General features: G+C 47.0%; 52 protein-coding genes and 1 riboswitch (1 of these 53 running past the window's edge). Of the genes, 29 read left to right on the top strand and 23 right to left on the bottom strand.

Annotation, left to right across the window (positions count from 1 at the left end):
* From argG to serC, 4 genes are all read right to left on the bottom strand, one after another.
* On the bottom strand, positions 1-1,004 hold the 5' portion of the coding sequence (gene argG / locus EDC16_RS08480) for an argininosuccinate synthase (protein ID WP_165894227.1). 334 nt of this gene lie to the left of the window's left edge; only the first 1,004 of its 1,338 coding nucleotides appear in the window; it begins with the start codon at positions 1,002-1,004; its stop codon lies off the left edge, out of view.
* Between the two features lie 181 nt (positions 1,005-1,185).
* Positions 1,186-2,493, bottom strand: a complete 1,308-nt coding sequence (aroA, locus tag EDC16_RS08475; protein WP_132967384.1) for a 3-phosphoshikimate 1-carboxyvinyltransferase — start codon at positions 2,491-2,493, stop codon at positions 1,186-1,188.
* Positions 2,494-2,574: 81 nt separating this feature from the next.
* On the bottom strand, positions 2,575-3,672 hold the full coding sequence (gene hisC / locus EDC16_RS08470; RefSeq protein WP_132967382.1) for a histidinol-phosphate transaminase: 1,098 nt from the start codon (positions 3,670-3,672) through the stop codon (positions 2,575-2,577).
* Between the two features lie 21 nt (positions 3,673-3,693).
* Positions 3,694-4,785: a 3-phosphoserine/phosphohydroxythreonine transaminase gene (gene serC / locus EDC16_RS08465; protein WP_132967380.1), complete on the bottom strand. Its 1,092-nt coding sequence runs from the start codon at positions 4,783-4,785 to the stop codon at positions 3,694-3,696.
* Positions 4,786-4,973: 188 nt separating this feature from the next.
* Here serC and EDC16_RS08460 point away from each other — a divergent pair, with 188 nt between their 5' ends.
* The gene (locus tag EDC16_RS08460) at positions 4,974-5,303 is read left to right on the top strand and encodes a DUF496 family protein (protein ID WP_132967378.1); all 330 of its coding nucleotides are present in this window, start codon (positions 4,974-4,976) and stop codon (positions 5,301-5,303) included.
* A 56-nt stretch (positions 5,304-5,359) separates the two neighbouring features.
* Here the strand turns inward: EDC16_RS08460 and EDC16_RS08455 are convergent, their stop codons facing one another.
* Complete coding sequence (locus EDC16_RS08455) at positions 5,360-6,262, bottom strand: mechanosensitive ion channel family protein (RefSeq protein ID WP_132967377.1); 903 nt, start codon at positions 6,260-6,262, stop codon at positions 5,360-5,362.
* A 187-nt stretch (positions 6,263-6,449) separates the two neighbouring features.
* On the opposite strand from EDC16_RS08455, the gene tehB reads away from it, so the two are divergent.
* Positions 6,450-7,313 (top strand): SAM-dependent methyltransferase TehB, encoded by an 864-nt coding sequence (tehB, locus tag EDC16_RS08450; RefSeq protein ID WP_132967375.1) that lies wholly within the window; start codon positions 6,450-6,452, stop codon positions 7,311-7,313.
* 63 nt (positions 7,314-7,376) lie between these two features.
* On the opposite strand, the gene pyrD is transcribed toward tehB, so the two are convergent.
* Positions 7,377-8,396 carry a quinone-dependent dihydroorotate dehydrogenase gene (pyrD, locus tag EDC16_RS08445; protein ID WP_132967372.1) on the bottom strand — a complete coding sequence of 340 codons (1,020 nt, stop codon included), beginning with the start codon at positions 8,394-8,396 and terminating at the stop codon, positions 7,377-7,379.
* Positions 8,397-8,499: 103 nt separating this feature from the next.
* Positions 8,500-11,109, bottom strand: a complete 2,610-nt coding sequence (gene pepN / locus EDC16_RS08440) for an aminopeptidase N (RefSeq protein WP_132967370.1) — start codon at positions 11,107-11,109, stop codon at positions 8,500-8,502.
* Between the two features lie 200 nt (positions 11,110-11,309).
* Here pepN and purE point away from each other — a divergent pair, with 200 nt between their 5' ends.
* The 12 genes from purE (at position 11,310) to vapC (ending at position 23,088) form a co-directional block, all read left to right on the top strand.
* Positions 11,310-11,801 carry a 5-(carboxyamino)imidazole ribonucleotide mutase gene (gene purE, locus EDC16_RS08435; protein WP_132967368.1) on the top strand — a complete coding sequence of 164 codons (492 nt, stop codon included), beginning with the start codon at positions 11,310-11,312 and terminating at the stop codon, positions 11,799-11,801.
* Between the two features lie 10 nt (positions 11,802-11,811).
* Positions 11,812-12,891 carry a 5-(carboxyamino)imidazole ribonucleotide synthase gene (purK, locus tag EDC16_RS08430; protein ID WP_132967366.1) on the top strand — a complete coding sequence of 360 codons (1,080 nt, stop codon included), beginning with the start codon at positions 11,812-11,814 and terminating at the stop codon, positions 12,889-12,891.
* Between the two features lie 93 nt (positions 12,892-12,984).
* Positions 12,985-14,175 (top strand): amino acid aminotransferase, encoded by a 1,191-nt coding sequence (locus EDC16_RS08425; RefSeq protein WP_132967363.1) that lies wholly within the window; start codon positions 12,985-12,987, stop codon positions 14,173-14,175.
* 121 nt (positions 14,176-14,296) lie between these two features.
* Positions 14,297-14,638, top strand: a complete 342-nt coding sequence (locus EDC16_RS08420) for a type II toxin-antitoxin system RelE/ParE family toxin (RefSeq protein WP_132967361.1) — start codon at positions 14,297-14,299, stop codon at positions 14,636-14,638.
* Positions 14,622-14,921 carry a helix-turn-helix domain-containing protein gene (locus tag EDC16_RS08415; protein WP_198362720.1) on the top strand — a complete coding sequence of 100 codons (300 nt, stop codon included), beginning with the start codon at positions 14,622-14,624 and terminating at the stop codon, positions 14,919-14,921. Before EDC16_RS08420 ends, EDC16_RS08415 begins: the two co-directional genes overlap by 17 nt.
* Positions 14,922-14,985: 64 nt before the next feature.
* Complete coding sequence (gene cls / locus EDC16_RS08410; RefSeq protein ID WP_132967359.1) at positions 14,986-16,455, top strand: cardiolipin synthase; 1,470 nt, start codon at positions 14,986-14,988, stop codon at positions 16,453-16,455.
* 113 nt (positions 16,456-16,568) lie between these two features.
* Complete coding sequence (locus tag EDC16_RS08405) at positions 16,569-17,363, top strand: ABC transporter ATP-binding protein (protein WP_416069064.1); 795 nt, start codon at positions 16,569-16,571, stop codon at positions 17,361-17,363.
* 12 nt (positions 17,364-17,375) lie between these two features.
* Positions 17,376-18,266, top strand: coding sequence for an ABC transporter substrate-binding protein (locus EDC16_RS08400; RefSeq protein ID WP_232517188.1), 891 nt, complete (start codon positions 17,376-17,378; stop codon positions 18,264-18,266).
* Positions 18,260-20,224 carry a Fe(3+)-hydroxamate ABC transporter permease FhuB gene (gene fhuB, locus EDC16_RS08395; protein WP_132967357.1) on the top strand — a complete coding sequence of 655 codons (1,965 nt, stop codon included), beginning with the start codon at positions 18,260-18,262 and terminating at the stop codon, positions 20,222-20,224. Before EDC16_RS08400 ends, fhuB begins: the two co-directional genes overlap by 7 nt.
* Before the next feature lie 38 nt (positions 20,225-20,262).
* Positions 20,263-22,338, top strand: coding sequence for a TonB-dependent siderophore receptor (locus EDC16_RS08390; protein ID WP_132967355.1), 2,076 nt, complete (start codon positions 20,263-20,265; stop codon positions 22,336-22,338).
* 118 nt (positions 22,339-22,456) lie between these two features.
* Positions 22,457-22,696 carry an antitoxin gene (locus EDC16_RS08385; protein WP_132967352.1) on the top strand — a complete coding sequence of 80 codons (240 nt, stop codon included), beginning with the start codon at positions 22,457-22,459 and terminating at the stop codon, positions 22,694-22,696.
* Positions 22,697-22,698: 2 nt separating this feature from the next.
* Positions 22,699-23,088: a type II toxin-antitoxin system tRNA(fMet)-specific endonuclease VapC gene (gene vapC, locus EDC16_RS08380; protein WP_132967350.1), complete on the top strand. Its 390-nt coding sequence runs from the start codon at positions 22,699-22,701 to the stop codon at positions 23,086-23,088.
* A 24-nt stretch (positions 23,089-23,112) separates the two neighbouring features.
* On the opposite strand, the gene moaE is transcribed toward vapC, so the two are convergent.
* The 4 genes from moaE to moaA form a co-directional block, all read right to left on the bottom strand.
* The gene (gene moaE / locus EDC16_RS08375; protein ID WP_232517186.1) at positions 23,113-23,580 is read right to left on the bottom strand and encodes a molybdopterin synthase catalytic subunit MoaE; all 468 of its coding nucleotides are present in this window, start codon (positions 23,578-23,580) and stop codon (positions 23,113-23,115) included.
* Positions 23,581-23,582: 2 nt separating this feature from the next.
* The gene (moaD, locus tag EDC16_RS08370) at positions 23,583-23,828 is read right to left on the bottom strand and encodes a molybdopterin synthase sulfur carrier subunit (RefSeq protein ID WP_132967348.1); all 246 of its coding nucleotides are present in this window, start codon (positions 23,826-23,828) and stop codon (positions 23,583-23,585) included.
* Positions 23,821-24,309: a cyclic pyranopterin monophosphate synthase MoaC gene (gene moaC, locus EDC16_RS08365; RefSeq protein ID WP_132967346.1), complete on the bottom strand. Its 489-nt coding sequence runs from the start codon at positions 24,307-24,309 to the stop codon at positions 23,821-23,823. Before moaC ends, moaD begins: the two co-directional genes overlap by 8 nt.
* Before the next feature lie 43 nt (positions 24,310-24,352).
* Positions 24,353-25,396 carry a GTP 3',8-cyclase MoaA gene (moaA, locus tag EDC16_RS08360; protein ID WP_132967344.1) on the bottom strand — a complete coding sequence of 348 codons (1,044 nt, stop codon included), beginning with the start codon at positions 25,394-25,396 and terminating at the stop codon, positions 24,353-24,355.
* Positions 25,386-25,530: riboswitch (molybdenum cofactor riboswitch) on the bottom strand. (Overlaps the previous gene by 11 nt.)
* A gap of 174 nt (positions 25,531-25,704) precedes the next feature.
* Between moaA and EDC16_RS08355 the strand changes: the two genes are divergently transcribed.
* The gene (locus tag EDC16_RS08355; protein WP_132967342.1) at positions 25,705-26,640 is read left to right on the top strand and encodes a gluconeogenesis factor YvcK family protein; all 936 of its coding nucleotides are present in this window, start codon (positions 25,705-25,707) and stop codon (positions 26,638-26,640) included.
* On the opposite strand, the gene sohB is transcribed toward EDC16_RS08355, so the two are convergent.
* Positions 26,637-27,695: a protease SohB gene (gene sohB, locus EDC16_RS08350; RefSeq protein ID WP_132967340.1), complete on the bottom strand. Its 1,059-nt coding sequence runs from the start codon at positions 27,693-27,695 to the stop codon at positions 26,637-26,639. The genes EDC16_RS08355 and sohB overlap by 4 nt on opposite strands.
* 174 nt (positions 27,696-27,869) lie before the next feature.
* Between sohB and trpE the strand changes: the two genes are divergently transcribed.
* From trpE to trpA, 9 genes are all read left to right on the top strand, one after another.
* On the top strand, positions 27,870-29,420 hold the full coding sequence (gene trpE, locus EDC16_RS08345) for an anthranilate synthase component I (protein WP_132967338.1): 1,551 nt from the start codon (positions 27,870-27,872) through the stop codon (positions 29,418-29,420).
* 10 nt (positions 29,421-29,430) lie between these two features.
* A complete protein-coding gene (locus EDC16_RS08340) occupies positions 29,431-30,018 on the top strand; it encodes an aminodeoxychorismate/anthranilate synthase component II (protein WP_132967336.1) in 588 nt (195 codons plus the stop codon).
* A complete protein-coding gene (locus EDC16_RS08335; protein ID WP_132967334.1) occupies positions 30,015-30,398 on the top strand; it encodes a tautomerase family protein in 384 nt (127 codons plus the stop codon). Before EDC16_RS08340 ends, EDC16_RS08335 begins: the two co-directional genes overlap by 4 nt.
* A gap of 5 nt (positions 30,399-30,403) precedes the next feature.
* Positions 30,404-31,405 (top strand): anthranilate phosphoribosyltransferase, encoded by a 1,002-nt coding sequence (trpD, locus tag EDC16_RS08330; RefSeq protein WP_132967332.1) that lies wholly within the window; start codon positions 30,404-30,406, stop codon positions 31,403-31,405.
* 8 nt (positions 31,406-31,413) lie between these two features.
* The gene (locus tag EDC16_RS08325; protein ID WP_132967330.1) at positions 31,414-32,061 is read left to right on the top strand and encodes a glutathione S-transferase family protein; all 648 of its coding nucleotides are present in this window, start codon (positions 31,414-31,416) and stop codon (positions 32,059-32,061) included.
* A gap of 34 nt (positions 32,062-32,095) precedes the next feature.
* Entirely contained in the window at positions 32,096-33,496 is a 1,401-nt protein-coding gene (trpCF, locus tag EDC16_RS08320) for a bifunctional indole-3-glycerol-phosphate synthase TrpC/phosphoribosylanthranilate isomerase TrpF (RefSeq protein WP_132967491.1), read from the top strand.
* A 65-nt stretch (positions 33,497-33,561) separates the two neighbouring features.
* Positions 33,562-34,071 (top strand): REP-associated tyrosine transposase, encoded by a 510-nt coding sequence (locus tag EDC16_RS08315; RefSeq protein WP_132967328.1) that lies wholly within the window; start codon positions 33,562-33,564, stop codon positions 34,069-34,071.
* Positions 34,072-34,156: 85 nt separating this feature from the next.
* Positions 34,157-35,359, top strand: a complete 1,203-nt coding sequence (gene trpB, locus EDC16_RS08310; RefSeq protein ID WP_132967326.1) for a tryptophan synthase subunit beta — start codon at positions 34,157-34,159, stop codon at positions 35,357-35,359.
* On the top strand, positions 35,356-36,165 hold the full coding sequence (gene trpA / locus EDC16_RS08305; protein ID WP_132967324.1) for a tryptophan synthase subunit alpha: 810 nt from the start codon (positions 35,356-35,358) through the stop codon (positions 36,163-36,165). Before trpB ends, trpA begins: the two co-directional genes overlap by 4 nt.
* 58 nt (positions 36,166-36,223) lie before the next feature.
* Here the strand turns inward: trpA and EDC16_RS08300 are convergent, their stop codons facing one another.
* Both EDC16_RS08300 and EDC16_RS08295 read right to left on the bottom strand, forming a co-directional pair.
* Positions 36,224-37,132 carry a mechanosensitive ion channel family protein gene (locus tag EDC16_RS08300; RefSeq protein WP_132967322.1) on the bottom strand — a complete coding sequence of 303 codons (909 nt, stop codon included), beginning with the start codon at positions 37,130-37,132 and terminating at the stop codon, positions 36,224-36,226.
* Positions 37,133-37,353: 221 nt separating this feature from the next.
* Entirely contained in the window at positions 37,354-37,683 is a 330-nt protein-coding gene (locus tag EDC16_RS08295) for a hypothetical protein (RefSeq protein WP_132967320.1), read from the bottom strand.
* A 321-nt stretch (positions 37,684-38,004) separates the two neighbouring features.
* Here EDC16_RS08295 and EDC16_RS08290 point away from each other — a divergent pair, with 321 nt between their 5' ends.
* Complete coding sequence (locus tag EDC16_RS08290) at positions 38,005-39,135, top strand: MBL fold metallo-hydrolase (protein WP_132967318.1); 1,131 nt, start codon at positions 38,005-38,007, stop codon at positions 39,133-39,135.
* Positions 39,136-39,342: 207 nt separating this feature from the next.
* Here the strand turns inward: EDC16_RS08290 and EDC16_RS08285 are convergent, their stop codons facing one another.
* Both EDC16_RS08285 and mdh read right to left on the bottom strand, forming a co-directional pair.
* Positions 39,343-39,750 (bottom strand): GFA family protein, encoded by a 408-nt coding sequence (locus EDC16_RS08285; protein WP_132967316.1) that lies wholly within the window; start codon positions 39,748-39,750, stop codon positions 39,343-39,345.
* Positions 39,751-40,045: 295 nt separating this feature from the next.
* The gene (gene mdh, locus EDC16_RS08280) at positions 40,046-40,981 is read right to left on the bottom strand and encodes a malate dehydrogenase (RefSeq protein ID WP_132967314.1); all 936 of its coding nucleotides are present in this window, start codon (positions 40,979-40,981) and stop codon (positions 40,046-40,048) included.
* Between the two features lie 570 nt (positions 40,982-41,551).
* Here mdh and argR point away from each other — a divergent pair.
* The 3 genes from argR to mrcB all read left to right on the top strand — a co-directional run bounded on the left by argR (position 41,552) and on the right by mrcB (position 45,526).
* The gene (argR, locus tag EDC16_RS08275) at positions 41,552-42,022 is read left to right on the top strand and encodes a transcriptional regulator ArgR (protein WP_132967312.1); all 471 of its coding nucleotides are present in this window, start codon (positions 41,552-41,554) and stop codon (positions 42,020-42,022) included.
* A gap of 79 nt (positions 42,023-42,101) precedes the next feature.
* Positions 42,102-43,001 (top strand): TIGR01777 family oxidoreductase, encoded by a 900-nt coding sequence (locus tag EDC16_RS08270; RefSeq protein ID WP_132967310.1) that lies wholly within the window; start codon positions 42,102-42,104, stop codon positions 42,999-43,001.
* 77 nt (positions 43,002-43,078) lie between these two features.
* Complete coding sequence (gene mrcB / locus EDC16_RS08265) at positions 43,079-45,526, top strand: penicillin-binding protein 1B (RefSeq protein ID WP_425275606.1); 2,448 nt, start codon at positions 43,079-43,081, stop codon at positions 45,524-45,526.
* Between the two features lie 63 nt (positions 45,527-45,589).
* Here mrcB and EDC16_RS08260 read toward each other — a convergent pair whose 3' ends face one another.
* From EDC16_RS08260 to fabB, 7 genes are all read right to left on the bottom strand, one after another.
* Positions 45,590-47,050: an NAD-dependent succinate-semialdehyde dehydrogenase gene (locus EDC16_RS08260; protein WP_132967308.1), complete on the bottom strand. Its 1,461-nt coding sequence runs from the start codon at positions 47,048-47,050 to the stop codon at positions 45,590-45,592.
* A 24-nt stretch (positions 47,051-47,074) separates the two neighbouring features.
* Complete coding sequence (locus EDC16_RS08255) at positions 47,075-48,418, bottom strand: replication-associated recombination protein A (protein ID WP_132967306.1); 1,344 nt, start codon at positions 48,416-48,418, stop codon at positions 47,075-47,077.
* 41 nt (positions 48,419-48,459) lie between these two features.
* The gene (gene lolA, locus EDC16_RS08250) at positions 48,460-49,089 is read right to left on the bottom strand and encodes an outer membrane lipoprotein periplasmic chaperone LolA (RefSeq protein WP_132967304.1); all 630 of its coding nucleotides are present in this window, start codon (positions 49,087-49,089) and stop codon (positions 48,460-48,462) included.
* A gap of 224 nt (positions 49,090-49,313) precedes the next feature.
* The gene (locus tag EDC16_RS08245) at positions 49,314-52,151 is read right to left on the bottom strand and encodes an FtsK/SpoIIIE family DNA translocase (RefSeq protein WP_132967301.1); all 2,838 of its coding nucleotides are present in this window, start codon (positions 52,149-52,151) and stop codon (positions 49,314-49,316) included.
* 12 nt (positions 52,152-52,163) lie between these two features.
* Positions 52,164-52,655: a leucine-responsive transcriptional regulator Lrp gene (lrp, locus tag EDC16_RS08240; RefSeq protein ID WP_132967299.1), complete on the bottom strand. Its 492-nt coding sequence runs from the start codon at positions 52,653-52,655 to the stop codon at positions 52,164-52,166.
* Between the two features lie 100 nt (positions 52,656-52,755).
* Positions 52,756-53,718 (bottom strand): dicarboxylate transporter/tellurite-resistance protein TehA, encoded by a 963-nt coding sequence (gene tehA, locus EDC16_RS08235; RefSeq protein WP_132967297.1) that lies wholly within the window; start codon positions 53,716-53,718, stop codon positions 52,756-52,758.
* Between the two features lie 284 nt (positions 53,719-54,002).
* Positions 54,003-55,220 (bottom strand): beta-ketoacyl-ACP synthase I, encoded by a 1,218-nt coding sequence (fabB, locus tag EDC16_RS08230; protein WP_132967295.1) that lies wholly within the window; start codon positions 55,218-55,220, stop codon positions 54,003-54,005.
* Positions 55,221-55,487: 267 nt separating this feature from the next.
* Here fabB and mnmC point away from each other — a divergent pair, with 267 nt between their 5' ends.
* The gene (gene mnmC / locus EDC16_RS08225) at positions 55,488-57,527 is read left to right on the top strand and encodes a bifunctional tRNA (5-methylaminomethyl-2-thiouridine)(34)-methyltransferase MnmC2/FAD-dependent 5-carboxymethylaminomethyl-2-thiouridine(34) oxidoreductase MnmC1 (RefSeq protein ID WP_132967293.1); all 2,040 of its coding nucleotides are present in this window, start codon (positions 55,488-55,490) and stop codon (positions 57,525-57,527) included.
* Positions 57,528-57,671 lie beyond the last annotated feature (144 nt).

Here is a 57,671-nt window from a genome sequence, read left to right as displayed (position 1 = left end):
CCTTGATATAACAAACGTCCTAAACGCAAACCGTTGATGCGGTATTGCTCAATCGTGTCTTCGTTGTGAATGCCACTGACTAAACGTTCGTAGGCAATGTGCAACAGTGCCATGCCCGGCGCTTCATAGATGCCACGGCTCTTGGCTTCGATAATCCGGTTTTCGATTTGATCGCTCATACCCAAACCGTGGCGACCACCGATACGGTTGGCTTCCAAGAACAATTCAACCGGATCAGTATATTCTTTGCCGTTCAACGCCACCGGCACGCCCTCTTCAAAGCGCACCGTCACTTCTTCTGCTTTGACCGTGACATTTTCATCCCAGAACGCCACGCCCATGATCGGTTTGACGATACGGATTCCGGTATTCAAAAATTCCAAATCTTTGGCTTCATGGGTGGCGCCCAGCATATTGGAGTCGGTGGAATAGGCTTTTTCCACTGACATTTTGTAGTTGAAACCGTTGGCAATCAAGAATTCAGACATCTCATGACGGCCACCTAGTTCATCGATAAATTGTTGATCCAGCCATGGTTTGTAAATTTTCAAATTCGGGTTGGTCAGCAAGCCGTAGCGGTAGAAGCGCTCAATATCGTTACCTTTAAAGGTGCTGCCGTCACCCCAGATGTTCACGTCATCTTCTTTCATTGCCGCCACCAACATGGTGCCGGTCACCGCCCGTCCCAACGGGGTGGTGTTGAAATAGGTCACGCCGCCGGTTGAAATGTGGAACGCCCCGCATTGAATCGCCGCAATCCCTTCGTGTGCCAGTTGGGTGCGGCAGTCAATCAAGCGTGCATCTTCTGCGCCATATTCTTTGGCTTTGCGCGGAATGGCATTGTAGTCGTCTTCGTCAGGTTGCCCTAAATTGGCGGTGTACGCATAGGGCACTGCGCCTTTTTGCCGCATCCATAGCAAGGCAGCGCTGGTGTCTAAGCCGCCGGAAAATGCGATACCGACTTTTTGACCTAACGGAAGATTTTCAAGAATTGTCGCAGACATAATAATTCCTATTTTTTGATAATCGTTGAGATGATGTTGTGCTGAACGGATAAATCCTGTTTATGCGGTTGAACATTATGCGGTAAATCCTATTTTTTGTCCATCAATAAAATAAAAATTCAATTAAATGAATAAATAGTCAATATTTACCGCTAATATGAATAAATATAATGCTTAACCCTTATTGCAACAGGGCTAAAAATTCGTCAAAAAAGCCTGGGAAAGTTTTCGCTGTACACCCCGGATCCAGAATTGTCACTGAGGTATCAGAAAGCGCCACCAGTGCAAAACACATCGCCATGCGATGATCGTTGTAGGTTGCGATTTCAGCGTGCTTAAATTGGTTCAAGAGCAACGGTTGAATTCGCAGGTAATCCTCGCCTTCCTCCACTTCCGCACCGACTTTACGCAACTCAGTTGCCATTGCCGTTAAGCGATCGGTTTCTTTCACCCGCCAGTTGTAAATATTGCGGATCACGGTTTCGCCCTGTGCAAAAAGTGCGGTGGTGGCAATCGTCATTGCGGCATCGGGAATGTGATTCATATCCATATCCACACCGTGCAATTCGCCCTGCTCCGCTTCGATAAAGCTGTCGCCCCAGGTGATTTTCGCTCCCATTTTTTGCAACACGTCGGCAAACAGGCGATCGCCTTGAATGCTGTTTTTGCCAATACCGGTGACCCGCACTTTGCCTTTAATTGCCCCGGCTGCCAAAAAATAAGAGGCAGATGACGCATCGCCTTCCACCAAGTAATCCCCTGGTGCTTGATACTGCTGCTGCCCTTTTACCTTGAAAGTGCGGTAGTCTTGGTTGTCCACCTGCACGCCAAAAATCGACATCATATTCAGGGTGATGTCGATATAGGGTTTCGACACCAACTCGCCGATAATCTCGATCTCGGTACCCGCCTCTGCCAGCGGTGCCGCCATTAAAAGTGCGGTCAAAAACTGGCTCGACACTGAGCCGTCGATCCGCACTTTGCCGCCTTTCAAGCCACTATTGCGGATTGCTAATGGCGGATAACCGTCATTTTCCAGATAATCGATTTCCGCTCCGGCTTGGCGCAACGCATCGACCAGATGTTTGATCGGGCGTTCTTTCATACGTGGTTCGCCAGTCAACACGATTTCACCCGCCTCGGCTTTGCTATGGCGTAAACATAACGCTGCCGCCAGCGGGCGCATTGCGGTGCCGGCATTGCCTAAAAACAGTGACAAACCGTCCTTCAGACAAAACGCTCCGCCCAATCCGGTCACTTCACATTCAGTTTTATCCGCAGAAAGCCGATAGCTTACGCCAAGCTGCTTCAGCGCGTTCAACATATGGCGTACATCGTCACTGTCCAGCAAATTGGTGACATTGGTCGTGCCGTTTGCCAAAGCTGCCAGCAACAACGCACGGTTGGATAAACTTTTTGAGCCGGGTAGATTAATCGTGCCTTCGACACGGGCGATCGGGTTTAAGGTGATTGAAGTTGGTTGTTGCATAGATTACTCATCAAGGATATTTAGCCAAACTAGGAACGGATTAACTATCCGCCCCTGCAATATTTATCAGTATGTTAGATGTTACAACCCTAAAATCAAACTCAACGCATCAATAAAGCGTTGGTTTTCTTCCGGTAAACCAATGCTGATCCGCAAGTGATTCGGTAAGCCGTAACCGACAATCGGGCGCACAATCACGCCGTTTTCCAGTAGTTTTTGATAAATCAGAGCGGCAGGTTGTTTCAAGTCTAAGGTGATAAAATTGCCTTTAGACGGAATATACTGCAAGCCTTTTTGTTGAAAAAAGGTTTCCAATTGGCGCAGACCTTGGCGGTTGTTGTCCGCCACTTTTTCGATAAAGGCATCATCATTAACCACTGCCACTGCCGCCGCCAACGCCAAGCTGTTGCAGTTGAACGGTTGGCGCACGCGGTTGCACAAGTCCGCCACTTCTGGCGAGGACACCATATAACCGATACGCAAACCTGCCAAACCGTAAGCTTTGGATAAAGTGCGGCACACCACTAAATTTTGGTATTTTTGCAAGAGATTAAATGACGGTACTCGTTCATGCACTGAGGTAAATTCAGTATACGCCTCGTCTAAAATCACCAAAATATTCGCCGGCACTTGTGCTAAAAACGCTTCGATTTGCTCGGCAGTTAAAAAAGTACCGGTCGGATTGTTCGGATTGGCAAGATAAATCACTTTGGTTTTTTCGCTGATCGCCGCCAAAAAGCCGTTCAAATCATGCCCGTAATCTTTTGCCGGCACCACCACTGCTTTGGCGTTGATCGCTTGCGAAACCAATGGATACACAATAAAGGTATATTGCGAAAAAATCACTTCATCATTGGCATTTAAAAACGTGTGTGCGGTGATTTCCAACAGATCGTTCGAGCCGTTGCCCAAGGTAATTTGTTCCGGCTTTAAACCAAATTTTTGCGCAATCGTCTGCTTCAATTCAAAACCGTTGGCATCGGGATAGCGGGTCAAATTATCTAATTGGCGGCTGATCGCTTGTTTGGCGCTCTCCGGAAAACCAAACGGATTTTCGTTTGAAGCCAGTTTCACAATGCTGCTAATCCCCAGTTCGCGCTCCAACTCCTCAATCGGTTTGCCTGCCTGATACGGCGACAACTGGCGCACCCCCGGATTGGCGATATCGATAAATTTCATGGTCTTTTCTATTCTCTATTTTTATGAATTTTGGTTTGCTTGCGCAAACCGCTGCATAAAGGCAATTAACGCCTCAACGCCCTCAAGCGGCATTGCATTGTAAATTGAAGCTCGCATGCCGCCGACAATTCGATGCCCTTTCAGCGCTTGCAAACCGCACTTTGTTGCCTCTGCCACAAATTTTGCGTTCAATTCGTCATCGCTACAGGTAAACGTCACATTCATCAAAGAGCGGTTGGCGACGGCGACAGTATTGCGGTAAAAATCGCTTTGATCGAGATAGGCATACAACTTTTCCGCTTTGGCACGGTTACGGCTTTCCATGGCGTTTAAACCGCCGTTATCCAACAACCATTGGAACACCAACGAGCAGAGATACCAGGCAAAGGTCGGCGGGGTGTTAAACATCGAGTCGTTGTCACGCAAAACCTGATAATTCCAAATTGACGGCGTATTGGCACGCGCTTTGCCGATTAGGTCGTCACGCACAATTAAAATCACGATGCCGGAAGGCCCCATGTTTTTTTGAGCGCCGGCATAAATCACCCCAAATTTGCTGACATTAATCGGGCGGGAAAGGATATTCGACGACATATCCGCCACCAATACTGCATCACCAACATTCGGCACTTCAAAGATTTCTACGCCGCTGATGGTTTCGTTCGGGCAGTAATGCACATAATCGTATTGCGTGGCAACTTCGCTGAAATCCAGCTGTTCTACGCCGACAATTCCATTTTTTTCTGCGCCAATCGTCACTTCGTCAATCTCACCGAACAAGCGTGCTTCTTTCGCTGCCGCTGCTGACCAATAACCGCTGTTCAAATACAGCGCTTTGCCGTTCTCATCCAATAAATTCATCGGCACAGCCGCAAATTGCCCGCGTGCGCCGCCTTGGGCAAACAACACTTGGTAGTTATCCGGAATCGCCAACAACTCACGCAATTGTTGAATCGAGCGCTCCGCCAATGCCATAAAGTGTTTACCGCGATGACTGACTTCCATCACCGAGGTTTGCAGCCCTTCCCAATTCAACAGCTCTTGCTGTGCTTGTGCTAATACCGCCTGTGGCATCATCGCCGGACCGGCACTAAAGTTAAATACCTTTGACATGCTTTCCTCTTAATTGACCCAATAAAATAAATATCGCTTAGTTTTATCATTCCGCTCTACGCTTATCAATCGCTTTATTTGATTTCCCACCATTTTTATTATCCAAAACGTGATCGAAGCCTTTGACGACCCCGATTAAAAAGGATAAATTAGAGAAAGTCATCAATAATCAACCAGTGAGTATAAAAATGGAACCTGTAAATAAGCAATGCTTTCAAGATGTTTTGGAGTATGTCAGCTTGTCTCGTCAAAAAAATAAATTGAAACGTGATATGATCGATATCGAACGTAAAATTCGCGACAATCAAAAACGTGTGCTGTTGTTGGATAACCTCAATCAATACATCAACGATGAAATGAGCGTCAGTGATATCCGCACCATTATTTCCAGTATGCGCGATGATTACGAAGACCGCATCGACGACTACATTATCCGTAATGCTGAAAATTCTAAACAACGTCGCGAAATCAGCAAAAAGCTTTCAGACCAAGCCAAAGCGCGTCAAGCGAAGAAATAAGTTTGGGCATAAACTAAGTGCGGTTCAACACCGCACTTGATTTTTTGTTGCTATAATTAATTGACTTTTTTCTCAATCCCGACCACTAAATCCTGATCCAGATGTACGTTTAGCTGGTTAAACGGAATCGCAATACCGGCTCTGTCGAACTCCAGCTTCACTTTTTCGGTAATCGCAAAATAGACACCCCAATAATCGGCGGTTCTTGCCCACGGGCGCACAAACAACTGCACACTGTTTGATGCCAGTGAACCCACCACAATCGTCGGCTCCGGATTTCGTAATATACGCGATTCTTGTGCCAGACAATCTGCGATAATCTGCTTTGCGGCGGTGATATCGCTGCTGTAATCAATATCGAAGATAAAATCAACTCGGCGGGTTTCGTTGGTTGAATAGTTGGTGATACTGTCACCAAACACTTTGCCGTTCGGCACCAACACTGTTTTGTTATCTCCGGTTCTCAGTTCAACCACCAATAAACCGATTTGATTCACCACGCCGGCAACACCGCCGGCTTCAATATAATCACCTTTACGAAACGGTTTAAACACCAAAATCATCACCCCTGCAGCGAAATTTTGCAAAGAGTTTTGCAACGCCAAACCAATAGCCAAGCCTGCCGCCCCAATCAACGCCACCAAAGAACTAGTGTTAATGCCCAGCTGCGACAATGCTGCAATAACTACGATCAGCAAAAACAGAAAATAGCTGATCGAGCTGACAAATCCCTGCAACATCTCGTCTTTACTGGAGCGCAACACTGCTTTGCCCAGCAGACCGCTCAAAAAACGCGCCACCGATTTACCGATGAAATAGATTGCAATCGCGAGTAAAATCTTAGTGCCGTAAGGGATAATCCATTGGTTTAACACGGTATTAAAATCCAATTGCTGAATCTGCTTCAGCACCTCTACGGTTTGTGCCTGAAGATCAACCGTTGTGGTTTCTGCTGCCATAAAAACTCCTTTTGTAAAATAAATGTGTGTTGGATAAATAAATCGACGAATTCTAACATTATGCTAAATTGATGAACAGTATAGCGTTAAACCCGACTAAATTTGTCGGAAATTATTGCCAGTCGTGCAATTTTTCTTTAAAATCCAATTAAACAATATTTTAAATATATCTTAAGGAGCGCAATTTATGCACACACAACTTATCGCTTACAAAAAAATGCCGGTTTGGACTACCGATACCCTGCCACAAATGTTCCGAGAAATGCACAATACCAAAGTCGGCACTTGGGCAAAAGTGACGATTCTTGCCGGTTCATTGCAATATTTTGAACTGGACGAAGTCGGCAATGTGACGGCGACTCATGTATTTGATGTCGAAAATCAAGCACCGTTTGTCGAGCCGCAACAGTGGCATCGGGTTGCACCACTTTCCGATGACTTGCAATGCTATCTGGAATTTTATTGCCTGCCGCAGGATTACGCCGCCAAAAAATACAATATGACCCAAACCCACTCTGAAGTGATCAATGCTGCCAAGCAGATTGCGCCGTGCAAAGCGCTGGATTTAGGCTGCGGACAAGGACGAAATTCGCTGTTTTTGGGCATTCAAGGATTTGAGGTGGACGCTTGGGATCACAACCCGACCAGCATTGCATTTTTGGATTCGCTTATCGAAAAAGAAAAATCTGACAATATCAAAACCGCACTTTACGACATTAACCAAGCGGCAATTCAAGACAATTACGATTTTATTCTCTCCACCGTGGTGCTGATGTTCCTGCAACGGGAGCGCATTCCGGCCATTATCGCCAATATGCAGCAACACACCAATCCGGGCGGTTACAACCTGATTGTTGCCGCAATGTCTACCGAGGATATGCCTTGCCCGATGCCGTTCTCTTTCACCTTTGCCGAAAACGAACTGAAAAATTATTACCACGATTGGGAACTACTCAAATACACCGAAGCCCCGGGCGAACTGCACAAAACCGACGCCAACGGCAATCGGATTAAACTGAAGTTCGTCACGATGTTGGCGAAGAAAGTTTAACGCAATAAACAAAATTGGGTTCGCAGCAAAATACGAACCCAATTTTTTCACCTTTTAATCACTCTACTTAATCCCTTCTACCAACGATTTAACCAAGTGCGGTCCGTGATAGATCAAACCGGAATACAATTGCAACAATTCCGCACCGGCAGTGATTTTTTGCTCTGCGCTGGCCACGGAATCAATCCCGCCACTGCCGATAATTGGAACTTCGCCTTTTAGTTCTTGGTGTAAACGAGTGATGATTTGGGTGCTGAGATGTTGCAACGGTTTACCGCTTAAACCGCCCTGTTGCTCAGCGTTGGCTATGCCCTGCACACTATCACGCGAAAGCGTGGTGTTGGTGGCAATTACACCGTCCATTTCATGCCGACGCAACGTGTCAGCGATCTGCACCAGTTCGGCTTCGGTTTGATCCGGCGCAATTTTGACCACAATCGGCACATATTTATTATAATAATCCGCCAGCGCTTTCTGCCGCAGTTTAATACCTTGCAGCAAATCGTCCAGCGCTTCGCCATATTGTAACTGACGCAACCCCGGCGAATTCGGTGATGAGATATTGATCGTAATATAACCGGCATGGTTATACACTTTGTTCAGACAATAAATATAATCGCCTTTGCCGTTTTCGACCGAAGTGGTGCTGTTTTTGCCGATATTGATCCCAATCACGCCGTCATAGTTCGCTTTTTTGACATTCTCAACCAGATAATCCACGCCACGATTATTAAAACCGTTACGGTTGATAATCCCTTCAGCCTCTAACAAACGAAACTGACGCGGTTTCGGGTTGCCGTCTTGCGCCAACGGTGTCACGGTACCGACTTCGATAAAACCGAAACCCAGTGCGCCGAAACCGTCAATTGCATCACCATTTTTATCCGCACCGGCAGCTAAACCAATCGGGTTTTTAAAGCGGATCCCCATGCAGGTTTTCGGCGTACCTTGCGGACATCGAAGTGCGGTCTGTAGCAAGTATTTTGCCGGAGTTTTACCGATCATGCCCAGTGTTTTCAAGGTAACATTATGTGCCTGCTCGGCATCCAGTGAAAACAAGCCTTTTTTGATGAAAGAATACATATTATCCAGCCTATATTTTAATTGCACACAATATTAATCAAACTAGCGTGCCAATATTACTCCAATTATGCCAAACCACTTAACTGAAAATACCAAAAAACCGTCAATCCAGCGCTTTTTCGATTTTTTCAAATAGATCCTTCGACAGATCTTCAATTTTCGCCAACCGTTCCAAGCCGCGTTTCATCAGGGTTTGACGTTGTGCATCGTAGCGTCCTAATCGAATCAGCGGCTCAATTAAACGCGAAGCAATTTGCGGATTGCTGCGGTTTAACTTAATCAGCACTTCGACCAAAAAGCGGTAGCCTGAGCCATCAATCGCATGGAAAGCATTCGGGTTTTGGTTGGCAAAACTGCCGACCAGCGCACGTAGGCGGTTCGGATTATTAAAATTAAAACTTGGATGATCCATCAGCTTCGTCACTTGTTGCAACACATCTTCGTCCGGACGGGTCGCTTGCAACGCAAACCATTTATCCATCACTAATCCGTCATGCGCCCATTTGTGTTCAAAATCCGTCAATAAATTATCGCGACACGGCAAGGCGGCACTACTCGCTGCCGCCAGTGCGGCAAGCGTGTCGGTCATATTGTTAGCATGCAGATAATGCGTATTAACCAACGCATTGCCAAATTCCGTCACCGCCAGATAGCTCAAACAGACATTGCGCAGGCTGCGTAAGGCAATGTCCTGCCGTTCAATACGGTATTCAGGCAGATCGATCCGATGATAAATTTTCAGCGACAGTGCTTTCAAATGTTCGGCAATGCTTTTCTGCAAGAATTTACGCACCTGATGGATACCGCTCGGGTCGATCACTTTAAACTGCTCGGCAAACTCTGTCTCTTTCGGCAAGGTCAACATCAGTGCAGTCAATTCCACATCTTGTTGATATTGCTCCAGGATGGAATGGAAAGTATCCAATAATAATGGGCTGACTTGCATCTGTTCGCCGTTTTGTTGGCGTTGCAGATTTTGCCGCAACTCATTCGACAGCAGCATTTGGGCAGCGTCCCAACGGATAAAATCATTTTTAGCATGACGCAATAAAAGCAGCAGTTGTTGATCAGTGTAAGCATAATCCAGTTTTACCGGTGCAGAGAAATCACACAACAACGCTGGAGTAGGTCTTGCATAAATATGATGAAATTCAAAGGTTTGATGATTTTGCATTATATCCAACACATTGCTGACCAAGCCAGTTTCGCTTTGCAACTCCTGTTGTTTGCCTTGCGGATCATACAACTCGATTTTCAACGGAATATGCAGATTAATTTTATCCAATTGATCGTGGGTTGGGGCTGTCAGCTGCGACACATGCAGACGATAAATATGGTTACGCTCGTCATACTCGTCGCTGATCGTCAATTCCGGCGTACCGGATTGGCTGTACCAACGGCGGAACAGGGTCAAATCCACACCGGATGCCCGTTCCATAGCCGACACAAAATTTTCACAGGTTGCCGCTTTGCCGTCATTTTCGGCAATATACAATTTCATGCCTTGCTGAAACCGCTCTTCGCCCAACAATGTATGCAGCATGCGGATCACCTCCGAACCTTTTTCATACACGGTGACGGTATAGAAATTATTCATTTCAATCACCTTTTCCGGACGAATCGGGTGCGCCATCGGGCCGGCATCTTCAGCAAATTGTACCGTGCGTAGAATTTTAACGTTGTTGATCCGTTGCACCGCTCTTGAACCCGTATCAGAGGAGAACTCTTGATCGCGGAACACGGTCAAGCCTTCTTTTAAACTGAGTTGGAACCAATCACGGCAAGTCACACGATTGCCGGTCCAATTGTGAAAATATTCGTGAGCGATCACCGCTTCCACATTATGATAGTCTTCATCCGTCGCCGTTGCCGGATTTGCCAACACAAACTTGGAATTGAACACGTTCAAACCCTTGTTTTCCATTGCGCCCATATTGAAGAAATCAACGGCAACGATCATATAAATATCTAAATCGTATTCCAGATCAAACCGCTCTTCGTCCCATTTCATTGATTTTTTCAGGCTCTGCATCGCCCAATCGGCGCGGTTCAGATTGCCTTTATCCACATACAGTTCCAATGCCACTTCGCGACCGCTTTTGGTGATAAAACGGTCTTGCAGCAGATCAAAATCCCCCGCAACCAATGCAAACAGATAGCTCGGTTTCGGAAATGGATCTTGCCATTCAACCCAATGACGCCCGTCAAGCATATCGCCGGTGGCGATGCGGTTGCCGTTGGACAATAAAAACGGATATTGGGTTTTATCGGCAGTAATCCGCGTGGTATAGCGTGCCAACACATCAGGGCGATCCAACATATAGGTGATTTGACGAAAGCCCTCCGCTTCGCACTGGGTGCAAAAACCATCGCCAGATTGATATAAACCTTGCAACGAGGTATTTTCCGCCGGTTTTAAAAGCGTTTCGATTTCCAGTTCAAAATGCTCCAGATTCAAGCCGCTAAGATTCAATTGCAGCGATTCCGCATCTTGCTGGTAAGCCGTAAACGGCTGTCCGTTTAATTTAATCGAAGCAAACTGAAAACTGTGTCCGTCCAACCGCAGCTGCTGTGCCTCAGGGTTCAAACGCGCAATTTGCGATTTGCTGATAACGCGGGTATGTTGGGGATCCAATTGAAAATCAAGAAAAATATCAGTGACGGTATAATCCGGTTTTTTGTAATCTTTTCTGTATTTTGCTTTTGCTGACATGGCCTGCTCCGTGGATTTGCTCAGTTTCTTTTAGGCCGTAAGAATAGAATTTTCTCCGTCAAGTTGCAATCGAATCCCCGTTATCCGATTAAAAAAGATAAAATATTTTATCAACATGCCGTACAAGGCTTAATTTCTATTGAAATCATGCTATTCTTACAGCACTTTTCAAATGCCAAACAGAGGAAATTATCAGCTTTATGTCTGCCAAAATCGCCATCGTAATGGGGTCGCAAAGTGATTGGTCAACCATGATCGAAGCCGCCAATGTATTGGATCAACTGCAAGTACCTCACCATGTGGAAATCGTCTCTGCCCACCGCACGCCAGATAAATTGTTCAGTTTTGCCGAACAAGCGTCAAACAACGGTTATCAGGTGATTATTGCCGGTGCCGGCGGTGCTGCACATCTACCGGGTATGATCGCTGCCAAAACCCTTGTACCGGTGTTGGGTGTGCCGGTGAAAAGTGCGGTATTGAGCGGAATCGACAGCTTATATTCCATCGTGCAAATGCCGAAAGGCATTCCGGTCGGCACCTTGGCGATCGGCGCCGCAGGCGCTGCCAATGCCGCTTTATTGGCGGCGCAGATTTTAGCCAATCACGATACCGCACTTGCACAACGCTTACAGCAATTTCGTACGCAACAGACCCAAACGGTATTAGATAATCCCGATCCCCGTTTGCTATAAGGAAAGCGCCATGCAAAAAAGTGCCATTTATCCCCCGGTTTATGTGTTAGGCAACGGACAATTGGGACGGATGTTGCGGTATGCCGGCGCCCCGTTGGATATTGGGGTGCAGCCGTTAGACTTTGCCGCTCCGTTGTTTGAAATTGAACCTGACGCCATCATCACCGCTGAAATCGAGCGCTGGCAAACCACCCCGCTCACCACCGCCCTGGCTTCCCACCCAAACTTTATTAATCGCAATGTATTCGGCTTATTGGCAGATCGCTATTCACAAAAATCACTATTGGACGAATTAAACCTGCCGACTTCGCCATGGCAACAATTGGATTCTGAGGCGCAATGGGCACAGATTTTTCAACAAATTGGGGAGAAACTGGTAGTGAAACGCCGCACCGGCGGTTATGACGGGCGTGGGCAATGGATTGTGACTGCTGATAATCCCGAGGTGATCACTGACGATCTGTTCGGTGAAGTGATCGCCGAAGCCTTTATTCCATTCGACTATGAAATTTCACTGGTCGGTGCGCGCTTTGCCGACGGCGCAACCCGCTTCTACCCCGTCACCTACAATCTGCAACAAAACGGTATTTTACGTTACAGCGTGCAGTTAGGCGCAGACCGCACTTTGCAGGCGCCAGCCGAAGCTATGCTCAGCGCCATTATGCACAAGCTGGATTATGTCGGGGTGATGGCGATGGAGTGCTTTGTGGTCGGTGATAAATTGCTGATTAACGAACTGGCGCCACGGGTGCACAACAGCGGACACTGGACACAGCTCGGTTGTTCGATCAGCCAATTTGAATTGCACTTGCGCGCCCTGCTCAACTTGCCGACACCGCAGTTGGGCATTTTTATGCCGAGCGTGATGATCAATCTGATTGGCACGGAGCACCATCCACAGTGGTTAAATCTGCCGTTCAGCCAACTGCATTGGTACGGCAAAGAAGTGCGGTCGGGGCGCAAAGTCGGGCATATCAATTTCGCGCATCCGGACAAAACCGTATTAATCGACTGCCTACAACGCTTAGCAACGTTATTGCCACCAGACTATCAATCAGGGCTGGAATGGGCGATTGAGAAATTAAGATGATTTTGCTTCTTTAGGATTGTTATCTGCGCTGAAAATCAGTATAAATAAAGACTTCATTTTATAATAACATTCACAACATCAAAGGAACTCACTATGTTTGAAAAAATCCAAGCCGCACCGGCGGATCCGATTTTAGGTTTAGGCGAAGCGTTTAAATCCGAAACCCGCAGCAACAAAATCAACTTGGGTATCGGCGTGTACAAAGATGCCAACGGCTTAACGCCCATCGTAAAAGCGGTGAAAGAGGCAGAAAAACGCCTATTGGAAAGCGAAAACAGCAAAAATTACCTGACTATTGATGGCGTCGCCGCCTATAACCAATTCACCCAAGCATTGTTATTCGGCGCAAACAGCGAAATCGTCAATAGCAAACGTGCCAAAACCGCACAAAGTCTGGGCGGAACCGGCGCATTGCGTGTCGCAGCGGAATTTATCAAACGCCAAACCAACGCCCAAAACGTGTGGATCAGCGCCCCGACTTGGCCAAACCACAATGCGATCTTCAACGCAGTCGGCATCACCATCCGTAACTACCGTTACTATAATGAAGAGACCCGTGCTTTAGATTGGGATAACATGATCGCCGATCTCAGCAACGCTGGCGAAGGCGATGTGGTATTGCTGCACGGTTGCTGCCATAACCCAACCGGGATCGACCCGACTCCGGCACAATGGCAACAATTAGCCGAAATATCGGTGAAAAACGGTTGGTTGCCGCTGTTTGACTTCGCCTATCAAGGTTTAGCCAACGGTTTGGACGAAGATGCGCAAGGCTTGCGTGCCTTTGCCGCAAACCACAAAGAATTACTGGTTGCCAGCTCGTTCTCGAAAAACTTCGGTTTATACAATGAACGGGTCGGTGCATTTACGCTGGTAGCTGCCGATCAAGCCACCGCCGAAACCGCTTTCAGCCAAGTGAAATCGATTATCCGCACCCTATATTCCAACCCATCTTCGCATGGTGCAAGTGCGGTAGCTCTGGTATTGGGCGATGCAGAATTGAAAGCCAACTGGATTGCAGAACTTGCCGAAATGCGCGAACGCATTAAAACCATGCGCCAAAAATTCGTCGATCTACTGAAAGAATACGGCGCTGAACAAGATTTTTCATTCATAATCGAACAAAATGGCATGTTCTCGTTCAGCGGCCTCAGCCCGGAACAAGTGGATCGTCTGAAAGACGAATTCGCCATTTACGCCGTGCGCTCCGGTCGCATCAACGTCGCCGGCATCACCGAAGACAATATTCATTATCTGTGTGAAAGTATTGTTAAAGTGCTATAAAAAATAGCGTCATTACACCCATAAGCAGATTGCAGTCGTGTAATCTGCTTTTTTGTTATCATATTTGACTACTTTTTATGTTTTAGATATTATCATCATAAATGACTACATATGAGGTACTATGTTTACAGTACTGCTTACCCGACAAGCACAAAAAGAACTAACAGAGTTACCTAAATTATTACAAGTGGCAACATTTCAACTCATTGAGGCTCTTGAACGCAGTGGCAATGAATTACGAGAACCCGTGGTAAGAAACCTCGGTAATGGTTTAAAGGAGCTTCGAGCCACTTCAAAAGAGGGAATTTCACGCAGTTTTTTCTTTTTTACTAAAGGTAAGAATGCGTATATTGTGCATATTATGCAGAAGAAAACCCAAAAGACCCCGAAGAAGACTCTTGAATTAGCCTACAACAGAATGGATAAATTACAAAAGGAGCTGAAAAATGATCAAAGATCCTGAACTTGAATTAGTATCGCTTACCGATGTAAAAAAAACATTGATGAAAGATCCTGAATTTGCTGCTGAATATGATGCACTTGAAGAACGGCGTAAATTAGTTGAAATGCTGAAAGCTGCACGGCTTGAATTGAAACTGACTCAATCCGATATCGCTGAAAAATCAGGTATTAATGTCAAGAATATTAGTCGGTTAGAACGAGGTATCGTTTCACCAACCTTGACCACACTTTCACGTTATGCGCATGCACTTGGCGGTAGTTTAACCTTTCAGCTACAACAATAAAATCGGGGATTTCGCCTTTTTCAATATTTATCTGGTTGTGTCATCATCTAATTTTGGAGCCGCTATGTTGCTACTGACCCTGCATATCTGTCTAGTTGTTGTCTTTTCAATACGAATCTTGCTGCGCGATGATCTGGAAGCGACAAGTCGTTTGGCGTGGTTTGTCATTTTAATTATTTTTCCTTATTTCGGCGCCGGGCTGTATTGGCTGTTTGGGGAGAACAATATTGGTCAAGCAATAAGCAAAAAATACCATGCGATTTTTGACGAAATGCGACGTAACTCGCCGCAACTCATTAGTACAAAACAGCAAAATGAATCTCAAATTGATCTGCCTTATCGGGCGGCTTTCGCGTATGCCACCTCAATTAACGGTTTCCATACGCTGCCCGACAACCGTGCCGAACTGATGCCCGATGCTGACCAAGCCAGAGCACGGCTGCTCAACGATGTCGAACAGGCACAACACAATATTGATATTTTATATTACATCTGGTTGGCAGATCACACCGGTATCAATCTTGCCAATGCCTTGATTCGTGCTGCAAAGCGTGGCGTAACCTGCCGGGTGATGGTCGATGGTTTGGGATCACGGCAGTTTGTTCGCTCCAGTTATTGGCAACAAATGCAAGCTGCCGGCGTGCAACTGGCAATCGCTTTTCCGATTGATCACCCGCTTAAAACCATCATCACCGGTCGTTTAGACTTGCGTAACCACCGCAAAATCACCTTAATTGATAATAAAATAGTCTATTGCGGCAGCCAAAACTGTGCTGATCCGGAATTTCTAGTCAAAGCCCGTTTTGCCCCTTGGGTTGATATTTTACTGCGTTTTGAAGGTGCAGTAGCGCGACAAATGCAGCTTTTATTTACCAGCGACTGGCTAGTAGCGACCGGTAAAACCGCACTTGACGACCTACCAAGCGGTAAAGACAGCATAAGCGATAAAGACAGTATAGCTACGCAAATTTCAACGAACACATCAGGCTTTGCGGCGCAAGTGGTCGGCGATGGCCCGACCGAACGTAAAGACTCCTGCCCACAATTATTCGTCACTCTATTTCACAGTGCTCAACATGAGATCGCCTTGTCAACGCCATATTTTGTGCCGGATCACACTACCATTGAAGCCATTTGTGCCGCTGCTTGGCGAGGCGTAAAAGTCAGTTTAATTTTTCCGCAACGTAACGACTCTTGGGTGGTTTCAGCTGCCAGTCGCAGCCACTACCGTCGATTACTACAAGCCGGTATAGCGATTTATGAATTCAAAAACGGGTTACTGCACGCCAAAACGCTCACCATTGACGGCAAAGTCAGTTATATCGGCTCTACCAATTTGGATCTGCGCAGCTTTAATTTAAATTATGAAAATAATATTCTTCTGCAAGATAGCGAACTCACCGCAGCAATTTACCAACGTCAGCAAGATTATATCGCCCAATCTATTGCCATCACCCAACAACAGGTTGAACAATGGTCTGTATTACGCCGTATTTGGCAAAATATTGTCGCTACTATCGGGCCAATTTTATAATCCCTCACAATCTCCTTCACTTCAAAAAGCGTAAAAACTTTGTCAGTCATACATTGAAAGAGGAATAGTTTTCAATTACAATTGCGACTTTAACTTTCGTGACGGAAAAAATAGTGTTTAAACTGGAGCAAGTTGCTTACCGTATTCCAAGCATCGATATGCCAAGCCAAAAGCGCGGCTACCGCACTTTATTGCAACCGACGGACTTAACCTTTGAAATCGGCAAGGTTTATGGTTTGATCGGCCATAATGGCTCCGGCAAGTCAACGTTAATTAAACTCCTCGCCAATCAACAAGCCTGTAGTAGCGGGAAACTGCTGTTGCAAAATCGTGAAATCAGCCGCTGGGGAAGTCGTGAATTTGCTCGAGAAGTAGCCTATCTGCCGCAACATCTGCCCGCTGCCGCCAATTTAACCGCACGAGAACTGATTCAAATGGGGCGCTATGCCTGGAACGGCTTATTCGGGCGCAATAAACAGAAAGATCACGATGCGGTTGAAAACGCATTAAAACTGACCCACACCGAAGCTTTTGCCGATCAATTGGTGGAAACCCTTTCGGGTGGGGAACGTTCCCGCACTTGGTTGGCTATGTTGTTGGCGCAACAAAGTCGCTTTCTGTTGTTAGACGAACCGCTCGCCGCACTGGATATTGCCCATCAGGTGGAAGTGATGCAGCTCATTCAACAACTGGTACGTCAATTGAATATCGGAGTGGTGATTGTGATTCATGATGTTAATCTTGCAGCGCGCTTTTGTGACCACCTCGTTGCCCTGCACAGTGGCAAGCTGTTAATGCAAGGTGCACCGCAAACCGTGATGACTCAAGCTAATTTACAGGCGATCTACGGCATCGGCTTAAACGTTATTCGCCATCCGGTTTCTGCTGTGCCGGTCGCCTTTTTCTAAGCGGAAACTAAAATGAAAAAATCCGCCCTGCTGCGCCTGTCACTTGTGATACTGATGTTATTCAGTTACCGCACTTTTGCTCAAGTTAACTCGCCTGATTTGAAAGTGGCAACCCTCGACTGGACCGTGGCAGAAACGTTATTGGCACTCGGACAGCCGCCAATCGCTGTTGGCGATGCTGAGAGCTACCGCACTTGGGTTTCTGTGCCGGAGCTGCCGCAACATACGCTGGATTTAGGCACACGATTGCAACCTAATCAGGAACTGTTAGCCAAATTACAACCGGATCGGTTTATCAACAGTGCGATGTTCAGCAACTTAACACCGATTTTGCAGCATTATGCTGACCAGCCTCAGCAAGTGAACGAAGTCAATTTCTACCGTGAAGGGGAAATTTGGCAAAATCAACTGGCAGCCACCCGTGAATTGGCACAATTTATCGGTAAGCCACAGCGGGCAGAAAGCTTGATTCAGCAGACGGAACAGCTTTTTGCGCAACTCAAAACCCAATTGACGCCTTACCAAAACCGCACTTTGCTGTTGGTACAGTTTATTGACAGCCGCCATTTGCGGGTATATGGCGAAAACAGTCTATTTGGTGCCGCAATTCGGCAAATGGGGTTTCGTAACGCTTGGACAGCGCCGGTTACGGTATGGGGTTCAACCAATATCGGCATCAACCAGCTAGCGGAGTTTAAAGACAATCCACGCTTAATCGTGATTAAACCCTATCCGGTTAATGTGCCGACCGCACTTGAACACAACACCCTTTGGCAGCATCTGCCACTATCGAAAGATCCGCTGGTATTGCCTGCCATTTGGACCTTCGGCGCACTGCCGTCAGCACAACGTTTCGCACTGGCATTATCCGACGCTTTGCAACAGGGAGGTGAGCCATGGTAAGCCGTCCGCTGCTGCTGAATATCACATTACTATTGCTCACTATTTTGCTAGGTGGCTGGTTATTAAACCTGCAATTGCCGCAGCCGGGGGCATGGACTGAATTATTACAACTCAATAGCTCGTCACTCGAGATACTCTTGGTACAAAATTATACCCTTCCACGGATTGCGATCGCACTGTTAGCCGGAACCGCACTTGGCTTGGCAAGCCTGTTATTGCAGCAGGTCGTCAATAATCCGCTCGCCTCCGACAACACCTTGGCGGTCAGCAGCGGCGCACAATTCCTACTGTTTAGCTGCACCCTGTTCTTTCCGTCGATTCTGCATTTTGGCAGCACACTTATCGCCTTTTTAGGCGCACTCGCGGCACTGGCTCTGGTTTTTTTATTGGCATGGCGTAAAAATTTATCGCCACTGATTATGATCCTCGCCGGTTTAGTGGTGAATCTGTATTTAGGCTCGCTCTCTGCCACCTTAATGCTGTTCTATCCGGAAGAGTCACGCGGCTTGATGATCTGGGGCGCAGGCTCACTGCTGCAAGAGAGCTGGCTCGACAGTATTCAACTGTTTTGGCTATTAATTCCGGCGCTAGTGATGTTAGCTATGCTACAGCGCCCGCTTGCCATTCTTGCCTTAAATGACAGTAATGCCAAAAGTCTCGGCGTACCGGTGCAGTGGATTCGTTTTGCCGGCTTGCTGCTTTCTGCTTATCTGGTGGCAATAGTCATCAGCCGTGTCGGTATGCTTGGTTTTATCGGTTTAGCCGCCACCACCATCAGCCGCCAACTGGGAATTCGCACGTTCAGAGGGCAGTTGTTGCAAAGTGCTTATTTATCCGCTGTTTTATTGCTGATTACCGATTTAGGATTGCAGCTCATCAGCCAATATCACCAAATTCAACTCCCGACCGGCGCAGTCACCGCGGTATTAGGCACACCGTTACTCTTATGGCTGATGTTTAAAAATCTGCCGCACAGCGGACGGCTGCAATCTTCTGCTGATTTCCTGAGCATCAATAAAATGATGACGCCGCGCACTGGGTTAGTGTTAAGCCTATTGTTTATTTTAACCGCACTTTTCGCCCTGTTGCTCGGCAACAGTGCCGACGGCTGGACACTCAGTGCATTGAACGACACCGTACTGGAACTTCGCTATCCACGACTGTTGTATGCCCTCGCCGCCGGAATAATGTTGTCGCTCGCTGGTGTATTATTGCAACGCCTGAGTTTCAACCCAATGGCAAGCCCAGAACTGTTAGGGATTACCTCCGGCGTCAGTTTCGGGGTGTTGCTGGTCATTTTTGGTTTCAGCCAACTGACCCAGCAGAATCTGTGGATCGCCGGCATCTGTGGCGCATTGTTGGTGTTGTTGATTGTGATATTGATCAACGGACGCAGCGGCATGTTGCCGGAACGGATTTTGCTGACCGGAATCAGCCTTGCCGCCCTGTTTGATGCGGTACAGCGCATCTTGCTTGCCAGCGGTGACTTCCGCATTCAACAGTTATTGAGTTGGACCAGCGGCTCTACCTACTATGCTGAAAGTGGATTAGCGATCGGCTTGAGCCTGACCGCACTTTTACTGCTCGCTGTCGGCTTGGTTTTCAGCCGCTGGCTCGATCTGCTCAGCCTGCAAGCCGTGGTCGCAAAAGCGCTCGGCTTGAATATGCACCAAGCCCGCTGGATCTTTATTTTATTAAGTGCGGTTCTCACCGCTTGCGCCACCTTGGTGGTCGGACCGCTCAGTTTTATCGGGCTGCTGGCACCGCACTTGGCACACTATCTCGGCTTTCACAAGCCAAAATCGCAAATTCTTGCCGCTGCGCTGATCGGCGCCACGGTGATGATAACCGCCGATTGGCTCGGTCGGCAAATACTGTTTCCGTATGAAGTTCCTGCCGGACTGGTGGCAACCCTGCTCGGCGGCAGTTATTTTCTATTGATTATGCGTCGGGTATAACCACCTGCCGTTTGTTATGAACATTTGAGGACAACTTAATGAAAAACAAAACCTTTCACTATTCTGCGTTGACAACCGCACTTTTGCTCAGCCTGAACCCGGCACTTGCCGAAACCCAAGCGGGTGAGATGTTGGAAGAGATTAATGTGGTTGGCAGCATGAACAAATTGGATGTACAACCATTCAACCAAGCAAAATCTGCCACCGTTTTGGACAACCAAACCTTAACCGCTCAAGGTATTGAAAAAGCCGATGAAATCGCACGCTATCAAGCCGGTTTTACCAGCCAAGTGTTCGGTAGCGATATCAATACCAACTGGTTCCGTGTGCGTGGTACTGAAGCGAGCCAAGCCATCGACGGCATGCCGGCACTATCGCAGGGCTTCTTTACCCCACAAGTAGAAATGTACGGCGTTGAAGGAGTAGAGGTCATCAAAGGCTCCGATTCAATGGCTTTCGGTGCTTCGAATGCCGGCGGCTTGATCAACTACATCACTAAACGCCCAAACAAAGAAAACATCGGTAAAGGCGAAATCACTACTCACTTCGGTAATAAAAACCAACGTGGCATCGGTGCGGATTATACCGGCAGCTTAAACAGCGATGACAGCCTGCATTATCGTTTAGTCAGCCGCTACAGCCACGCTGACGGTGAGTGGAACGGCACTTGGTCAGAAAATTATTACATTGCTCCATCACTGGCTTGGGATATTTCCGACAAGACCAATTTAACCGTATTAACGAGCTATTTAAAAACTGTTGGCGTGCCAAGCTCAAACTTCTTACCGCAGGACGGCACGCTGATTCCAACCGCTCAAGGCAGAATCTCCAGCCACGCTAATTTAGGTGATCCAACCCAAGATTACGAAAAAAGCATCAGTAAAAGCGTGGGCTATGAATTTAACCACGACTTTGGCAACGGTTTGAGCTTCAGCCAAAACTACCGTTATCAAATCATTGATAACCGCCATCGTGGGGCTTATGCCTATCCATCAGGTTATGATGCAAATTGGAATCCGATTCCGTTAGCACAATCCAACTATGAAGTTGCCCGTGCCGTGGTTTATAACAATGGCACTGCAAAAAGCCATAGCGTTGATAACCGCTTGAGCTGGAAATACAGCAATGAGGTGATTAACAACACCTTGGTTGCCGGGATGGATTATCGCAATCAAAAATTCGATTCGCTTTACACCCTGTTCGGCACCCAAGGCATGGTAAATGTGTATGATCCGGCCGCCAGTTACGGCACTGCCGCAACCATCAATGCGCCACGCGTTTTAATCAAATCTCGTCAAAGCGGTTTCTACTTACAAGACAATGTCATTTTATGGGATACCATCGGGCTGAGCGCCGGTGTTCGCCACGATCGCGTGCGCAACAGTGAACTTGCCAGCGAACAAAATGTGCGTAAAAATCACACCTCATACTCCGGCTCGGTGATGTATTTTAATGATCTCGGATTAAATCCTTACTATGCTTATACCGAATCTTTCCGTGTACCAACCGGTCTGAGCGGCAACGCGACTTTGTACAAACCGAATATCACCAAACAGCATGAAGTGGGTATCAAATATATGCCTGAATGGGTTGACGGCACGATTTCCGTTGCGTTGTTCCAAGCAAAAGACAAAGGCGCTCTGGTGAATCAAGGTACTGGGGCTACTGTCAGCAGTGCAGACCCGATCAAACGTAAAGGTGTTGAAGTTCAAGCCAACTTGAATGTGACCGAGAAATTGCAAACCCTGTTGGCTTATACCTATGTACGTTCCGTAACAGAAAATGCTAACGGTAGCAAAACCAACACCGCTTTAATCCCTAAACATACGCTATCGACCCGGGTTGCTTATCAATTTAGCGATAAATTAAACGCCGGTGTCGGAATCCGCTATGTCGGCAAAAGCGTGACTGCTAGCGGTTCGCTGTATTCCGGCTATCAAGTACCCTCCTCGACCGTGGTTGATCTGTTCGCTCGCTATCAGATCAGCGAGAACTTGGCAGCACAAGTGAATATCGACAACCTCGGCAACCGCAAATACTTAGCAGGCTGTGACTATTACTGCTACTACGCTGAAGGTATCAGTGCGGTTGGCAATCTGTCTTATAAGTTCTAAACACTTGTGTCATTACCGAAGGCTACCGCGATAGGTAGCCTTTTGATTTCATATCTTGCCCTTACAAATAAAACAATATATACTTTTTGTATCTATATTTTGTAGGAGGAATCATCAAATGACAACAGCTAAATTATTTTGGAGCGGTAATTCACAGGCACTACGATTGCCAAAAGCGTTTCGTTTTCATGGTGATAAAGTCAGTATCAAACGTAAAGGAAACCAAGTCATTCTTGAACCTATCATAACCGATTGGTCGTGGCTAGATCAGCTTGGCGAATTTGACACCAGTTTAGAAAGTGCGGTTTTAGAAAATAGAAATGCCCTGTTAGAACCCGAACGAGACTGGGATTTTTGATAATGAAATTTTTATTGGATACCAATGCTGTTATCGCGCTATTAAAAAATAACGCTGCATTTCATCAACAATTAAGAGCACATCAGCCTAGTGATTTTGTGTTATCAAGTATTGTTATGTATGAACTTTATTATGGCGTGGAGAAAAGTCAACGCAAACAGCAAAATCGCGCAAAATTAGAAACATTGCCTTTTGAAGTCCTTGCCTTCAGCAACGATGACGCCCAAATAGCAGGGCAAATTCGAGCGGCTTTAGAGCAAAAAGGCACACCTATCGGCAGCTATGACACTTTAATTGCCGCACAGGCAATAAGTAATCAACTTATCTTGATTACTCACAACACAAAAGAATTCCAACGAATCGAACAACTAAGCTTTGAGGATTGGCAGTAAGAGGATTGGCAGTCAATAGCGCCCTTACCACTTCTCTGCTGCTAACTTGTCGCTTGCCCGCTCTTCGATCCAGCGTTCGCCATTGTCGGTCAGCTCTTTTTTCCAAAATGGCGCTTGGGTTTTAAGGTAGTCCATAATAAATTCATTGGCTTGGTAGGCATCGCCACGATGCTTGCAGCTCACACCGACCAAGACGATTTCATCACCGGTTTGCAATTCTCCGACACGGTGGATCAACTGCACTCGTCGCATTTCCCAGCGTTGGCAAGCCTGAGCCACAATCTCGTTCAGCGCTTTTTCCGTCATTGCAGGGTAATGTTCCAAATAAAGTTTTTCTACACTGTCACCTAGATTCATCTCGCGTACTTTGCCGATAAACAGTACAACAGCCCCACTGCTTTTCGGCTCAGATAACCATTGGTAAACCGCACTTTGATCAAATTCTGCGGTTTGTACCGCAACCCGAATTTCTGTTGCCACGTCTGTCTGCACCGTTACCCCCCGGTCACTGGCGGAAAAAAGGCAATTTCATCGCCATCTTGAAGTGGGCTATCCAGTGGCATCAACGTTTGGTTGATCGCCACCAGCAATTTGTCGCTTTGCAGTGCCAACGCCCATTTATCCCCTTTGGCTGCCAAATATTGGCGCAATGCTTCAGCAGTGGCAAACTCCGCTTCAAGTTGCAGCTCGTCAGTGTTGATCAACTCTCGCACTTGCGCAAAGAACAATACTTTAATCATTTTTTCCCTCAACCGAAAAATCACCCGACTTACCGCCGCTTTTGCTCAACAACCGCACTTGCTCAATCACAATGTCTTTTTGCACCGCTTTGCACATATCGTAAATCGTCAGTGCCGCCACCGAAGCGGCAGTCAGCGCCTCCATTTCCACACCGGTTTTGCCGCTTAAACGGCACAGGCTTTCGATCCGCACTTGATTGGTGGCAGGAAGTGCGGTCAAATTGACTTCGACTTTGGTCAGCAATAACGGGTGACACAGCGGAATCAGTTCCCAAGTGCGTTTTGCTGCTTGAATCCCGGCAATGCGGGCAGTGGCAAACACATCACCTTTATGGTGATCACCGTTTAAAATCATCTGTAACGTTTGCGCCGACATGGTCACCAGCGCTTCGGCACGCGCTTCACGCACAGTTTCGGCTTTGTTGCCGACATCGACCATATTGGCTTCGCCGTTGCTGTTGATATGGGTAAATTGTTGCATAATATCTCTTTAAGATAGGTTTGGCATTTCTGCCCTGGATAACTCAACCGCCAATTGATGCCAAGTGCGGCCGCACGCCACTGTCGCCTTGATGCAGATAGTGATGCTCACGTTTTTGTTGCAATGCGGAAAAGAGCCTTGCCTGCAATGGTGCTTGCTGCCAATCCTGTTGCAGCAGATCACGCAGTTCAACCCCCTCTTCCCCAAATAAGCAGAGGTGTAACTGCCCTTTGGCAGAGACACGCAGGCGGTTGCAATCGGCACAGAAATCTTTGGAATACGGCATAATCAAACCAATTGCCCCTTGATAATCCGGGTGTTTCAGCACCTTAGCCGGTCCATCCGTCATCGCTCGGTTTTGCAGCTGCCAGCCGTTTTGCAGCAACTGTTCCATCAGCACTGAACCGGACAAATGGTGACGATCAAAAAAGCGATCCATTTCACCGGTTTGCATTAATTCGATAAAACGCATCTCGATCGGACGATCTTTAATCCAAGCTAAAAATGCCGCAAAATCCTTATCATTCAAACCTTTCATCAGCACCGAATTGACTTTAATTTGCTGATAGCCCGCCTCAAAGGCTTTATCAATCCCGTCCATCACTTGATGAAACAGATTCTCACCGGTAATTTGATGGAACATTTTCGGATCAAGACTATCCACGCTGACATTGATCGCATCCAGCCCGGCTGCACGCCATTCTGCCACTGATTTCGCCATGCGATAGCCGTTGGTGGTCAGCGCAATTTTTTTGATCTTATCGTTGGCACGCACCGTTTCGATGATCCGGGTGAAATCTTTGCGTAGCGTCGGCTCGCCACCGGTGATCCGCACTTTCTCGGTTCCCATTGCCGCAAAGCCGTTGATCAAACGCCGAATTTCGTTTAACTGTAGAAATGACGGTTTGCTGCTTTGCGGTTGATAACCATTCGGCAGGCAGTAATTACACTTGAAATTACACACGTCGGTGATGGAGAGACGCAAATATTGATATTGGCGCTTAAAGCGATCGACCAATTGCTGAGGCTGATTTTGTTGCAATGGCACAAAACCAACCGGAATTTGATGTATTCGGATTTGCTGCATTCTGACACCTTTCTAAACACGAGCGGATAAACCGTTTCCAGTGTATCCGGCGTAGTACAAAACGACCGTACTAACAGGCTTGCTGCCCTATTTTTGCAAACGTAGGCGAGACAAGCTCGGAGTGATATGCGTTGTTAAATTTTGCTTAATTTTATCATTCTCAGCCGCAAGCGCAATCCCTGGATGGATGTAATTGCGACTATTTGCTGCATTTGTGATCTGACCACGTTTCAAAGTGCGTTAATTTAGCGGATAATGCAAACAAGTCCCAGAAATAATGACAAAATCAGATAAAAAACAAACAATATATGAATCCACATCTGCATAATTTGACGCAACTCAGCCAATTGCAACAGGTGGTCGCCATCGGTGGCGGACACGGTCTCGGACGTTTGATGTCTTCGCTCGGTTTTCTCAAAGAGCGGTTGACCGGCATTGTCACCACCACTGACAACGGCGGCTCAACCGGGCGTATCCGCTTGCAACACGGTGGCATCGCTTGGGGCGATTTACGCAATTGTATTAACCAAATTATCACCGAGCCTAGCACCGCATCCGCCCTGTTTGAATACCGTTTCAGCGGTAATGGCGATTTGGCGGGACATAATCTCGGCAATTTGATGTTGAAAGCGTTGGAAGACATGAAAATTCGTCCCCTGGAAGGAGTCAACTTGATCCGTACTTTGTTGCGAGTGCGTTGCCATCTGATACCAATGTCGGAAACGCCGGTACATTTAGGCGCCAAGCTACACTCCGGTGCTACCGTTGTCGGCGAAGTGAATATCGATAAGCTAACCGAATTGCCGAAACGGCTGTTTCTAATCCCACAAGTCAGCGCCACGCCGGAAGCTGTCAGCGCTTTGCAGCAAGCCGAGCTGATCCTGCTGGGGCCGGGCAGCTTCCTAACCAGCATTATGCCGCCACTACTGTTGCCTGAAATCGCACAAGCCCTGCAAAGCACCGCTGCTAAAATTATTTTTATTGATAATCTTGGTGTAGAACACAGCCCGGCGGCGACACTCTCACTCGCGCAACGAATTGACTGGATAGAAAAAACCATCGGTCAAAAAATAAATGGCACAAGTGCGGTTGACGGTATTATTACCTACCCTGAAGCGGCGTATCAAGATCTCCTACACAAGGCTATCATTGCAGAGAAGCTGAATGATGATGACATCATCTACCGCCACAACCGCACTTTGCTGTGTAAAAGTATCGATAAATTATTGGCAAAGTTAAGTTAATACAAGCTGCGGTTGCTGCGTTGCAGCCAACGCAGCAGCAGATTATCGCTGCTCTCTTCTGCTTGTTTGCCGATTTTTTGCATTAAGGATTTTTTCTGTGTGAATTTCACTTCCAGCACGTCTTTGTGTTGCAACGCCGTTAAGATCAGATCATCACTGGTGGCGATTTCATCAACCAAGCCCAAATCCAATGCCTGCTGGCCAAACCAATGTTCGCCGGTGGCGATTTTTTCTAAATCTAAGTTTTGACGGTGATTGGCGACAAAATCTTTGAACAATTGATGGGTTTCTTCCAACTCCTGCTGGAATTTTTCACGCCCTTTTTCGGTGTTTTCACCTAAAATCGTCATGGTGCGTTTGTATTCGCCGGCGGTCATCACTTCCACATCCACATCGTGTTTTTTCAGTAACCGATGAATATTCGGAATCTGCGCCACTACGCCGACCGAACCGATCACCGCAAACGGGGCAGAAACAATTTTATCGGCCACACATGCCATCATATAGCCGCCGCTGGCTGCCACTTTATCCACTGCAACCGTTAATTTGATGCTTTTTTGTTTCAAGCGATCCAGCTGCGATGCCGCTAAACCATAACCGTGCACCACCCCGCCCGGACTTTCCAAGCGCAGCAGCACCTCATCCTCAGCTTTCGCCACCGCCAAGATCGCACTGATTTCATCTGCCAATGCCGCTGTACCGCTGGCTTGAATATCACCTTTAAAATTCAACACATACACGCAAGGTTTCGCTTTTTCATCAGGTTCTTGACCGCTCTTTGCCGCTTGCTTATTCGCTTTAGACTCCAGCTTTTGCTGTTTTTTGCGTGCTTTTTCTTGCTGTTTCAGTTGTTCATCGTTCAAGCGAAAATCCGCTAATTTTTGCTGATTATCCTGATATTTTTTCGCCAAATCGGTAATTTTCAACTCCCCGACCGCACTTTGCTCTTTGTGCCGCAGGCTGACGATAAAAGCAAAAATCGCCACAATCACCAATAAAACAGTAAGCACCTCGAGGATAAACACCCCGTAATTGATTAAAACTTCAGACCACATGGTTTTTCCTTGTTAATAAATATCCCATTGCCAATAAATTAAAGGATTATCATACACTATTCCACTTTTTTCTACTTAACCGTGCTGGTTAATTTATCTATTTCTGCCAAAATATTAAAAACCACTTGACCAAACTCCCTTGTACTAGTTTAATAGTACAAAAATAAAACCTGAATGGGATTGCCGATGCCGTATATACATATCACTCAACAAGCCGTTGATTATCATTCTGATCCGACAGCTATTTTTGCTACACTGTGCCAAAATAAAACCAATACGCTGCTGCTGGAATCTGCCGAGATTCAAAGCAAGAACAGTTTGACCAGTTTGCTGTTTATCAACAGCGCTTTGAAAATCACCTGTCAGGATAAAAATGTCACATTTAGAGCGCTAACTCCCAATGGAAAGGCAGTATTACCAAAAATTGCAAAAATGTTACAGGGTTTAGCCGAATCCTTAGATTTTGAACAAGACGATCGTTTGACCGCACTTTTCGCCGAATTGGATCCTAATTTGGACGAAGACAACAAATTACAGGCGGCGACGGTATTTGACGGTTTGCGTGTGATTAACCAACTGTTTAACAAGCCAGAAAGTGTGGTTTATCTTGGCGGTTTGTTTGCCTACGATCTGGTGGCAGGATTTATCCCGATGGACAATATCACGCTGCAAAACGATCAAATCAGCTGCCCAGACTACTGTTTTTATTTAGCCGAACAGTTATTGCGGCTCGATCACCAGCAACAATCGGCAACATTGCAAACCTTCTGCTTTAGCGTCGAACAGCAACCGCACTTGGCTTTAAGCGCTGAAAAAATCAAACAGCAATTGTGCCAAATTCAGGATCAGTTAGCTATTCAAGCTGCGTCAACCGATGTTCGTGTCAATATTGAAGATCCCGAATTCAAGCAGATTATTGAACAGTTAAAACAACATATTTATGTCGGCGATGTGTTCCAAATCGTGCCGTCACGCCGTTTTTCGGTTGAATGCCCAAATCCGCTGGCGACCTACCGTCGCTTAAAAATCACCAATCCAAGTCCATATATGTTCTATATGCATGACGATGACTTTATTCTGTTCGGTGCTTCACCGGAAAGTGCGTTGAAATACAGCCAAGACAGCCGCCAGCTGGAGATCTACCCGATCGCCGGTTCACGCCCACGCGGTTTTGATCAACAAGGGCGTATTGATCCGGAACTGGACGCACGTTTGGAACTGGAGCTGCGTTTGGATAAAAAAGAGTTGGCGGAGCACTTGATGCTGGTTGATTTGGCGCGTAATGATGTTGCCCGAGTTTGTCAAAGTGGCAGTCGCCAAGTAAAAGAGTTGATGCAAGTGGATCGCTACTCGCACATTATGCACTTGGTTTCACGGGTGGTCGGCAAACTGCGCCCGGAACTGGACGCCTTGCACGCCTACCAAGCCTGCATGAATATGGGCACGCTGACCGGTGCGCCCAAAATAAAAGCAATGCAACTGATTTACCAATTTGAACAACAGAAGCGCCACAGCTACGGCGGCGCAGTCGGTTATCTCAGCTCCGACGGCAATTTCGACACCTGCATAGTGATCCGCTCTGCTTTCGTGCAAAACGGCATCGCCCACGTACAAGCCGGCTGCGGCGAAGTGCTGGATTCCGATCCGCAAATGGAAGCGGACGAAACACGGCATAAGGCAAGAGCGGTATTGAACGCCATTATTCAGACAAATAGCCACATCTAAGGATTTAATTATGGCGAAAATCGTATTTATTGACAATTTTGATTCGTTTACCTACAACTTGGTCGATCAATTTCGAGTGTTGGGGCATCAGGTGGTGATTTACCGTAATGACAGCGAGTTGAATCATCTACTGAAAACCGCACTTGCCGAGCCGGATACCCTTGTTGCACTTTCGCCCGGCCCGGGCAATCCGTCCGAAGCCGGTAATCTGCTGCCTTTAATTCGTGAGCTGAAAAGCAAAGTGCCGATGATCGGCATCTGCTTGGGACATCAGGCGATTATCGAAGCCTTTGGTGGCAAAATCGTACACGCTGGCGAAATCCTGCACGGCAAGGTGTCGCAGATTGAACACGATCAACAAGCGATGTTTCAAGATCTGCCCAATCCGATGCCGGTCGCCCGCTATCACTCATTAATGGGCACTGAAATTCCGGCAGAGTTTGATGTGAATGCTCAATACGGTGAGATTGTGATGGCGGTGCGCCACCGCACTTTGCCGATTTGCAGTTTCCAATTTCACCCCGAATCCATCTTAACCGTACAAGGTTCACAGTTGCTGGCACAAAGCATCGACTGGTTATTAGGAGCACAAGCATGATCGTTGTTTATGGCTTAAAACACCGTTTGAATCCAATTAAAAAAGAGCTGTCTGATGTTATCCACCGCTGCATGATGTTTGCCTTGGATTTCCCTGAACATAAACGGGTGCAACGCTTTATTGGGTTGGATGCCGAGGATTATTACTACCCGTCCGACCGCAGCGACGCTTACACGATTATTGAGATCAATATGATGAGCGGACGCAGTGTGGAGGCAAAAAAATTATTGATCCGTATGCTGTTTGATGAGATTTATAAACAGCTGAAAATCAAACCGTCCGATATTGAGATCACCATCAAAGAGCAAGAGCCGCATTGTTGGGGGTTTCGTGGTATGACCGGTGACGAAGCCAGTTTCAACTATAATACAAAAAGGTAGTCCATATGGAATTACAAGCATTATTAGAGATTTTATTCAGTAACCAGACATTAAACCAACAACAAAGCCATACCCTGTTTAGCGCCATTGTGCAAGGTAAACTGAGCAACGAACAGCTTGCCGCAGCGCTGATTGCACTTAAATTACGCGGCGAAAGCATTGCGGAAATTGCCGGAGCGGTTGCGGCCTTGCAACAAGCCGCAGAGCCATTTCCTCGTCCGGATTATGTTTTTGCCGATATCGTCGGCACCGGCGGCGACGGCGCCAACACCATCAATATCTCCACCGCCAGCGCCATTGTGGCGGCAACACTGGGCGCCAAAATCGCCAAGCACGGCAACCGCAGCGTGTCGAGCAAAACCGGTGCCAGCGATGTACTGACCGCACTTGGGGTCAATATCAACATGAGCGCAGCCAACGCCCGCCAAGCGCTGGATCACATCGGGGTCTGTTTTCTGTTTGCGCAACAGTACCATTTGGGCTTCAAATACGCGATGCCGGTACGCAATGCGTTAAAAACCCGAACAATTTTCAATATCTTGGGTCCGCTCAGCAATCCGGCTAAGCCAAAACACCAACTGCTCGGTGTTTATACACCGGAGTTGTTGAAGCCGTATGCCGAAACCGCATTGACACTCGGACATCAACACTCTTTTGTGGTGCACGGTGCCGGCTTGGACGAAGTGGCGCTGCACGGCAAAACCGAAGTGGCGGAAATTCGTGACGGCACGATTGAATATTACAGCCTCAGCCCGTATGATTTCGGTTTTGAACCACAGCCGTTAGAGGTGCTGCGTGGCGGTGAACCGGCAGAAAATGCCCGGATGATCTCCGCACTGTTGCAAGGCAAAGGCGATCAATACCACGCTCAGGCCGTGGCGATCAATACAGCACTTTTGCTGAAGCTGTTCGGACATGAAGATTTAAAACACAATGCGGAAATGGTGTTAGACTGTCTTGCCACCGGCAAACCGTTTGACACCTTGCAACAACTGGCAAGTTATTAGGAGCGACAATGTACCAGCTTTTCATCGCCAATAAAACCAATTCCAGCTGGTCACTGCGCCCGTGGATTTTGTTGCAACAATTAGCGATTCCATTTGAGGAAGTGCAACGCTATTTTCAGCCCGATAAAAAGCAGCAAAAACTGGATTTTTTGCAAGCTTCCCCGACCGCAAAAGTTCCTGCGTTGCACCACAACGGTGAGATCATTTGGGACAGCTTGGCGATTGCAGAATATATTGCCGAAGATTATCCGCAAGTGTGGCCAAGAGAACGCAACGCCCGTGCTTGGTCACGTTGTGCCTGTGCGGAAATGCATTCGTCATTTGTGGCGCTACGCAGCCAATGCAGCATGAATACACAAAAATTTGTCACGTTAGATCAAATCGATAGTGCGCTTGCCGCTGATCTGGCACGCATTAATCAACTCTGGACGGAAGGGCTAACCCGTTTCGGCGGCGAGTTTCTCGCAGGCAGCCGCTTCACCGCAGCTGATGCGTTTTTCGCCCCGGTGGTGATCCGCCTAATCCATTACGGATTAATGGATTATCTCAGCCCCGCAGCAAACGCCTACGCTAAACGAATCTACCAACTGCCAAGTATGCAAAAATGGTTAACACAGGCGGAACCGGAACACGATCGTCCGATTCGTAATCCTTAAACATGAGAGAAAAATAAAGGTAAAACCGGTGAATATGGATAACAAACCCACAATCTTACAAAAAATTGTCAACGATAAACTTGAATGGGTAAAAAATAAAAAAGCAGCGTTGCCGTTGGCACAATTTCAGGATCAAGTGCAACGTTCCGAGCGTGATTTCTATCAAGCATTGAGCAAAGGCACGCACCAATACCCTGCCTATATTTTGGAATGCAAAAAGGCTTCACCGTCAAAAGGGCTGATCCGCAAGGATTTCAATTTGGCGCAGATTGCCACTGTGTATAAAGATTATGCCTCGGCAATTTCGGTGCTGACCGATGAAAAATATTTTCAGGGCAATTTCGATTTTATCGCCGAAGTGCGCTCAATTGCGCCACAGCCAATTTTGTGCAAAGATTTTATGATTGACGAATATCAGGTTTATCTGGCGCGTTATCATCAAGCCGATGCGATCTTGCTGATGTTGTCGGTGGTGGACGATGCAACCTATCTCAAATTAGCAAATTTGGCGCACGATTTGGGCATGGGTGTACTGACCGAAACCTCGAACCAAGCAGAACTGGAAAGAGCGGTCAAACTCAATGCCAGAGTGATCGGAATTAATAACCGTGATCTGCATGATCTCAGCGTTGATCTCCAGCGCACGCCACCACTCGCACAGCAAATCCCGGCAGATCGGATTATCATCAGCGAATCGGGGATCTACAATCACCAACAAATTCAGCAGCTGAAACCGTATGTACACGCCTTTTTAATCGGCAGCAGCCTAATGGGCGAGGACGATCTGCGAAGTGCGGTGCGGCAAGTGATTTTTGGCGAAAACAAAGTCTGCGGCTTAACCCGTGCGCAAGATGTACAAGCGGTATATCGCTGCGGGGCGCTATACGGAGGCATGATTTTCGCCGAAAAATCGCCGCGCAAAGTCAGCCTTGAACAAGCCAAAACACTGATTAGCGTCGCCCTGCTGCGCTTTGTCGGTGTATTTCAAAATCAGGAATTGGAATATATTGCCGAGATCGCCCGTGAATTAAAGCTGTTTGCGGTGCAACTGCACGGCAACGAAAGTCACGAATTTATGCAACAACTACGGCAAAAACTGCCGTCACATTGCCAAATCTGGAATGTGATTTCGGTCGACATCGACAACCACGAACAGATTAAACTGGCGGATGATCCGCTGATTGATCGTTTCTTGTTCGACAGTAAGGTGCAAGGACAACAAGGCGGCACCGGCTTGATTTTCGACTGGACCTTAATTCCAGCCAATATCAAACAACGCACGATTTTAGCCGGCGGCATCAAACAGGAAAATATCGAACAAGCCTTGATTCAAGGCTGTTTGGGAGTGGATATAAACTCCGGCGTGGAAAGTGCGACGGGGATTAAAGATGAATATAAAATTGCGGAATTATTGAACACTATTATCCGATATTAATTTTTTGTAGGGGCGGATTATATATCCGCCCGTGTACGAAGCTCGATATAGCTATTTACCTGGAAATGATAAAACAGCATAATCAAAAACCGATAAGGCGTAAAATGCGCTTACCTTGTTATGATTATAATGAGGCTGGTTGCTACTTTATTACTATTTGCATTCACCAACGGCGAAACTTATTAGGTCAAATACAAAATGGTATTATGCTATTAAACGTAGCAGGAAAAGAAACTGAATCTATTTTAATCTCAATGGAAAAACGATATCAGGATTGTAAATTAGCCGAATATATTATTATGCCAAACCATATTCATTTTATTTGGATCAATGAATTGGGAAAAACTAATCTACCTGATGCGATAAAATGGTTAAAAGTCGTATCAACAAACGCCTATATCAGAGGTGTAAAAAATGATAATTGGTTGCCATTCCATCAAAGGCTATGGCAAAGAGGATATTATGATCATATTATTCGCAATGAACAAGATTATGAAATTATTGCAGAATATATTGAGAATAACCCGTTACAGTGGGAATTAGATAAATTATATCAAATTGATCTAAACCCATAACAAAGCAGTATCACGTTCCGTTCGGGCGGATATACAATCCGCCCCTACTTTGTCTAATAAATTAGTCATTATTAGGATAAACTAAATGAGCAATAAAACCCTACTCGATCCCTATTTCGGCGAATTTGGCGGTATGTATGTGCCGGAAATTCTGGTACCGGTGCTGCAACAGCTGGAAAAAGCGTTTGTGGAAGCCAAAGATGATCCTGCGTTTATCGCCGAATTTAACGATTTACTGAAAAATTATGCCGGTCGTCCGACTGCACTGACCCTGTGCCGCAATTTGACCAAAGGCTCGAAAACCAAGCTCTACCTGAAACGGGAAGATTTGCTGCACGGCGGTGCCCATAAAACCAACCAAGTACTCGGACAGGCGTTATTGGCGATCCGCATGGGCAAAAGCGAAATCATCGCCGAAACCGGTGCCGGGCAACACGGCGTTGCCACGGCGATTGCTTGTGCGATGCTCGGTTTAAAATGCCGCATTTATATGGGCGCAAAAGATGTGGAACGCCAGTCGCCGAATGTATTCCGTATGCGCCTGATGGGGGCGGAGGTGATTCCGGTCAATAAAGGCTCGTGTTCACTGAAAGATGCCTGTTGCGAGGCGATGCGCGACTGGTCCGCCAATTACGACAAAGCGCATTACCTGCTCGGCACGGCGGCAGGCCCGCACCCGTTCCCGACCATTGTGCGCGAATTCCAAAAAATGATCGGCGAAGAGACCAAACGCCAAGTGCTGGAACGTGAAGGACGCCTGCCGGATGCGGTAATTGCCTGCGTCGGCGGCGGCTCTAATGCGATCGGTATGTTTAACGATTTTATCGATGAAAGTGCGGTTCGCTTAATCGGCATCGAACCGGCGGGGCTGGGCATTGAAAGCGGACAACACGGTGCGCCGTTGAAACACGCCAATGTCGGCATCTATTTCGGTATGAAATCCCCGATTATGCAAACCGAAGACGGACAAATCGAAGAGTCGTATTCAATCTCTGCTGGATTGGACTTCCCTTCTGTTGGGCCGCAACATGCCTATCTGCATGCGATTGGACGCGCCGAATACGAATCGATCACCGATGACGAAGCGCTTGATGCGTTCCAACAACTGGCGCAGCACGAAGGGATCATTCCGGCATTGGAGTCCTCGCATGCGTTGGCATATGCATTAAAAATGATTAAACAAGATCCGCAAAAAACACAGCTTTTGGTGGTCAATCTATCCGGACGCGGCGATAAAGATATTTTCACCGTCGATAAAATTTTAAGCGAAAAAGGGGCAAAAGCATGAGCCGTTTTGATCAGCTGTTTCAGCAACTCAACAACCAAAATGAGGGCGCATTCGTGCCGTTCGTCACCCTGTGCGATCCGGATTTAGACCGCTCTTTTGAAATTATCTGCACCTTAGTTGACAACGGTGCCGATGCATTGGAACTCGGCTTTCCGTTTTCCGATCCCTTGTTGGACGGGCCGGTGATTCAAGCTGCCAACAACCGTGCGCTGAATGCCGGTTGCAGCACCAAAGAATGCTTTGTGTTATTAGACAAAGTGCGGTCAAGATACCCGAATATTCCCATCAGTTTATTACTGTGTGCGAATCTGATTTTCGCCAAAGGCTTGGATAACTTCTACCGACAATGCCAACAAAGCGGCGTCGATGCGGTGCTGGTTGCCGATGTGCCATTGTTGGCGTGCGAGCCGTATGTAGCGGCAGCGAAAAAATTCGGGGTGCAGCCGGTGTTTATCTGCCCACCGAATGCCGACAGCGAGACAATTCAAGCTGTTGCCGAAAACAGCGAGGGCTACACTTATTTGGTCTCGCGCGCCGGTGTAACCAGCGCCGAAAATCAAAGCCACGCAGCAAATTTAGACCATTTGATTAAACAACTGAAAGCGCACCACGCAGCGCCGATTTTGCAAGGGTTCGGCATCGCCCAGCCACAACAAGTGATCGAGGCGCTGAACAGCGGCACTGCCGGGGCGATTTCCGGTTCGGCGATTGTGAAAATCATCGAAAATAACTTGGATAACCAACCTGAAATGCTGCGTTTGTTGGCAGAATTTGTGCGCAACATGAAAGCCGCGACCATTGGTTAAACCTATTACCAATCACCACAAGGGCGGAAACTACCCCGCCCTATTCTATAACGTAATTCTATGACGCACCATTTTCCTGCTGCAACTGTATTCGGTTATCAAACAAATTCACGCCGCCTTTTACCCCAAAATCCAAGGTCATCACATTGTAGGCAATGCTAATCTGCTCCTGCTCAAAGCGTTTTTTCAACTGCATAATCACTTCGCTTTTGGCGGCTAAGTATTGAGTATAGTTGACAAAATCAATCCAAAACCGTACTTCAAAGTTATAGGTCGAACTGCCGATCTCGGTAAAATAAAAATCGGTTTGCGCTTTATCCAACACAAACTCAAATTGGTTAACCAGCTCAAGCGTAACCGATTTGACTTTCTCTAATTCATCACCATAGGACACGCCGCCCGATACCACGATGCGCTGTTTTCCAAGTGCCGAATAATTAATGAAAACTCCGCTGTAAATCAACTGATTCGGCACATGCGCCAGTTTTCCGCCTAATGTTTTCAGAGTGGTGGTGATCATACCAATCTCTTGCACTTCGCCTAAATAATCATCAATTTTAACCCAGTGCGTCGTCTTAAACGGCTGTTGCGATTTAATTAACAAACCTGAAAAAGCATTCGAAGCAATGTCTTTAAAGGCAAATCCGGCGATAATACCGATAATTCCAGCACCCGCCAGCAGATGCGTCAGTAAATTGGTGAGATTTAAAATATCCAGAACCAAGATCATGGTGGCAAAAAGAATAATCCAATAAACCAAGGTTGAGGTCATTTTCGCCAACCGTAGATTATTTGAAAACACTCTATTACAGGCTTTAAAGGTTATCTTTTGTAGCAATCTTGCCAAATAATGCCCAACAATCAATACTGCAGCGGATAAAGCTAAATTCGGCAAAAATCCAATAATCTTCTGTTGCCAAGTGACTAGTGTTTGTTCCACCAATGATAATGTTTGTTCTGTCTGCATTTGCTGTTCCTTCCGATTCACTTAATGGCGTGAATATTCTCGAAAATTCACAAAATATTCAAGCAACAATTTATCAACTGCACATCTTTCTGATAAAAAGCCGCGCAATCGGAAAAAAACCATTAATGCCGCAAGATAATTTCCTTTTTAGAAAAAATAAAATTCAAAATTTGAAATTTACCGTAGGGATTGCGGCTTATGCTTATTTCGCGCCAACTACTTTACTTGTTTAAATTATAACCAGATACTGTGCCATTAGCATTATAAAAATAAACGGTCAAATTTTTTCGCGACGAGGTTATATCTGTTGCTTTTTCAGCAGTCTCGAGTGAACCGCCCACTCCCGGTATGACTGAACTAATAGTAGAACCAAATGTTCCGAGCATTCCTTGAAGCCCCGTTTTCGTGCTATCATATTGGTAAAGCGGAGAACTGCCGCTACGGCTGGAAGTTGGAGAACCACATAATTTTTCCACTTGAGCTTTGGTGGTTTTGCCTGCAATGAGGTTTTGTTTCAGGAAAGTGTCGTCAAAACAATCCCCCGCTCCCATCGAGCCGGAACAGCCACCAAGTACTACCGCAAGCCCGATTAAGCATAGACTTTTGTGAAGATTTGTGAAGGTTTTGCATAAAATTATCCTCTTTTTAAGGTGTATGCAAGATAGATCTATACTATAAATACCCCGCTCAGAAAAGTAAAATTTTACAGTTCGACGAAAAACCCATTAATGCCGCAAGATAATTTCCTTTTTGGAAAAAATAAAATGCAAAATTTGAAATTTACAATGTATGTTGTCGAGTTATAATCAAATCAAATCTAATCTGTTTGGTTTATAGACTAAACAATCTCTCCACAGGCTACTCGACCGATTATGACTATTGTAAAAATTTTATTCGTTTTGCTCAAATGGACCGCACTTTGTGCCGTGCTGGTTGCTGTAGGGATCGCGGCTTATGTTTATTTCGCACCAACTTTCGGCGGCAAGCCCGATGCAGCCAGTCTAGCGCGCATTCAGGCTTCACCAAATTTCAACGGTGAGGTGTTTGTCAATCAGGAACCGACCACGATTGAAACCATCGGCAGCAATCGACCGTCATTGATGACTTGGCTGACCTCGGTGTTGAATCCACCTGCAGGCAAGCATCCGTCCGCTCCGCTTCCAACTCTGACGTTGGATCAAAGTGCGGTGGTGAACAACAGTTTCACTTGGTTCGGACATTCAACCGTGCTGTTCAAAACCGCTGACTTGACCATCATCACCGATCCGGTGTTTTACCGCGCTTCGCCGCTGTTTTTCGGTGGCAAAGCCTTTGAGATGACCAATCCGCCAAAAACCGCTGATTTACCGTTTATGGATATCGTATTGTTGTCGCATGACCACTACGATCACCTCGATCATCAAGCAATTCAGGAAATTGATCACAAAGTGGGGCACTATTATGTGCCGTTGGGGGTGAAAGGACATTTGCAGCGCTGGGGCGTCGCCGATGACAAAATCACCGAATTGGATTGGCATGATAGTGTCAGTTTGCCTCTTGGTAACGCCGAAGGCGAATTAACCTTAACGCTAGCGCCGGCACGGCATTTCAGCGGGCGGAATTTAAACAACCGCAACAGCACCTTATGGGGTTCTTGGGTGGTGAAATCACCGCAATTATCACTCTATTTCAATGGTGACAGTGGTTATGGCAAGCATTTCACGACAATCGCCGAACAGTACGGCCCGTTTGATCTGACGTTTATCGAAAACGGCGCTTACGATCCAGCGTGGGCATCAATTCATATGACACCGGAACAAGCGGCACAAGCCTCGCTCGATCTGCAAACCCGGATTGTGGTGCCGATTCATTGGGCAAAATTTGACTTGGCTTACCACACTTGGACAGACCCTATTGAACGCTTCTCGACTGCCACCGACGGCAAACCACTGCAAACCGCCACGCCGAAAATCGGGCAGACATTTACGTTGGATAATCTGCCGCAGGAAAAGTGGTGGAAATAGCAAAAATAAAGGGCTGAATCTAATCTGCACTCCAAAAGTTGGGTTCAAAATCCACCTGATCAAGGTGCAGATTTTTATGACTAAATATAATCAATCTTTTAAGAAACGGTCGATGAAATTGAGCAAATGGTGCATGAATATGGTGCATGAATATATTGCCTATTATAACCACGAACGAATTCAATTAAATAGTTCACCTTTTTAGGGTCAGATTAAATTACTTCCAAATTTTTCTAATACTTGCTGTTCTGTTAACGTCTCCGTTTTAGTGGCTAAATCGCAATACTCTGCTTTCTTATCTGTAAAAATTTGCAAGGTTAATTTAAGATTTTTTTCATGCTGAAATAAACCAGCCGAAATTTCATACATTGATGAATCTACTAGATGATAATATAAATGTGTACCGCACTTTTGGCAAAACGCTCGTTCCGCCCATTCAGAAGAGCGATAGTGCGTAATATTTTCAAATCCACTAATGCGTGGTTTCTCATGAGTCTCTAGTGCAAAAAAGGCGCCGCCCGCCCATTGTCGGCACATAGCACAATGACAAGCTGCTACATGATGATTTGTTTCAATTTGTAATTTAACCGTACCACACAAACATTCTCCCTGCATAAATCCTCCGCTTCATCTTACAAATCATATTGCAAAAAGCCGTTAACAATAGTAGCGGCTTTAGACTGTTGACAAAGGTTAAAATACACGATTAATATTGTAAAAGTAAGGGCCGATTATATATCCGCCCGAACCGCACTTTGCATTTTTCCTTTATTGATTAAGCACTTATGCCGCACTCCGCAACGGGCGGATATATAATCCACCCCTACTTTGCCTCATCAAATATCTTTGTCAATAATCTGAAACCGCTAACAATAGTAGCGGCTTCTCTTAATAACATAACGAATCAAACTCAGTTATTCACAAATTTCTCGCCCAATTCGATATCGGCTTTCAAAGTTGGCAGCATGTCTTCAATCGCTTGTTGTTCGAAAGCACTTAATGGACCGATTGGTAGAATTTCTTCCACGCCATTTTTACCTAAACGCACCGGTTCAGCGAAGAAACGGGCATATTTGCCATCGCCTTCAACATAGCTATATTCAACCGCACTTTCACCACTCAACCCTTTCAGTACAGAAATACCGAAACGTGCCGCCGCTTGTGCCATTGACAACGTTGCTGATCCGCCACCGGCTTTAGCTTCCACCACTTCAGTACCGGCATTTTGAATACGTTTGGTCAGGCTTGCCACTTCTTCATCGCTCCAGCTCACGCCAGCCACTTGTGACAGCAATGGCAGAATCGTTACGCCGGAATGTCCACCGATCACCGGCACTTTCACCTTATCCAACGCAACATCTTTCAATTCAGCAACAAAGGTTTCAGAGCGAATCACATCTAATGTGGTGACACCAAACAGTTTGTTCTTGTCGTAAACACCGGCTTTTTTCAGCACTTCTGCTGCAATCGCCACCGTAGTATTGACCGGATTAGTGATGATGCCGATACACGCTTTCGGGCAAGTTGCGGCCACTTTTTCCACCAAATTGCGAATGATACTGGCGTTAATATTGAATAAATCGGAACGATCCATACCCGGTTTTCTCGCTACCCCGGCAGAGATTAACACCAAATCCGCCCCGACCAGTGCCGGAGTCGGATCTTCTCCAGCAAACCCTGAAGCTTTAACCGGGGTTGGAATGTGGCTGATATCTTTGGCAACGCCCGGTGTCACCGGTGCAATATCATAAAGGGAAAGCTCTGTTCCTGCCGGACACTGTAATTTAAGCAATAATGCCAGTGCTTGACCGATACCGCCTGCGGCGCCCAAAACTGCTACTTTCATTCAGAAACTCCTTAGAAATTAATCAATAAAAAATGAATTAAACTGTCGTTAAGTGTAAGGCGTTTGAATTGGTGATTCAAATAGATAAGTTCAATATTGAGAGCTTGAGCATATTTTTGTTAAAAATAACGCTCTGCGTTTTCCTCTTTGGCTAGGGTCTGTTGATGTTTGTTTATAATTTGAGCTATAGACACTTTTTCGCCAATACAAGGCAAAAGTCGTGAAGTTTAGTGGTTCTAAACGAACGGCTTTTAACGCCGTAGTGGCGAAAAAGCGTCATAGTCCTACGGATTGTGTTTAAAATAAGCATACTCGTCGTTGCAACCCTCATCAATAGTCCCACTATTGATTTCGGCTTACGCCTAGATTGTGCTTATTTTAAACGACAACTCAAAATATAAACAAACATCAACAGACCCTATTCACCGCTCACAAAACTGACACCGAGATCAACTCTGTCGGAAATTTCAATTGCTTTTTGTGAGAATAATATGCAATATTTATGCAATTTTTTTGCATAGTAATGACTTAGCACAACTATGATAACCATAATATGATAACCATAATTTTATGAACATAGATAATAAACAGGATTCTTTAAGCAATGCTTTTCGCTCGCTACTCGCCGAGGAGAAATATGCCTCTCAGAGTGAAATTGTTGCGGCATTGCAACAACAAGGCTTTAGCCAAGTCAACCAATCGAAAATATCGCGTATGTTGGCGAAATTCGGTGCAGTTCGGATTCGTAATTCCAAAATGCAAACCGTTTATTGCCTGCCGCCGGAACTCAGTTTGCCACACACCAGCAGCCCGTTGAAAAATTTGGTATTGGATATTGATCACAATGCGGCGGTCATTGTGATTCGCACCAGCCCCGGTGGCGCCCAATTAATTGCTCGTCTGCTGGATTCGATGGGGAAAAACGAAGGTATTTTGGGTACGATCGCCGGTGACGACACGGTTTTCATCACGCCGACCCGTAACACCGAAATCACCCGCTTAATGTCGAATATTCAATATTTATTTGAGACCTCGCTTTAATTTTTGCCCTTTGCCGCTTGCTTTTTTCTGTCTAATTGCCTAAAACGGTATTCTGCAACGTTTATTTGGAGGAGTGGATATGAAAATCTTTATCACCGGCGGCACCGGTCTTATCGGACAGGTTCTCATCCGCTCTTTGCTGTCGCAAAGACATCAACTGACCCTGTTAAGCCGCAATCCTGCACAAGCACGCACAAAATTTCCCGATTTGGATCTGGAATTTGTGCCGACTTTAAACAGCTATTCCAGTTTCGATCAATATGATGCCGTGATCAACCTCGCCGGCGAGCCGATTTTTGACAAGGCATGGCACGATGAGCAGAAAAAACAGCTGATCGACAGCCGCATCAAAATCACCGAGCGATTGGTCGAACTGATTAATGCCGGCAAAACGCCACCGCACAGCTTTATCTCCGGTTCCGCCGTGGGATATTACGGCGATAATGGCGAAAGTGCGGTCAGTGAAGACAATCCGAAAGGCGATCAATTTCCGGCGCAACTCTGTTATCAATGGGAACAAGCGGCGCTGCAAGCCAACAGCCGTACCTGTTTGCTGCGCACCGCCAATGTGCTGTCAACGCACGGCGGTGCATTGGCAAGAATGCTGCCGCTGTATCAGTTCGGTTTGGGTGGCAAGCTCGGTTCCGGCCGACAGTATTGGGCATGGATCCACCGCCAAGACATGGTGGCAGCAATTGAATTTCTGCTTAATCACCCGACTTGCCAAGGCGCATTTAACCTGTGTAGCCCGAATCCGGTGCGCAACAATGAGTTTAACCGCACTTTGGCTAACACCTTGCGCCGACCGCACTTTGCCTTTGTGCCGGCGTTTATGCTCAAACTGGTGTTCGGCGAACGGGCGCAACTGCTGTTGGACAGCCAAAATATTTTGCCTTGCCGTTTAATCAAAGCCGGGTTTGAATTCCGCTTCGACAGGCTTGCCGACGCCTTGCATGATTGCATTAAAAACAAGAGTTAAATACGGATTATTGTTACGGTTTTGGGCGTCGGCTATGATACAATTTGCACTCATTTACACACAAGAAACCGAAACGCATGACTGCCGCAAAAAAGACAATGCCAAATTCAACCGCTGCTAAAAAAAATGAATCCGCACCAAAAAGGCGTTTTAACCGCCACAACTGCCTGATGTTCGGGCTGAAAGTCGGTTTTACCGCACTTTGCTGTGCAGCGTTTTACTTGATCTATTTGGACGGACAGATTCGTTCCAAAATGGACGGCAAATTGTGGCAACTGCCGGCGGAAGTTTACGGTAATATTCAAAGTGTGCGCCGCTCCGACAGTGATTCGCTGAATCAAATCACAAGCCTATTACTGGACAACGGCTACCGCCAAACCAACTTATTAGGCACACCGGGCGATTTCAAAGTGGAAAACGACAGCATTGTGTTAATCCGCCGTGCTTTTCCGTTCCCGGACGGTGCCGAGCCACAGCGCGTATTGCGGCTACGTTTTAATCAAAATAAACTGAACGTTATCGAAGATTTAGTCAACCGCCGTGCCGTTGATGAATTCCGTTTTGACCCCAAGTTGATTGCGATGTTGCAATCCAACAATGAAGATCGCCTCGCAACCCCACTGCATCAATACCCGCGCTTATTAATCGATACCCTGTTGTTGGTGGAGGATCGCCGTTTTTATCAACATGACGGCGTCAGTCTGTTGGGGATTAGCCGCGCCTTGATCACCAATATTCAAGCCGGGCAAACTGTGCAAGGCGGCAGCACCCTGACCCAACAATTGGTGAAAAACCTGTTTTTAAGCAATGAACGCAGCCTGACCCGTAAAGTGAACGAGGCGCTAATGGCGGTGCTGATGGATGCTCGTTACGATAAAAATCGGATTTTAGAAACCTATCTGAACGAGGTCTATCTGGCGCAAGACGGCGACACCCAAATTCACGGCTTCGCCTTGGCGAGCCAGTTCTTTTTCGGACGTCCGGTGCAAGAAATCAGCCTCGACCAAATTGCGTTATTGGTCGGTATGGTGAAAGGTCCGTCGCTGTATAACCCGTGGCGCAACCCGAATAATGCCTTACAACGGCGCAATGTGGTGCTGAAAACCATGTTGGAACACGCAATCATCGATCAAAAATTGTATGATCTGCTCAGTGCACGCCCGCTTGGGGTGCAGGCTCGCGGTTCAATTAACAAATCACAACCCGCATTTATGCAGCTGTTACAACAAGATCTGCAACAGCAATTGGGCGAAGCGAAAGCCAATAATCTGTCCGGCGCACGCATTTTCACCACCTTAGACAGCCAGAAACAGCGTGCTGCCGAGCGCGCCCTGATCAATGCGGTGCAACAATTAAAAGTAAAACAAAAAATTGCCGATTTGGAATCGGCAATCGTCGTTGCAGATTATCGCAACGGCGCCGTGTTGGCAATGGTTGGCGGCGTACAAACCCAATATGCCGGTTTCAACCGTGCATTACGTTCACAGCGTCAAATCGGCTCGTTGGTAAAACCGCCGGTGTATCTCGCTGCCTTATCAGAACCACAAAATTTTCGGCTGAATACCCCGATTGAAAATCGTCCTTTGACGATTAAAATCAAAGGCAGTGCTGACTGGCAGCCACGCAACTATGATAATAAATTTGGTGGCTCGGTGATGTTGTTAGATGCGTTGGTACGTTCGTTAAATGTGCCGACGGTCAATATCGGGATGAAAGTGGGCTTGGATAAAGTGATCGATGTGCAGCAGGCGATGGGTTGGGATCAAATTAAAATTCCAAAAGTGCCTGCGATGTTGCTAGGTTCTTATTCCATTTCGCCTTATGACGTGACCAAACTGTATCAAGTGATCGCCAATGAAGGCAAAAAAATTCCGCTTTCTGCGATTGAAAGTGTGTATCAACGCAACGGCGAAGTAATTTATCAACGGGCATTCGAGCCGCAACAAGTGGTTGCGGAAGAGGCGGCGATTCAAACGTTGTATGCGATGCAGCAAGCCGTAGAGCGTGGCACCGGGCGCAGTTTGCAACAAAATTTTGCCCAATACCGTTTAGCCGGCAAAACAGGCACCACCAACGAGGCGCGTGATACTTGGTTTGTCGGTATTGACGGTGAAAATGTCACCACGGTTTGGTTGGGGCGTGACAACAACGGCAAAACCGGCTTGACCGGTGCCAGTGGCGCACTCAGTGTATATCGTGAATACCTCAGTTTGATGCCGCCAACGGTATTAAATTTACCCAAATCCGATAATCTGCAATGGGTTGGCATTAATGATTACGGCAGCTGGAATTGCAACAGCAGCCGCACGATTCCGGTGTGGACGGATAAAAACCAGAATTTCTGTGCCTCCGCCTCGGCAGTCGTTCCGAGCGGTGCTGCACCAGCGGCAGCAACCTCACTACAGGATGCTGCGCCAAGTGACGTCGAAAGTGCGGTTGAAAGACAACCCAGTGTTTGGGACGCCTTGGAGTTACAGCAAGACAGCGCTCCGGCACCGGTGGAGGATGCCCAGCCGAGCCGCTAACCAGCCGACGGCCTAAAGTGCGGTAGCCAAATTACCGCACTTACTCCCATACTGCCTGACAATTCATTTATCTAATCCACCCAATAAGATATATTTGATCTCTAAATAATCTTCAATCCCGTATTTTGAGCCTTCACGCCCCAAGCCCGATTGTTTCACACCACCGAACGGAGCGGCTTCGTTGGATAAAATGCCGCTGTTAACACCCACCATGCCGTATTCCAAGGCTTCTGATACTCGCATAATCCGTCCGATATCACGGCTGTAGAAATAAGACGCTAAACCAAATTCAGTAGCGTTGGCCGCGGCTATCACCTCGTCTTCGGTTTCAAATTTGAAAATCGGCGCCAATGGCCCAAAGGTTTCTTCGGTTGCCACTTTCATCTCAGCGGTCACATTGCGCACAATCGTCGGTTGATAGAACAATCCGCCTTGTTCCGCCGGCATACCGCCACAGACAATTTCAGCCCCGTGATTCAACGCATCGGCGAGATGTTGTTCCACTTTAGCTACCGCACTTTGATCGATTAACGGTCCAAACGTAACGCCCTGTTCTAAACCGTTACCAATTTTTAAGCCGGCTACCGCACTTTTAAAGCGTTCGATAAAAGCCTCATAAACCGCACTTTGTACATAAATTCGATTAGCACAGACGCAGGTCTGCCCGGCATTGCGGAATTTACAGGCGATGGCACCTTCCACGGCGGCCTCTAAATCGGCATCATCAAATACAATAAACGGTGCATTGCCGCCCAGCTCCAACGAGACTTTTTTAATGGTTGATGAACATTGCTGCATCAGCAAACGCCCGACTTGGGTCGAGCCGGTGAAACTGAATTTTTTCACCCGCTCATCTTCGGTCAACACTTTACCGATTTGAGTGGCACTGCCGGTGATCACATTGAACACCCCGGGCGGAATGCCGGCACGCTCAGCCAATTCCGCCAATGCCAAGGCGGATAATGGGGTTTGCGAAGCAGGACGAATGACAAAGGTGCAACCTGCCGCCAATGCCGGTGCTGCTTTGCGGGTGATCATCGCATTCGGGAAATTCCACGGTGTGATTGCAGCACAAACGCCAATCGCTTGCTTGGTGACAATAATGCGTTTATCCGCACTTGGCGCCGGAATGGTGTCGCCGTAAATCCGTTTGGCTTCCTCGGCATACCATTCGATGTAAGAGGCGCCGTAGAGGATTTCGCCTTGCGCTTCTGCCAGCGGTTTGCCTTGTTCGAGTGTCAAAATCGTCGCCAAATCGTGTTTATGCTGCACAATCAGCTCGAACCAGTTGCGCAAGAGTTGGCTGCGTTGTTTAGCTGTTTTCTGTTGCCAAGCTTGCTGTGCTTGATGTGCCGCAGCCACGGCTTGCAGCGCTTCTTGTTCCGCCATTTGCGGGATTTCGGCAATCACCTCGCCGATCGCCGGATTCAATACCGCAACCGTTTCGCCGTTTAAAGCTTGGCGCCACTCGCCATTGATATAACACTCGGTTTTGAATAATTGAGGATCCGTTAATTGAAACATCTCTTTCTCCTTAATTCGAGTTGATTAATCTTGATACCGCACTTTGTCACTTTGTTGATCGAGTTGTGCCAGCCAATCCAGTTTCTGCTTAATTTTGGCTTCCACGCCACGCTCGCTCGGGAAATAATAGCGACTGTCTTTCAGCTCGGGCGGAAAATAGTTTTCCCCTGCGGCATAGGCGTGTTCTTCATGGTGGGCATAACGGTATTCCACGCCATAGCCGAGTGATTTCATTAGCTTGGTCGGGGCATTACGCAAATGCGGTGGCACGTCATAGTCAGGGAATTGAGTTGCCTGTTGTTTGGCAGTGTTGAAAGCTTGATACACCGCATTACTTTTCGGCGCCACCGCCAAATACACTATCGCTTGTGCAATCGCCCGTTCACCTTCGGCAGCGCCGACACGGGTGAAGCAATCCCACGCGCTGAGTGCCACTTGCATTGCGCGCGGATCGGCATTGCCGACATCTTCCGAAGCAATCGCCAACAAACGGCGCGCCACATACAGCGGATCACCACCGGCGGTGATAATGCGGGCATACCAATACAGTGCCGCATCCGGCGCAGAGCCACGAATCGATTTATGCACTGCCGAAATCAAATCGTAATAACGATCCCCCTGCTTATCAAAGCGAGCTTGCCGCTCACCTAAAACTTCAATCAGCAGGGCTTGGGTAAGTTGCTTTTTGCCGTCAATTTCATCTGCCATATCGACCATTAATTCGAGGCAATTCAGGGCTAAACGCGCATCACCATTGACATATTCAGCTAATATCGCCAGTAAATTCTCTTCCAATTGAACGTGTTCTCCGCCCAGACCGCACTTGCTGTCACTCAGTGCATGTTGCAGCACTTGTTGAATTTCGGTTTGGCTCAGCGCTTTGAGCAGATACACTCTGGCACGGGACAGCAAAGCACTGTTCAGTTCAAACGAGGGATTTTCGGTGGTGGCACCAACAAAAATAATCGTGCCGTCCTCAATGTGCGGCAGAAATGCGTCTTGCTGGCTTTTGTTGAAACGGTGGACTTCATCGACAAATAAAATGGTACGGCGGTCGGCTTGTTTGTTCTGTCTGGCTCGTTCAATCGCTTCGCGAATCTCTTTCACCCCGCCGGTGACCGCTGAAATACGTTCCACTTCGGCATTAATCCGCTGCGCCAAAATTTCCGCCAAGGTGGTTTTGCCGGTGCCGGGCGGCCCCCACAAAATCATTGAGTGAATGTGCCCGGCGTCAATCGCTTTGCGCAGCGGTTTGCCCGCTGCCAGCAAATGCGACTGCCCGAAATAGTTGTCCAGCGTAGTCGGGCGCATCCGTGCCGCCAGCGGACGGAAATCACTTTCGGCAAAATCAAACGAGAGATTATTCACGCTCTTGTTCCCTGTTAACTTAACGCTGACTTAACGCTGGCTCAGCGCTGATCATCCAGTTCCACCCCTTTCGGTACGCTAAACTGAAACAATTTATTGTCCAACGTCACATTATTCATATTACGCAGCATATACAAATTCGCCTGTCCGTCTTGTTCGACGGTGCTGAAATTACGCAACAAACCGTTGTTGTCGATCCGCACTTCGAAGCGTTTGATCGCACTATCTTTGGCTTTTGGCGTCAGGGTAAAAGTATCATCTTTTTGTGTGACCGTATAGTTGTTCCATTGCTTCGGATCATTGCTGGTCAACAGGATAAACGGGGTGTTATCAATCGCTTCTGACACCTTGCGTGCGGTGACTTGCTGTACAAACGGATCGTAATACCACAGCGTTTTGCCGTCGGCGATAATTTGCGTTTCTTGCGGCTTTTTGCTGTCCAGACGGAACAGGTTCGGACGTTTCACCTGAAATTTACCGCTGCCTTCCTGCACCAACTTACCGTCAGCACTGGTCACTCGTTGGTTGAAATCGGCACTGTAAGAACCCACTTCCGCCAAGCGCTGTTGCAATTCATCGACTGCCGCTGCCCACACATTCGCCGTGGCTGAAAACAGCAATGCCGCAAGTGCAGTGTGGCGTAAAAGTGCGGTTTTGTTCAGATATTTCATGTTCTTTCCTTTAATACGTTTAATCAAGTTGCGTACAAATAAGACAATGGATTTCGTCATAGGTTCTTAAATCAATTTTGGTTATTAGGCAATGTAGGGGCGAATTATATATCCGCTCGTTTACGGAGTGCGGCATAAGCATTTAATCTATAATGGAAAAATGCAAAGTGCGGTTCGGGCGGATAGTTAATCCGCCCCTACTTTTATCATAAAAATCAACAGCCCTAATCATACTGATTACGTGGTGCCAAAATTTCCCGCTTGCCGTTATTCGGCGAAGAGAGAATCCCTTGTGCTTCCATTTGATCGACAATCCGCGCCGCACGGTTAAAGCCCAGTTTGAAATTGCGCTGAATCGAAGAGATTGAGGTTGTGCCGGTTGTCAGCACATATTCCACCACCGAGTCAAACAACTCATCAATATCATCATCAGCGCCAACCGCACTTTCGCTGCTCTCTTCTTCTTGCGAGACCACAATATCATCCAGATACTGCGGCTTGCCGCGCGCGCGCCAGTCGTCAGCCACTTTGTTGACCTCTTCATCGCTCATAAAAGCGCCGTGCACCCGAATCAGTTCGGACGAACCTTGTCCCGAATACAACATATCGCCACGCCCTAACAGCGCTTCCGCACCGCCTTGATCCAGAATAGTGCGCGAGTCGATTTTACTAGCGACGGTAAACGCAATTCGGCTCGGAATATTGGCTTTAATCAAGCCGGTGATCACATCGACCGACGGACGTTGCGTTGCCAAAATCAAATGAATCCCCACCGCACGCGCTTTTTGCGCCAAGCGGGCGATCAGTTCTTCCACTTGTTTTCCGGCAACCATCAACAAATCGGCAAATTCATCGACAATCACCACGATATAACTCAATTTTTCCAACGTCGGTGGCATGCTGTCCATAGTATCACCCGGGCGCCAGGTCGGATTTGGAATCGGCAGATTCATCGCTTCCGCTTCGTCAATCTTGCCGTTGAAACCTTCGATATTGCGCACATACAACGACGACAGCAATTGATAGCGGCGTTCCATCTCGTCTACACACCAACGCAACGCATTGGCGGCTTTTTTCATGTCGGTCACCACTTCGGTCAGCAAGTGCGGTATATCATTATAAATCGACAACTCCACCACTTTCGGGTCAATCATGATAAAACGCACCTCTTCCGGTTTGCGTTTATACAGCAGACTTAAAATCATGCTGTTGACCCCGACCGATTTGCCCGATCCGGTCGAACCGGCAACCAACAAGTGCGGCATTTTCGCCAGATCAACTACAATCGGTTCACCGCTGATGTCTTTGCCCAAAGCGAGCGGTAAAATAGCATTGCTTTGGTTGAATTGCTTGCTCGCCAGCACATCACGCAAACTCACGGTTTGACGACGCAGATTCGGCGTTTCGATACCGATATAGGGCTTGCCCGGAATCACTTCCGCCACACGGATCGAACGGAACATTAAGGCTCGCGCCAAGTCGGTATCCAACCCGCTGACTTTCGAGGCTTTAGTACCCGGCTCCAACTCCAATTCATAACGAGTAACCACCGGTCCGACCAACACACTCTGCACTTTGGCTTTAACATTAAAATTGCGCAGTTGATGTTCGATCTGTGCGGAAGTTTCGTCGATTTCCTCGCGGCTGATGTCTTGCTGTTCGGCTTTGCGCTGCTCCAACAAATCCAAACTTGGCAACGGTGTAGTCGGTTTGCCGCTGTGGCTCACTTTTGGTTGTAACAATGGATGTATCAAGCTATTTTCATACGGTTTGTAGTTTGGTGTCGCTTTCGCTTGCGCCGCATCCTCGTGATTTAAGATCACCTGCAACTCTTTTTCCGCATTCAGTGCTTGTGCCGCTTGCTGCATTTGCGCCAAACGTTGTTGTTCACGCTCGGCAAACTGGCGTGCCAAATCGTTGATTAACTCTTCATCCGGCTCTTCAACAGTATTTTCTGAAACAGTATTTTCTGAAGCTGAATTGAGTGTAGCACCAGCGGCTATCGTATTTTCGGTATCCTTTGATATTGAGGTAGCTGTTGCCAAACTGATTTTCGGCATACCTTCCATTTCTGGCAGATTAAGATTGCTTAACGTTGGATCGTTCGCTTGCGCTACTGCGCTTGCTGCAATCGACACTTTCGGTAGTTCAGTGGTTTGTTCGATCTGATAATTACCAAAGCGCGGTAACGCCTCAGCCGAAAGTCTCGTATCACGAGGTTGATCGGCTGTCGAAGGTACAGTCTCATTCAACCCGACAATGATCGGAGGCGCTGCCTGACGTTGAGCTTCATCAGATAGTTTTGCACTCAATTGAGATTCTGTCGCACGATTAACAGCAGCTTTTCTTGCTTGCAACACACTGTCAGGCAAGAAAATTTCTTCCAACTGTTCAACCGAACCCGCCGAAACTGCCGGCTCGGAAAGTTCGCCGACCGGCGACTCTGGCTGCGGCGTGGCTTGGTTACGCTCATCATCTTCATCTTCTTCGTCATATTTGGCAGTCAGCCATTGATAAGCGCTGACTAAAAGCATGATCAAAGACATACCTGAACTCAGAATAAAACCGACTACCGTAGCACTAAAGCCAGCCATAAAACTACCGAACATGCCCAATGACGGATACAGACTTTGGATCAACCAACCGCCCAGCACACCACCGGCAAGGTAGGTATCGCTATTAGAAAGTAGCAATGCGGCTAATGATGTCAATCCGCATAACAATAATAAAAACCCGAACAGTCGCAGTAAAGCCCGCCCTTTGCTGAATTGATCACGCCAACGATTACGCAGCAGTAAGATCGAAGAAACGACCACTACAAACGGAATAATATTGGCAACCGAGCCAAACAGCGCAAACAGCAAATCTATACACCAAGCACCAAAAGCACCGGCTTTATTTAAGGGTTGTTGCTGCGGGCTGGCAACTGTCCAGCCGTTATCATAAGGGCTGTAACTAGACCAAGCGATAATAAGATACACGCCGAACAGTACTATCAGCCCGAGAATAATTTCAATAATATACTGCTTAGCCGTATATTGTGGTCGAAGGTGTCGAATCATGGTTTAGGTCTTTTATTGGGTTTTCGCTTTCAATTGCAGGTAATTGGTTTGTTTCACTTCTTCCATGACAACATAAGTGCGGGTGTCGTTCACGCCCGGCAGGTGTAGCAAGGTTGTACCCAGCAATTTACGGTATGCTGCCATATCCGCCACTCGTGTTTTCAGCAGGTAATCAAAATCCCCCGACACCAAGTGGCACTCTTGAATTTCATCCAGTTTTTGCACCGCTTTATTGAACTCTTCAAAAACATCCGGCTTGCCGCGCACCAACGTGATTTCAACAATCACCAACAGCGCAGAATCCAATAGCTCCGGATTCAACAGCGCCCGATAGCCCGTGATGATCCCCTGTTTTTCCAAACGACGCACCCGCTCTAAGCAAGGCGTCGGCGACAATCCGACCTTGCGTGATAAATCAATATTGGAAATCTTGCCGTTACGCTGAAGTTCATCCAGAATGTTAAGATCAATAGCATCAAGTGCTTTGATTAATTTTTTTGACATTATTGTTATTCCGATGGCAATAAAAAATAAAAAAACAAATTTCCGTTAGATTACCTGATTTTCACGATTTTTTACAGATTTGAATCGGATTAGCGACGCTTTATTTTAGCAAAAAGCGCCCTTGAGCAATACGAATCAGCGTTCCAATCAGCAACAAAGCAATGCCGATATTGCCGAGTACAAATAAAATCAGACCTAATTCGGCAATTCCCTGCCCGTTTGTCATCTGTGTTAAGTATAGTCCCACATTGGCGAGTGACCCCAACCCGAATGAGAAGCCCCAAAATCCCATCGTGAAGCCTTTAGCATAAATCCAAGGAAGCAAGCGTGCCAAAAAGACGAACTGTAATAGTCCGTAGCCAAGCAATGCTAGACTCAGCGCATCAACTTCGCCACCGTTCAGATGAAAATAAGCATTCCCGGCAACAAATGCCGGTGCTAGCTGAATACCGATCACCGGGCGAATGGCTTCATCAAGCGCCCCCAAATTGCGTAGACGCTGCAATACTGCCGGCTCCAGCGTCAACCAAGAGAGCATTGCCATACCAAAAAATAACATCCCCCATGAAACATAGCCTAATTCGCTCAACCCGATAGCACTGACAAAATTGGCAGCCACTGTCGGCAAATAAATCACGGGTGTCGTCGCTTCTGCTTTGTGTATGCCACGCCATAGCCCGGCAGAGCGGTACGCGGCAAACAACAGCTGCCCTAGCGTACCAAGTAGAATCAACCATAATGCAACCGGGTAAATCACATGTAATAGCGCCATACCCAATAGCATTGTTGTGATCGGGATCAAACTGATAAAGCAGCAAACGACCAAATGCTGCAACTCTTCCCGCGCACTATTGGCGGCAATCACCCATTTGGCAAGGTAAACGCCGAGCAACAATAACCACACAATACCGCTGACAAACAGAATAATATCAGCGATCAAGGGTGAAATCTCAGGAAACAGTAGCTGTGCATGCCGCCATGCCAACCCTATGGCAAATAGTCCTAATGTAATGCCAAAATAGCTGACAGGAACGGGAAATGGTTTTAATGTTGGTTGATTCATTTTTTAATCTCTACCGTATATCAATGCTGAGCCACTGATAATTTCTAATTGCGCTATCTTAGTTGAAAGCATATAGGAAAGAAATCTTAAAAGATTAAGGAAAAGTATAAAGATGTCTTATTAAACAGAATGAGGAGAGAATTACCGATAAAATAACAGATTGTTATAAAGCAAATACAGATTGCTGACAAAGTTAGAACACTTAAATTAATATTGTAAAAGTTGGGGCGGATAGTTAATCCGCTCCTACTTTGTCTGATCAAATATTTTTGTCAATAATCGATTTACTCATAACGCTTGAAAATCAAGGTCGCATTGGTGCCGCCGAAGCCGAAGCTGTTTGACATCACCGTGTCCAGTTTTTTATCCAACTGCGCTTCAGTTACAATATTCATGCCCTGTGCTTTTTCGTCCAATTCGTCAATATTGATGCTCGGTGCAATAAAATCGTGGTTCAGCATTAACAATGAATAAATTGCTTCGTGCACACCTGCTGCACCCAACGAATGGCCGCTCATCGCTTTGGTCGACGAAATCGCCGGTGTATTGTCACCAAACACTTCACGCACCGCTTCCAGTTCTTTCACATCTCCAACCGGGGTTGACGTGCCGTGTACATTTAAATAATCGATCGGTGTATCTACGCTTGCCATCGCTTGGCGCATACAGCGTGCTGCGCCTTCACCGCTCGGTGCCACCATGTCATAACCGTCGGAAGAAGCGCCATAGCCGACAACTTCCGCATAAATCGTAGCGCCACGCGCCAAGGCGTGCTCCAGTTCCTCAACCACGACCACACCGCCGCCGCCGGAAATGACAAAACCGTCACGTGCCGCATCATAGGTGCGCGAAGCTTTTTCCGGGCAGTCATTGTATTTGGTTGACAATGCACCCATGGCATCAAACTCACAGGCGCATTCCCATGCCAATTCTTCTGCACCGCCGGCAAACACCACATCTTGCTTGCCTAATTGGATCAATTCCACCGCATGCCCGATACAGTGCGCTGAAGTAGCGCAAGCTGAGCTGATGCTGTAATTCACACCACGAATCTTGAATGGCGTAGCCAAACAAGCGGAAACACTGGATGCCATGGTTTTAGTGACCGCATAAGGACCAATGGCTTTCACCCCACGTGGACCGCGCATCGCATCTGCTGCAACGATTTGATTATGTGCAGAGCCGGTGCCGGCGCCAATCACCAAGCCGGTGCGATCATTTGAGACTTGCTCCGCCGCCAAACCGGCATGTTCAATGGCTTCCTGCATCGACAAATAGGCATACGCCGCTGCATCACCCATAAAACGCATCACTTTACGGTCAATCAATTCCGCCGGATTCAATTTGATGGTGCCGGCAACATGGCTTCGCATACCGATCTCAATGAATTCCGGCACACTGGTAATACCGGATTTACCTTGCTGCAAAGCAGCCAGCACTTCCGCTTTATTATTACCAATACTCGAAATAATGCCATAACCGGTGATCACTGCTCTTTTCATTTACTCCAACCTTCCTTCATCAAAACGTAATATTTTTTCAAACTGACCCGCTTATTGCGGAACAAATTTCAACGTACAACTGTTAGCTGAATAAATTACTATGAAAATAGAATATTGCAAGTTTTAATTACCTTCAGTCACTATTTTTGCACATTTTTTATGCAAAAAGTCGTTAGTATGATTTTAACGCAACATCTCTATTCTAATAACGGTTAAAATAGCGTACCGTAATCTTCAGCTATCAATCCAAGATCAATATCGACCACCATGAATAAAAAACTGACAACCCAAGCGCCGCAATTAGCTTTTCAAGCTAATGATACTCCGATTTCATTACAGTTTGATGACATCTATTTTTCGGTACAAAACGGCGCAGCGGAAAGTCGCTATGTTTTTCTGGAAGGAAACCAATTGGAGCAGCGCTGGCAACAGCACGCACAACCGCACTTTATAGTGGCGGAGAGCGGCTTCGGTACTGGATTAAATTTCTTTACTTGCACGCAATTATTCCGTCGTTTTCGGCAGCAATATCCCGAGCATATTTTAAAACGGCTCTATTTTATTTCCTTTGAAAAATACCCATTAAGCCCAGAGCAGTTGCAACAAGCACACAAGGCATTTCCTGAGTTTGCTGCACTCAGCCAGCGCTTACGACAGCATTATCCGTTAAGCCTAAAAGGCTGCTACCGCCTGCATTTTGACGAAACCGCACTGGATCTGTGGTTTGGCGATATTCATGAGAATTTGCCGTTGTTAGGCGATAACATGCTGCAAAAAATTGATGCTTGGTTTTTAGATGGTTTTGCGCCGAGCAAAAACCCACAAATGTGGTCGCAAAATCTGTATGATGCGATGTATCGTTACAGTAAACCCCATGCTACGTTCGCCACTTTTACCGCCGCCAGTGCGGTGCGTATTGGCTTGCAGCAAGCCGGATTCGAGGTGACAAAACGCAAAGGATTCGCCCATAAACGGGAAATGCTGTGTGGCTATAAACCGGACGGATCTGCCGTTACCGGTGCAGCTGTCAAAGCCCCTTGGTATTATGCCCAAAGTGCGGTCAGCGACACAAATCCAGTGCAAGACATTGCGATTGTCGGCGGCGGTGTCGCCTCACTGTTTACCGCGCTTTCCTGTCTGAAACGCGGATTAAAAGTCACGCTGTATTGCGAAGATGAACAAGTGGCAATGAACGCTTCCGGCAACAAACAGGGTGCGGTTTATCCACAACTCAGTGATGATGACCTGCGCAACAGCCGCTTTTACGCCTACGCCTTCGCTTATGCACTGCAACAATTGCAAGATCTGGTACAGCAAGGTATTGAGTTTGAATCCGGCTGGCAAGGGGTCGCAATTTGTGCGTACAACTGTAAGGTCAAACAAAAATTAGCCCACATTATCGAGCAACAATGGGGCACCGATTTATTGCATTTTTGCGATCAAGCCGAGCTGAGTCGTTTAAGCGGAATTGAATTAAATTGCGATGGCGCTTTTATCCCCAAAGGCGGTTGGCTGGCGCCGCAACAACTGGTGCAAAATGGGTTTGAACAGTTACAAAAGTGCGGTCTGACGATTCATTTCAAGCAATCGATCATCGATTTACAAGCTGAAAATAACCACTGGAAGCTGTTTACTAATCAAAATACACAGTTTGAACATCAAGTGGTGATTCTGGCTAATGGTCATCAAATAACCCAATTTGACCAAACCAGCAAACTTCCACTCTACCCGGTGCGCGGACAAGTCAGCCAAATTCCGACGGGAGAAAAACTGAAGAACCTGAAAGCAGTGCTCTGCTACGATGGTTATTTAACACCGGTCGATCAAGCACAACAAAGCCACTGCATTGGCGCCAGCCACCTGAGAAATAGTGCTGACCGCACTTTCAGTACCGCAGAACAACAGCAAAACGCTGACAAACTACGACAGAATCTGGCTGGCTGTGACTGGTTAACGGAAATTAAGACAGATGACAATTTAGCGCGTATCGGTGTGCGTTGCAGCACCCGTGAACGCATTCCGATGATGGGCTGTGTGCCAAACTTTGCGCAAACCGCCAACGTGTATCACAACCTATTCAACCTGCGTCGGCGCCGTCAACCGATCGCTACCGCACCATATCACCCCAATTTATACCTGCTGGCTGCACTCGGATCGCGTGGCTTAACCTCCGCACCGCTGTTGGCTGAAGCCTTAGTCTGTCAGATTCTAGGCGAACCGATTCCACTAGGCGAAGATATCCTGCAAGCCCTCAGCCCAAACCGCACTTGGATCAGGAAATTATTGAAAGGAACGCCTTTGACATAAGAGTAGCGGCTGTGTTTTTTGGATTGATCGCATGGAGGGCTATTGCACTCGCCCGAACCGCACTTTGCATTTTTCCTTTATTGATTAAGTGCTTATACCGCACTTCGTAAACGGGCGGATATATAATCCGCCCCTTGTATATTC

Origin of the sequence: Testudinibacter aquarius (assembly GCF_004342725.1) — a bacterium.
Classification (GTDB): domain Bacteria; phylum Pseudomonadota; class Gammaproteobacteria; order Enterobacterales; family Pasteurellaceae; genus Chelonobacter; species Chelonobacter aquarius.
This window is presented reverse-complemented; position numbering and strand designations above follow the sequence as displayed.

Excerpts from the sequence above, each read along its gene's own strand:
- aroA (WP_132967384.1), bottom strand. The coding sequence starts at position 2,493 with ATGCAACAACCAACTTCAATCACCTTAAACCCGATCGCCCGTGTCGAA.
- hisC (WP_132967382.1), bottom strand. The coding sequence starts at position 3,672 with ATGAAATTTATCGATATCGCCAATCCGGGGGTGCGCCAGTTGTCGCCG.
- serC (WP_132967380.1), bottom strand. The coding sequence starts at position 4,785 with ATGTCAAAGGTATTTAACTTTAGTGCCGGTCCGGCGATGATGCCACAG.
- EDC16_RS08460 (WP_132967378.1), top strand. The coding sequence starts at position 4,974 with ATGGAACCTGTAAATAAGCAATGCTTTCAAGATGTTTTGGAGTATGTC.
- EDC16_RS08455 (WP_132967377.1), bottom strand. The coding sequence starts at position 6,262 with ATGGCAGCAGAAACCACAACGGTTGATCTTCAGGCACAAACCGTAGAG.
- tehB (WP_132967375.1), top strand. The coding sequence starts at position 6,450 with ATGCACACACAACTTATCGCTTACAAAAAAATGCCGGTTTGGACTACC.
- pyrD (WP_132967372.1), bottom strand. The coding sequence starts at position 8,396 with ATGTATTCTTTCATCAAAAAAGGCTTGTTTTCACTGGATGCCGAGCAG.
- pepN (WP_132967370.1), bottom strand. The coding sequence starts at position 11,109 with ATGTCAGCAAAAGCAAAATACAGAAAAGATTACAAAAAACCGGATTAT.
- purE (WP_132967368.1), top strand. The coding sequence starts at position 11,310 with ATGTCTGCCAAAATCGCCATCGTAATGGGGTCGCAAAGTGATTGGTCA.
- purK (WP_132967366.1), top strand. The coding sequence starts at position 11,812 with ATGCAAAAAAGTGCCATTTATCCCCCGGTTTATGTGTTAGGCAACGGA.
- EDC16_RS08425 (WP_132967363.1), top strand. The coding sequence starts at position 12,985 with ATGTTTGAAAAAATCCAAGCCGCACCGGCGGATCCGATTTTAGGTTTA.
- EDC16_RS08420 (WP_132967361.1), top strand. The coding sequence starts at position 14,297 with ATGTTTACAGTACTGCTTACCCGACAAGCACAAAAAGAACTAACAGAG.
- EDC16_RS08415 (WP_198362720.1), top strand. The coding sequence starts at position 14,622 with ATGATCAAAGATCCTGAACTTGAATTAGTATCGCTTACCGATGTAAAA.
- cls (WP_132967359.1), top strand. The coding sequence starts at position 14,986 with ATGTTGCTACTGACCCTGCATATCTGTCTAGTTGTTGTCTTTTCAATA.
- EDC16_RS08400 (WP_232517188.1), top strand. The coding sequence starts at position 17,376 with ATGAAAAAATCCGCCCTGCTGCGCCTGTCACTTGTGATACTGATGTTA.
- fhuB (WP_132967357.1), top strand. The coding sequence starts at position 18,260 with ATGGTAAGCCGTCCGCTGCTGCTGAATATCACATTACTATTGCTCACT.
- EDC16_RS08390 (WP_132967355.1), top strand. The coding sequence starts at position 20,263 with ATGAAAAACAAAACCTTTCACTATTCTGCGTTGACAACCGCACTTTTG.
- EDC16_RS08385 (WP_132967352.1), top strand. The coding sequence starts at position 22,457 with ATGACAACAGCTAAATTATTTTGGAGCGGTAATTCACAGGCACTACGA.
- vapC (WP_132967350.1), top strand. The coding sequence starts at position 22,699 with ATGAAATTTTTATTGGATACCAATGCTGTTATCGCGCTATTAAAAAAT.
- moaD (WP_132967348.1), bottom strand. The coding sequence starts at position 23,828 with ATGATTAAAGTATTGTTCTTTGCGCAAGTGCGAGAGTTGATCAACACT.
- moaC (WP_132967346.1), bottom strand. The coding sequence starts at position 24,309 with ATGCAACAATTTACCCATATCAACAGCAACGGCGAAGCCAATATGGTC.
- moaA (WP_132967344.1), bottom strand. The coding sequence starts at position 25,396 with ATGCAGCAAATCCGAATACATCAAATTCCGGTTGGTTTTGTGCCATTG.
- EDC16_RS08355 (WP_132967342.1), top strand. The coding sequence starts at position 25,705 with ATGAATCCACATCTGCATAATTTGACGCAACTCAGCCAATTGCAACAG.
- sohB (WP_132967340.1), bottom strand. The coding sequence starts at position 27,695 with ATGTGGTCTGAAGTTTTAATCAATTACGGGGTGTTTATCCTCGAGGTG.
- trpE (WP_132967338.1), top strand. The coding sequence starts at position 27,870 with ATGGGATTGCCGATGCCGTATATACATATCACTCAACAAGCCGTTGAT.
- EDC16_RS08340 (WP_132967336.1), top strand. The coding sequence starts at position 29,431 with ATGGCGAAAATCGTATTTATTGACAATTTTGATTCGTTTACCTACAAC.
- EDC16_RS08335 (WP_132967334.1), top strand. The coding sequence starts at position 30,015 with ATGATCGTTGTTTATGGCTTAAAACACCGTTTGAATCCAATTAAAAAA.
- trpD (WP_132967332.1), top strand. The coding sequence starts at position 30,404 with ATGGAATTACAAGCATTATTAGAGATTTTATTCAGTAACCAGACATTA.
- EDC16_RS08325 (WP_132967330.1), top strand. The coding sequence starts at position 31,414 with ATGTACCAGCTTTTCATCGCCAATAAAACCAATTCCAGCTGGTCACTG.
- trpCF (WP_132967491.1), top strand. The coding sequence starts at position 32,096 with ATGGATAACAAACCCACAATCTTACAAAAAATTGTCAACGATAAACTT.
- EDC16_RS08315 (WP_132967328.1), top strand. The coding sequence starts at position 33,562 with ATGATAAAACAGCATAATCAAAAACCGATAAGGCGTAAAATGCGCTTA.
- trpB (WP_132967326.1), top strand. The coding sequence starts at position 34,157 with ATGAGCAATAAAACCCTACTCGATCCCTATTTCGGCGAATTTGGCGGT.
- trpA (WP_132967324.1), top strand. The coding sequence starts at position 35,356 with ATGAGCCGTTTTGATCAGCTGTTTCAGCAACTCAACAACCAAAATGAG.
- EDC16_RS08300 (WP_132967322.1), bottom strand. The coding sequence starts at position 37,132 with ATGCAGACAGAACAAACATTATCATTGGTGGAACAAACACTAGTCACT.
- EDC16_RS08295 (WP_132967320.1), bottom strand. The coding sequence starts at position 37,683 with ATGGGAGCGGGGGATTGTTTTGACGACACTTTCCTGAAACAAAACCTC.
- EDC16_RS08290 (WP_132967318.1), top strand. The coding sequence starts at position 38,005 with ATGACTATTGTAAAAATTTTATTCGTTTTGCTCAAATGGACCGCACTT.
- EDC16_RS08285 (WP_132967316.1), bottom strand. The coding sequence starts at position 39,750 with ATGCAGGGAGAATGTTTGTGTGGTACGGTTAAATTACAAATTGAAACA.
- mdh (WP_132967314.1), bottom strand. The coding sequence starts at position 40,981 with ATGAAAGTAGCAGTTTTGGGCGCCGCAGGCGGTATCGGTCAAGCACTG.
- argR (WP_132967312.1), top strand. The coding sequence starts at position 41,552 with ATGAACATAGATAATAAACAGGATTCTTTAAGCAATGCTTTTCGCTCG.
- EDC16_RS08270 (WP_132967310.1), top strand. The coding sequence starts at position 42,102 with ATGAAAATCTTTATCACCGGCGGCACCGGTCTTATCGGACAGGTTCTC.
- mrcB (WP_425275606.1), top strand. The coding sequence starts at position 43,079 with ATGACTGCCGCAAAAAAGACAATGCCAAATTCAACCGCTGCTAAAAAA.
- EDC16_RS08260 (WP_132967308.1), bottom strand. The coding sequence starts at position 47,050 with ATGTTTCAATTAACGGATCCTCAATTATTCAAAACCGAGTGTTATATC.
- lolA (WP_132967304.1), bottom strand. The coding sequence starts at position 49,089 with ATGAAATATCTGAACAAAACCGCACTTTTACGCCACACTGCACTTGCG.
- EDC16_RS08245 (WP_132967301.1), bottom strand. The coding sequence starts at position 52,151 with ATGATTCGACACCTTCGACCACAATATACGGCTAAGCAGTATATTATT.
- lrp (WP_132967299.1), bottom strand. The coding sequence starts at position 52,655 with ATGTCAAAAAAATTAATCAAAGCACTTGATGCTATTGATCTTAACATT.
- tehA (WP_132967297.1), bottom strand. The coding sequence starts at position 53,718 with ATGAATCAACCAACATTAAAACCATTTCCCGTTCCTGTCAGCTATTTT.
- fabB (WP_132967295.1), bottom strand. The coding sequence starts at position 55,220 with ATGAAAAGAGCAGTGATCACCGGTTATGGCATTATTTCGAGTATTGGT.
- mnmC (WP_132967293.1), top strand. The coding sequence starts at position 55,488 with ATGAATAAAAAACTGACAACCCAAGCGCCGCAATTAGCTTTTCAAGCT.